This is a genomic window from Shewanella scandinavica (genome assembly GCF_031932065.1).
GTDB lineage: Bacteria > Pseudomonadota > Gammaproteobacteria > Enterobacterales > Shewanellaceae > Shewanella > Shewanella baltica.
Map to the genome: position 1 here is coordinate 1 of NZ_JAUOES010000011.1, position 57,505 is coordinate 57,505.

Below are 57,505 nucleotides of genomic sequence, written 5' to 3' on the forward strand. Positions count from 1 at the left end.
TCACTCGAGATGTATTGCTGGATGTCGGCCCCAGTGAGTCTGCCGCCCTCATCTGATTGTGCTTTGAACTCAATGTATCTGGCGAGTCTCCTTTTTTGCTCATTTGACAATGACGGCTTCTTCCCTAGGCGTGGTTTATCTTCAAGTCCTGCCAGTCCTTGCCCAAGATAGCTGGAGACCCATAAGTTGACGCTAGATCTGGCCACCTTCAACTGGCTTGCCACCTGAGTGCGGTTATGGCATTGCAAAAATAGCGATACAGCGAGCAATCGCATGCGCTTATGCGGATTTTTTTCTCTTTTGGAGAGGCTAAGCAGACTTTCAGCAGTTTCAGGTTTCATAATCCAATTTTAAGCTGTTGGGTTGCTTGCTATTAGAGCAGACTTCAATGCGGAATGGTATAACAGCATCCCTGCTTAACAGTCCAGCTCGGCATCGCTACCTCACATTCGTCGGCGTAAAATTTAAATCTCAGCCTACTTTTTGTCTAAGTTTGTCCCACTTATTTCATATTATGCCTTTCTCGCACAGAATGGCGCTTGTGCGCGACTTGGCAGTATTGACCTGTGACACTGATCTCGGACAAATTAAACGGTATAATGCCTTATGTCTTTCATGAGTAACGAAAATGAATTGTCGTCTTGGGTGTGGTGCTTGCTGTATTGCGCCTTCAATTAGCAGCGGTATTCCTGGTATGCCAAATGGTAAGGCTGCGGGTGAGCGTTGTGTGCAGCTGAGTGATGCCAATTTATGTTTGATCTTCGGCTCGCCCGATCGTCCCGCGGTTTGTAGTGATTTTGATGCATCCGAAGATGTATGTGGTCATTCGAACGAAGAGGCGCTTTGGTTGATTACCCAACTCGAAGCTCAAACCTCTCATTAAGTTTATCGCTGACAGGTGAAATATGCAGTTAACTCGTTATACCGATTTTGGCGTTCGTACCTTGATGTATTTGGCGGTTCAGCCAGACAGAACCACTTTATTTAGAATTGCTGAAATTACTCAGGTATTTGATCTGTCTCCAAATCATGTCTCTAAGATAGTGCATCATTTAGGCAAGATGGGTTACCTCGAAACCATTCGCGGTAAGATGGGCGGTTTCCGTTTGGGTAAGCCTGCGAGTGAGATTAACTTAGGTCAGTTAGTTCGGGTACTAGAAAACTCGTTGGCGCCGATTGATTGCAGCAAACCTTACTGCCGATTCACGCCTGCCTGTAAGCTGAAAGGCGTGTTAGCACAAGCAGTTGAAGCGTATTTGAATGTGCTCGATCAATATACTCTGCTGGACATTGTGAGTAATCGTGATGAGTTACTTGCTTTGTTGCCTGACATGTCTATCTCAGTGTTACAGTTGGATTAGTTCCATTTTTGTGTGCAATGCCGATGGGGAGCAAGCTTGATGCAGGTACTAGATCAATCCCCTCGGTTTTTAGTCTTTGTAGATTGGCCTTTAAGAAGCGCATGGTTTCTGGATAAGGATGGGCAATCGCCACTAGGTTACCTTGAGTCTGTGCCTGACTTATCATTAAGCTAAATTGTCTTTCGAGTGCTTTAGCACTGATATCATTGTCTAGAAACAGTTGGCGTTTTAATAACGGCACTCCTAACTGATCCGCTGTCTCTCCCGCCTTAGTGAACCTTGTTGTCATACTATCGATAAAATACAGATGCTTTTGTTTGAGGGTTTCCATCACCCACAGCATAGGATCATCGAGTTGAGTCAGTAAGCTCCCCATGTGGTTATTGGCACCTTTAGCAAAAGGAACGCTGTTAATTGCATCGACAACACTGGCGCGAATTTGTGCCTCAGTCATAGTATTGGTCAATCCACCCAAGCCTAACGCCTTACCATTAAGCGCTTGCATAGGCAGATGCAGCATGATTTCGTGGCCCTTTTTATGGCCAGCATTGGCGAGTTCTTTGCCAAGAGGTGTATGAGGCAACACTGATAATGTGACTGTGCTGGGCAGTGCCAGCACGGCTTGATCGGTATGACGATAACCTATGTCATCAATAATGAGGGCAATTTGAGCAGCATGACTTTGAGAAATGCTTAGGGCCAATAGGGCCAAGGAATAAAGTAAGCGCACAGTTTCTTCTTATTAGTCATGATGCTGTATCCATGCAATGGCTGAGGTCACTTGATGATCTTGGGCCAGAGATGCATGGGCGGATAGGGCGTCGATTATAGCCAAATTACCTGCGCCGGAACCAGTTTCTGCGGCAATTTTTATGTCTGGGACGATTCCTATATTGTGAATGTTTTCACCTCTGGGGGTATTGTACTGGGCAATGGTAAGTTTTATCGCGTTACCGTCTTCTAAGATGGGGATCAGGCTTTGTACTGTGCCTTTACCGAAACTGGTCTCACCTAACAGCTTAGCCCGACCATTTTCCTGCAGTGCGGCGGCGAGCACTTCGGATGCAGAAGCCGAGCCTTTGTTGATCAACACTAGCATGGGCACATTAGTTAGCATGGTTTGTGGTGAGGCGTAGTAGTCGGAGTTGGCATCGAAGAAGCGGCCAGAGGTTGAGACTATGCGCCCCTTGGCGAGAAATAGGTCGGCAATTTTAACCGCTTGGTCGAGCAGACCGCCGGGATTATTACGTAAATCTAAGATGAGTCCGGCGAGCGGTTTATTTTGCCATTGGCTAAGTGAACGCACCATATCTTCGGTCGAGTTTTCTTGGAAGCTACTTAATCTGACATACCCAATATTGCCATCAAGCAGTTGAGTGGTGACAGATTCGATAGTGATAGTGCTCGGCTTGAGTGACACCTCAAAGGTCGCATCGTCATTGCTGTGCTTGAGCACTAGCTTAATGCTTTGATTGCTTAGGCTATGTTTTTTTATCTCGGCAAGGATATTGGCGAGGTTAGTCTCGGTCGCCAGTGTGTCGTTGAGCTTAACGATAATGTCGCCTGCGCGTATTCCGGCTTGTTCTGCAGGGGAATGGGCGAAGGGGGCGATGATGTTGATGTGGTCATTTTGGGTTGCGACTTCGAAGCCGAAACCAAAATATTCGCCGCGATTGGAGTCTTTGAGATCGAGTAATTCTTGGTGATTCAAAAAGCTGGAATAGGGATCTAAGTGCTCAAAAATACCTTTGATTGCCGCTTGCACTAACTCTTCTTTCGAAACGGTTTTTACGTAATAAGTTTCAACGGTTTCAAGTACATCTTGCAGTAAAGGATAGTCAAAATCACTGCGATAGGACTTAGCGTTCTCTTGACTAGAGAGGCTAATGGATAGGCCCAAAGTCAGGCCTAATCCAACGCAACTGATATAGCGGATCATGTGTTTCATAGCCGTCCCCTGTGATGAGGGGACCGTTATGATTAGCGACAGTATTTCGCTGGATCGACGGCTTGCCCCTTGTGCCTTATTTCAAAGTATAGGCCAGCCTCGCTCTGTCCACCCGAACGTCCGACTAAAGCTATCGCTTCGCCGCTTTTTACCATGTCACCAGGGCTTTTTAATAGGGTTTGAGCATGGCCGTAAAGGCTCATATAACCTTTGCCATGATCGATAACCATCACTAAACCAAAACCACGTAACCAGTCGGCATAAATAACCTTACCACCTGAAACGGCTCGAATATTTTGCCCTTCTGGTGCGGATAACATAGTGCCTTTCCATACCACTTGGCCGGAACGTTGGCTGCCAAAGCTGGCACTGACGCGACCTTTAGTCGGCCATTTGAGTTTGCCACTTTGTTTACCAAAACCTTCCATCGAAGGATTGTCTTTCATGGCTCGCAGCGCTTGTTCGACCACGCGCTTTAAGCTGGCCTCTTCAATTTGTAACTGCTCCAGCTCAGCGCCCTTAGAATTTAAGGTGCGTTGCAGCTCTGTGATGGTCCGTTGACGCTGATCTTGTTCTTGGCCCAAACGTTTGGCTTGGACTTGTTGTTCGGCCACGAGTTTAGTTAATTGCTTTTGCTTACTCGTTTGCGACACCTTGATCTCATCTAGCTCGGTCAAGGTTTGCTTTAATTCGTTGATCGACTTCATCCGCGCTTTATTGAGGTATTGGTAATAGGCCAACATACGCTCGATAGTGGCAGGACTTTGCTGATTGAGCATCATCTTAGTGTAATCGTGAGTACCGGCAAGATAGGCGCTCGACAGCTGTTTCGACAGTGTCTGTTGCTGACTCACTTTTAGCGTTTCTAACTCATCTTGACGTTGTTTCAGCTCGGTCAGTTTAGTGTCGATTTGCGCTAAGCTATTTTTGGTGCTGTTGACTTTTTTGGCCGCTGACGCAATCGCTTCTTCATCGCTACGCAGCAATGACAGCAATTTTTCTCTTTGTTTACTGGTGGTTTTTAATGCGCTTTGTTGTTGGTTTATTTGCGATTGGATTGATTTCAACTCGGACTGACGCTTCTCCAAATCAGAAGCGTTGGCCGAGAAACATAACATCATAAAGCCAGCAAGAATGCTGGCTTTAACAAGGAGTCGAGTGCTCACTAGGTAACGGTTACTCTTTAATGTGGATTAAGGGCTTGCCCGTCATCTCTGCTGGAATGGCTTCGCCAATCAAGGTCAAGATGGTCGGTGCGACATCGCTGAGTTTACCACCTTCATCTATGGTCGCATCGCGGCCAACAAAGACGAAAGGTACCAGTTCACTGGTGTGGGCTGTGTGCGCCTGACCTGTGGTTTCGTCGGTCATTTGCTCGGCGTTGCCGTGGTCGGCGGTAATAATGCATTCACCACCCACTTTCGCCAGCGCATCAACTACACGGCCGATACAAGCGTCAACCGCTTCACAGGCTTTAACGGCGGCATCGAAATTACCCGTGTGGCCAACCATGTCGCCATTCGGATAGTTACAGATGATCACGTCGTACTTGGTCGACTCAATTGCCGCCACTAACTTGTCGGTCAGCTCGGCTGAACTCATCTCAGGCTGTAGATCGTAAGTCGCCACTTTAGGCGAGTTGATTAGGATGCGATCTTCACCTTCGAATGGCTCTTCTTTGCCGCCGTTGAAGAAGAAAGTCACATGGGCGTATTTCTCAGTTTCAGAGATACGCAGTTGAGTACGACCTTGTTTTTGCAGCACTTCACCTAAGGTATTTACCAAGTTTTCAGATGGATACGCGATAGGGGCTTTGATGTCGCCGGCATACTCAGTCAGAGTAACAAAGTGCATTTTCGGCACGACAGCGCGCTCGAAACCATCGAAATCTGGATTGATAAAGCTACGGGTGATTTGACGGGCACGGTCGGCACGGAAGTTCATAAATATCAGTGCATCGCCATCTTGCAAGGTGGCGACTTGGCCGTCTGCATCTGTAATTGCCGATGAAGAGACGAACTCGTCGTTCTCGTTACGCTCGTAAGCCGCTTCTAATGCAGTAACCGCATTGTCGTATTGGAATTTGGATTTGCCTTGGGTGATCAAATCGTAGGCTTGTGACACACGATCCCAACGATTATCCCTGTCCATTGCAAAGTAACGACCAATAATCGAGGCGATACGGCCATGGCCTAATGTAGTAAACAGATCATCAAAATGGCTCAAGCTGCTCTTAGCGCTGCGCGGTGGTGTATCGCGGCCGTCGAGGAAAGCGTGTAAGTAAACCTTAGTTGCGCCACGGGCAACGGCCATACGGCACATCGCTTCGATATGCTCTTCATGGCTGTGAACACCACCGGCAGAAAGCAGACCCATAATGTGCACTGCACCGCCAGCTTTAATGGCGGAGTCAACCGCATCGCACAGGGCTGGATTTTGTTCAAACTCATGATCTGCAATGGCTTTACTGATGCGAGTGAGTTCTTGATAAACCACACGGCCAGAGCCTAAGTTGATGTGGCCAACTTCAGAATTTCCCATCTGGCCATCAGGTAAGCCTACATCTAAGCCAGAACCTGAAATCAAACTATGGGGATATTGAGCGTTGAGACGGTCGAGTACCGGAGTGTTGGCGTGGAAAATCGCATTATTATGCGTGTTTTCACGGTAGCCCCAGCCATCGAGGATCAACAACGCGAGCGGACGTTTAGCTGTCGTCATAGTGATACCTTTAAGTTTTATAGAAGCGATAGAAATCTGAAATTGGTCAAATATTACTACGTTAGCTGGGTATGAAAAAGCGCTTTACCCCGATTAAGGTCATCGAATCACTAATTCGCCCGATTCTGTGAGTGGCTTGTGACAAGTGCTGGACCAATTGCGCTAAAAGTGCGATCTCGAACTGTGACTAAACTGCTGCAATCTGCCAAGGCAATCGGTATACTCTGTGCCCTTATCGAATTTTCGCCATTTATGCGGGCAATCATCATGCAAGAATATATCGAATTTTTTAAAGCTCACTCAATGCTCAGTCTGGCTTGGGTGGGATTATTTGTTGTGCTTGTTGCGAGTCTCATCAAATCGAGCATGTCAAAGATCAAAAGTATTTCTCACCAAGAACTGACGATTATGGTGAACAGACAGGACGCTAAAGTGGTTGATGTGCGCTCAAGTGATGAGTTCCGCAAGGGGCATATTGTTGATGCAATTAACGTTACGCTAGCAGATATTAAAAATAATCAGATATCTGCCCTTGAAAAGTATAAAGCGAGTCCCATTATATTGGTATGCAATGCTGGCATGACCTCGTCTCAAGCCGCTCAGCTTTTGAGTAAGCAAGGTTTTGAAAACCTGTACAACTTGAAAGGTGGTATGGGTGAATGGCAGGCAGCAAATATGCCTGTTTCAAAAAGCAAAAGATAAGTTGTCGGCGGCAGTTATGATTTAAGCTGCACTCAATCCACCGGATAGTGCAGTAATAAAGTCATCATTGTTTGGCATACTGATCCTGCGGTCGCTAAGGGCTTAATGTAAGTTTTTAGACTGGTTCGATCGATACCCGAATATGGGTGCAAGTTGGGATGATACCGAGATCTGATGCAGGCCTTGAGTAACATAAGCCCCGAGCCAATTTACGTTCAAAGATGAATTGGCTTTCAAATAATAATTGGCTTTCAACGAAAAGCCGATACAACATTGATAGGATAGGTAGGAAATTATGGCTGAAGTAGCAAACAACGAACAACAAGCCCCACAATTCAACATCCAACGTGTTTACACTAAAGATGTGTCTTTCGAAACGCCTAACAGCCCAGCTGTATTCCAAAAAGAATGGAACCCAGAAGTTAAGTTAGATTTAGACACGCGCAGCGCTAAATTAGCTGACGATGTGTATGAAGTTGTCCTGTCTTTAACGGTAACTGCACAAAACGGTGGCGATACCGCTTTCCTATGTGAAGTACAACAAGCTGGTATCTTCTCTATCACTGGTCTGACTGAGCCACAATTGGCCCATTCATTAGGTGCATACTGCCCTAACATCCTATTCCCGTATGCTCGCGAAACCGTGGGCAGCTTAGTTGGTCGTGGTACTTTCCCACAACTGAACTTAGCACCAGTTAACTTCGACGCGCTGTTTGCCCAATACGTGCAACAACGTCAAGCTGCTGCGACTGCACCAGCTGCCGAAGAAGCTAACGCTTAATTACATGAAAAACTCTGCCGATATCACGGTATTAGGGGCGGGCTCTTATGGCTCCGCCCTTGCCATTTCTTTAGCCAGCAACGGTCATAAGACCTTGTTATGGGGACACGATCCCGTCCACATGCAAACGCTCGCTCAAGACAAGTGCAACCAAGCGTTTTTGCCTGGTATTGCGTTTCCTGATTGTTTACAGATCGAAGCCGATTTAGCCAAAGCCTTAGCTGCCAGTAACAATGTGTTAGTGGTAGTACCAAGCCATGTGTTTGGTACTGTGCTTGAGCAAGCTAAACCGTTACTCCGTAGCGATGCGCGCATCGTATGGGCAACGAAAGGGCTCGAACCTGAAACCGGACGTTTGCTGCAAGATGTGGCCCGTGATGTGTTAGGTGAGCAATATCCGCTGGCGGTGTTATCTGGGCCGACCTTCGCGAAAGAATTAGCCATGGGTTTACCTACGGCCATTTCGGTCGCGGGTACTTGTCCTACATTCACCAACGATCTCGTCGAGCTGTTACACAGCCCTAAACGTTTGCGGGTTTACGCCAACGACGACTTTACCGGACTGCAACTTGGCGGCGCGGTAAAGAACGTGATCGCTATTGGTGCGGGCATGTCTGACGGTATCGGCTTTGGTGCCAATGCCAGAACAGCCCTGATCACCCGTGGTTTAGTTGAATTGACGCGTTTAGGCGAAGCCTTAGGGGCCAATGCGGCCACTTTTATGGGAATGGCGGGGTTAGGCGACTTAGTGTTGACCTGTACCGACAACCAATCCCGTAACCGTCGTTTCGGTTTAGCGTTAGGTAAAGGCTGTGATGTGATGACAGCACAGGCTGAAATCGGCCAAGTGGTTGAAGGTTATCGCAATACCAAAGAAGTGTTTACGCTTGCGAAACGCCTTGGGGTTGAAATGCCAATCACTGAGCAGATTTACCAAGTCTTGTACCAAGGTAAATCGCCCGTCGATGCTGCGAAAGAATTGCTCAGCAGAGAAAAGAAATCAGAAACGCCCGCGCAATAAACCGCGAGCCGTGATGATGCTGAATAAAGGAAAGGGTGCTAAAATAGCGCCCTTTTTTGTGCCTAACGTTTGAGCTTATCTTTGCTCCGTTTAGGAACTGCATAACAGGCTTCTAAAGGTTCGCGAGTCAGCAAACTGCCTGTTGGCAGCCCAATATTAATCAATTTATCTGTGTGGAGTAAGAGCGTGAAACATCATGATGTCATTATTATCGGAGCCGGCGCCGCGGGATTGATGTGTGCAGCGACCGCGGGTTACCGAGGCCGTGATGTACTCGTACTCGACAATGCCAAGCAAGCCGGGCGTAAAATCCTCATCAGCGGCGGCGGGCGTTGTAACTTCACTAACCTTAAAGTCGAGCCCGCTAACTTCCTCTGTGGTAATCCCCACTTTGTTAAGTCGGCACTCGCGCGTTATCCCTCGCAGCAGTTTATTGAACTGGTCGAGCGCCACGGTATTGAATATCACGTACGCGATCACGGCCAATTGTTCTGCAATGACTCGGCTAAAGAGATAGTCACTATGCTATTGACCGAGTGTGAATGGGCAGGCGTGACCATTAAGCTGCGCACCGATATTCTTGCCGTTAAAAAAACCGAGGCAGGGCGCTTTGAGCTCAACACCTCTAACGGCGAACTGAGCTGCGACTCACTGGTTATCGCCACGGGTGGCTTATCCATGCCTAAACTCGGCGCCACGCCTTACGGTTATCAACTGGCCGAGCAGTTTGGCCTCAAAGTATTGCCAACTCACGCGGGTTTAGTGCCTTTTACATGGCACAGTGAAGATAAAATTCGCTTCGAACCTTTGTCGGGCATAGCCGTGCCGAGCCGCATTACCGCCAAAGATGGCACTGCGTTTAGCGAAGCGCTGTTATTCACTCACCGCGGCTTATCTGGCCCTGCAGTGTTGCAGATTTCCAACTATTGGAAAGCGGGCGAAACCATAGAAATCGATCTCTTGCCTAATATGGATTTGGCGCAATTGCTAGAGCAGCAGCTCACTGCCCATCCTAAGCAAAGCCTGCGCAACACTCTCAGCCAATGGTTGCCTAAACGTTTGGTCGAAGTGCTATTCGATGAAGCCTTGTTAAACAAAGCCTTAAATCAGCTAGTGCACGCCGAGCGCGCTAAGCTGGTGGATGATCTCCACCGCTGGACAGTATTGATGAACGGCACCGAAGGCTACCGCACCGCCGAAGTGACCTTAGGTGGTATTGATAGTAATGAGCTGTCATCTAAAACCATGGAAGCCAGCAAAGTCGCAGGACTCTACTTTATCGGCGAAGTCATGGACGTAAGTGGTTGGTTAGGCGGGTTTAATTTTCAATGGGCCTGGGCATCCGGCGTCGCCGCAGGACAAGCGGTTTAGTTTGTTGTAGCTATGTGCAGTAGTATTTTTATTTACCATTTAGCTACTTTTTTAAGTTCTTCTGGTTGATAGCGCTCTTTCCACTGTCTTGCATGTGGAACCATTACAATGTGGAGTATAAGCCACCAAAAGAACTTTGGAGCTACACCCCAGTAGGTTGATGCTGGTACATAACCATGAGATAACTGATTTCTCAGGTCGCCATAAATTTTATCAAGTAATATGACTTGTAAATTCGTCGTTAGATCGGTACCTAATGTATCGATAATTGCTTCATGTCCCAATAAAACTTTAATACCGTTTCGCTCTTGTGAACCATCTCCATGTAACGTCGATGGCTCTTCTCCTTTCTGACGAGCAAGATAGCGTAGAGAGTTCTCTATTTGTGGTACTAGCAAATGACAAGCGGTCATAAAATCCCTATTAAAACCAGCCAATAAGCCTTTCACAAAGAATTCTTCATGACCATATGGAATGAATGGATGGTTAGAGCATATTTGTTCTATTGCATCCTTTGTAACTACATACTTGGTTGTAACCTCATTAAGAGCAGGAATAATTCTTCCTTGTACAGATAACTGATGCTCAATACCAATATTGCGCATCATAACACTCCAACAACGTAGGCCATTTTCATCATCATCAATTCCAAGACCTGCAGGAATTAGTGCTGTAGTTATGCCTTCATGATCAAGATGAGTTGTACCGAAGATCCACGCAAAACTAGATTTCATTTGTTCGGTCGCATGTTCTCGCAACTGCTCAATATTTGATGGTCTAGTGATAGTTCCCAGTCTGAAAAGGGCATCAAACAAATCGATACTTTGCATACTTGCAATGGCATTATTCACAATTTCACTAATATCTTCCCCTTCTGTAACAATAAGACCAAGTTCGTGCAAAGACTCAATTTGCTGTTCCCTCATTTCTTCATACAGTGCTAGTCGTCGTTCTTTTGTCCCTGGTACTTTAGACAAAGCATCAATGGCTTTTAGCAAGCGACCAGCAGCAATCATTCCTTGTTGATGATGCTTTGCAGCTTTTACATGACAATCTGATATAGACTGCCAAATACCAATTTGTTTGATTTTATCTCGCATTGACACCGCTGCATCGAGTGCTATTTCATTAGAGTTTATGGAGAGATCATAATTACCTTTTTCGAACTGTATTCTAGCTAGTTCAAGGGCTTGTTGATAAATCCACTCATTCTCTTTGATGCTAAACTCAAGACACAGAGTTAGTAAGCGCTGTGAGTAAAAGCATTGTTCGACGTCTTTGCTCGTTTCAAATTGCTCTAGGAGAAATTGCGACACACTTTCAAATAATTCAGGACGTTGATTAGCTCTTTGGAACATGCTGCTCAAGCGAAGTGCTCGCTCAATTCGTTCGTATGGTAAAAACCATGATTCAGATTCTTCGGTCAGTTTCTTAGCAGATTCTAAGTAAGCCTCTATCGCTATATAAGCATGCTCAACAGTTCCTGACTTTGTAATCCAAACTATATCGGCTAGCCGTGCACGTAGCTCATGGCTTTCAACCACTGGACAGAAATCTTTCAGTGCCATCAGCGATTCTTGATTAAAGTCACTTGCTACCACACCTCTGCGGTCTTCAAAGATAAATTTGGGTTGAAACGGTACCCTAGGATCTTTGGGATTAAAGTGCATTGAACATACCGCGGCTAAAAAACGAGCTGGAACGTTTTCTTTTTGAGCTGCTAGTGCAGACTCAATATTTTGGTATGAATTTTCTTTAACTTCCGACAGTATTTCAGCAAGATCTAATTGTTGTAACTCTTCGAAAGTAATAATTGTTTCATGTAGTGACATCAGCGCCCCAATATGAGTTTTAATGAGATTAAATAAAGCCAGCGATAACATAAACTACAACACCTACGGAATTATCACCAAACGTATTTCTGCTAAGGTCTAAAAGTTGTGCTTTAGTTTTATTTTCTTTACAAGTAGTTATGTTTACGTGGTTATTTGATGTTGTGCTATCGCGAATTTGGTTTTTTCACCCTTGGATTGACGAGGGAGTAGGCGATCATCAGTGGCTGAGGCTACCCATGAACATCCTAAATTAAGACGCTGCAGCGATTACATAACCATAACATTGCACAAATCGGCTGATTTTTAAGTATTCGTCAGTGGTTAACAAACTTATCAATGAGTTGAACTACATAGATGTAATATATAGAAAACTTGAAAAACTATACATGTTTTCTCTGTCATGTATAATTTTTTAGGAAAACTATACATATTGAATCTCTTCAGTATAAAAAAGAGTGAAATTTATCTATGTTAGACTCGCTTTCCTTGCTTCCTCTTCCCAACATTGAGCTGTGGGAAACTCGTTCGGTGCTAAAAAAAACCGCCGAAGCGCATCGCTATTTGGCAGAACTTAAAGGTGTCGCTGCCAGCATTCCAAACGAAGCTATTTTAATCAATACGTTGGCACTACAAGAGGCAAAAGACAGTTCAGAGGTTGAGAATATCGTCACTACGCACGATGAGCTTTATAAGGCCAATTTATTTGAAGAGGCCATTACTAACCCTTCCACCAAAGAAGTCCAAGATTATGCCTTTGCTTTAAAGCAAGGGTTTCATATTGCACGGCAAAACAAAGTAATTCGTCTCAGCGATATTCTTGCGATACAACAAAATCTAGAGCACAACAACGCAGGGCTGCGCAAGTTACCGGGCACTGATCTTAAGAATGCTCGAACGGGTGAGGTCATTTATATCCCACCACAGCATGCTGATGACATTGCTGAACTCATGGACAATCTTATTCAGTTTATCAACAATGACGACCTGTGTGATGCCGATCCGTTAGTAAAAATGGCCATTATTCATCATCAATTTGAAAGTATTCACCCCTTCTATGACGGTAATGGTCGAACGGGGCGGATATTGAATATTCTGTATTTGGTCATTAAAGATTTACTTAACTTGCCAGTCTTGTATTTAAGCCGTTTTATTATTCAGCATAAGGCTGACTATTACGCAAACTTGCAAGCGGTAAGAGATACAGGTAACTGGGAGCCGTGGCTGCTGTTTATGCTTGATGGCATTATCGACACTGCGCAAAATACCATTTCACTGATCACTGAAATGAAAACGCTAATGACTAACGTCAAACAAGGTATCCGTGAACAGCTGCCCAAAATCTATAGCCAAGATTTACTCAACAATTTATTTAATCATCCCTATACCAAAATTGACTTTTTAGTCGAAGAATTAGGGGTGACGCGTATTACTGCCACAAAATATTTAGAGCAACTGGTCGAGTGCGGTTTTTTAACGAAACAAAAAGTGGGGCGCGCTAATTATTACATTAACGCCCCGCTGTGCCAGTTGTTGATCGCCCACAGCTAAGCTGAGTTAAACCAATAGCAGCACTGACTATTTTTCAGTGCCTGCCTTCCAACTAATTTCTTTATCCAATCGCCAGTTTGGTTTCTGCGTAGCGCAGTTTTTTCACCCTTGGATTCGCGAGGAAATAGGCGAGCATCAGGGGGCCGAGGCGACCCATGAACATCATAAAGATGATGATGGCTTGGCCTAGGCTAGTTAAGTTACCTGTCAAACCTCGGGACAAACCGACTGTGCCCAGTGCGGATATGGCCTCGAAGACGATATCGATTAACGGCGCTTTCTCGCTTAATACCAATATGAAGATGGCCAGCCAAGATACGACCAGAGAGATGATGGTCAGCGCTAAGGCTTTGCTGACGGTATCTTTGGGGATCTCCCGTTTAAACACATAGATGGCTTCGTCGCGGCGTAAATAACCATAAGTGGCCAAAATCAGTACCATAAAGGTGACGACTTTAATGCCGCTAGCGGTACTTAATGAGCCGCCGCCGATAAACATCAGCACGAGTATGAGCAAGGTGCTGGCGTCTTCGAGTTGGTCAATCGCTAGGGTATTAAAGCCTGCGGTGCGCGGTGTAACGGCTTGAAACCATGATGCTAACCATTTACCAAGTTCGCTTAAGGGAGCCAAGGTGTTGGGGTTGTTGTACTCAATAAAGTAAATCGCAATCACGGCGACCGCGTTGATGACAATAGTGCCGGTGATCATCATGCGGCTGTAAACGCTGAGTTTTGACCAACGTTTGTTCCTACGAAGATCTATCCACACCGAAAATCCTAAACCGCCAATGATAAATAATCCTGTGATGGTTAGGTTGATCACGGGATCGGCCACATACGGCATTAGGCTGTCGGCACTGAGGGCAAAACCTGCATTATTAAAGGCGCTAATCGTATAGAAAAAACCGTGGAATAAGCTGGTTTGCCAGCCGAGCTCATGGCTCCAATGCACTGATAGAATCAGCATGCCTACGGTTTCAACCAACAGCGAAAACACAAATACGGCTTTGGCGGTTGAGACTAATGTCGATGTATCGGTTTGATTAAACGCCTCTTTTGCGACGGTTTGCTGCAAGAAGCCAATCTTACCGCCAAGGGCGATAAGGGTGACAATCGCAAAGGTCATCAAGCCTAAACCACCGCATTGAATTAACAGCGCGATTATCACTTGGCCAAAGGGCGTGAACACACTGCCAGTATCGACGACCACAAGCCCTGTTACTGTCACCGCCGAGGTGACGGTAAATAGGCTTTGCAGCCAAGTAATGGGTGACACAGTGGCGATGGGCAGTTTAAGTAAACATGTGCCGACGAGGATCAACAGAGCAAAGCTTGCACTTAAGATAAAGGGCGGAGCGCCAAAGAGTTTTTTGCCAGTTTTAGGAGTGTGCTCTAGGGTGAGCGAAGGATGCCATTGAACCACCTTACACCAACCTTGGCGCGAGCTGTTTTAACTCGGCACGGCTACCGCAAAGGAATAAGGCATCTTCTGTGTGCAAGGTAAAATCGCTATCAATCTTGCTAAATACACTTTGCTCTCGTTTGACCATTAACGGCGCGACTTTGCCCTTAGGGCTGCGTTGCACGTTGATTTGCTCATCAGTGTTTTTCTCTTGCAAGCTCCCCAGCAGTTGGCCAACTGTGACTTGATGCAAATGGGCTTTAATATGGATTTCAACAATATAGAGCCCGTCGCCGATAGCGAGAAAGTTATTAACCATAGGGTAGTTTAGTGACTGGGCGACGCGGACCCCCATATCTTCTTCAGGGTGGATAATCCGAGTAACATCGAGTTTAGACAATATGGTGTGGTGCGCCTTATTGCTGGCTTTAACCCAAATATTTTGCACGCCGAGATTTTTCAGTGCCAGTGTGCACAGCAGGCTCGATTGCATATCAAAACCGATAGCGACAATCACAACTTCGCTACTGGCAAGATCGAGTTCCCTTAGCGACGCCTCATCTGCGCAATCGCAAATTACGGCTTCGGTAAGAACTTCTACATATTTTTCAACAGCTTTATGGTCATTATCGACACCAGTGACCGTATGACCTAAGTGGATCAGTTCTCGGCTAACAGCGACGCCGAAGCGGCCTAATCCGATGACAGTAAAATGTGCCATTTCATATCCTTGTGTGGTTGAACTAAAGAGTGAGGCGAGCTGGCCTAGGGCGGGCCGAGGTCGGTGAGTCGATACCCTAAGCCAGGCTCGGTTTTGATCAGTTGCTGTTCGTCACTATCGTTAAGCTTTTTACGCAATTGGCTGACTAAAATCCGCAGATAATGGCCATCTTCTTGGTGAGTTTCGCCCCAGATATTGCGCAGCAGGTCGCTCTGTTTCAGCAATTGCCCAGGGTGGGACATTAACTGAACGAGTAGGGCAAACTCCTTTTTGGTGAGGGCGATTTCCTGCTGGTTAAGCCAGCATTGATGGCTGCTCTTTTGTAGAGTGAGTGGGCCAAATTGCAGCATATCGGCGCCGCTTGAGGTATCCACAAGGTCGCGAACCAACACCTTGATGCGAACGATTAATTCCCTGATCCCAAAGGGCTTACTCAGGTAATCGTTAGCACCTGCCTCGAGTAGGCGGATTTTTTCTTCCTCCTGATCGCGGGCGGTGAGTACTAGCACAGGGGTCTTATCCTGTTGGCGCAGCGCATGGAGTAACTCGATGCCATCACCATCGGGCAGGCCGAGGTCGAGCACGATAAGGTGCGGTTGATGGCTGCGGTACTGTTTGAGCGCCGTGGCTATGCTGGTGGCGCTTATGTATTCAAAGCCTTCCGCCTCGAGTGAGATCCGCATAAAGGTATGAATTTGCGGCTCATCATCCACGACTAACACCTTGTAAGCCATTTATACATTTTCCTTCGTTATCGGTAACGCGATGCGGATCAGACTGCCTTGAGCAACATTTTCGGCACTGAGACTCCCGTTATGGGCAATAATAATGCCTTTGGCGACAGGAAGGCCCAATCCTGCGCCGCCATCGGTAGAAGGATGTTGGCGGTAAAACAGTTCGAAAATCGCCTCCTTTTGAGATGGGGCTATGCCTTGTCCTAAGTCTTGAATATCGATGCGCAGCATATCTTGGTGGCGATAGAGATTGACTGTTACAGGTTGGCTGGTGGGTGAATAGTGCAGGGCATTGTCGAGCACATTAAAAATCGCCTGTTCAATCAAAGAGCTGCAAATCATTAATGGTGGTAGCTCTGGCTCACTGTGAATTTTGATCCTAGGTTGCGCGGTTTGAAAGCGGGCGATAGTGCGCTGTAACACTTCGCGCAGATTGGCTTCGTCTAGGTTAAATTTGAGTGCACCGTGTTGTAACTTAGTGGCCTGTAACAGGTTTTCGATATATTGATGCAGGCGATGGCTCTCGGCAGCCGCGCTATCAATCAGCTCAGTCTTTTGCGACGCACTGAGCTTAGGCATGTATTCCTTCAGGGTCGTCAGGGTGCCTATGATGGTTGAGAGCGGGGTGCGTAAGTCATGGGAAACCGACAATAAGATGCTGTTACGTAACTGAGCCTGTTCGAGTGCTGCTTGTTGGCGGCGATAAAGTTCGGCCAATTTGCTGGTGGTCAGGGCGACAAGTAAAAACACAGTTAGATTGAGAATGTCCTCAAGATTGAACATCTGTAGCGAATAGCGCGGCGTGGTAAACAGAAAATTAAAGCTGGTCGCCTCAAACACAGCCGCAAAATAGGCAAAGTTAGCGTTGCATTGTAGGGCCACAGCAACCACGGCCAATTGTAAGATCAGCAGCACGGCTATGGTGGAGCCTGCAAAATAATCGATAAAAGCACTGCTAAAAATCGCTATCACCAGCACTATGCCGGTAAAAAATGTTGGGTGCGAACGCCAGTATTGAGTCATGGGAGCCGCTATGGATGAAGTCATGGATAGAAAGACGCATATAAAGAAAGTGTCTGTACTCTAGCAAAGCCATTTTAAGATAGCGCGTAAAAAATCCGTAAAATTTATAGCCCTGTGAGTGGCTTAGCGTGCAGTTTGCTCGGGCTGTTCTCGCGCACTCATATCAAACTGCGAGCTAATAATCAGGCTTACCCCATAAACTTATGGGGTAAGCCATTCTAGGCGTGGGCCGTTATCGGATTGATGCTAATGGGCTCGCTATCAAGTATTTGCCTGCCATTCTTTAGCTGAAGATCACCAAGGTATCGGCGGTGGCACTAAGCGCTTGCCCTCATAGCCGGGCACAGTATCAAAGCGTGGAGATTTGGCTTCCCAATCGGCTTGAGCCTTAGCAATTTCGTCTTTGCTGTGGCCGACAAAGTTCCACCAAATACTGACAGGGTCGGCCAGTGGTGCGCCGCCGATTAGCAATATGCGGCAACCCGCGTCGAGTTCGACAGTGACGCTTTCGCGTAACATCCCCAGATAGGCGAGGTCGTTATTGTTGAAGCTTTGGTCATCGATGCGGAAAAAGCCTTCGAGTGGCATGAGGGCATATTCAAAACTCGGGTCGAGAGTCAGGGTGAGCTCAGTGTTTTCGGCGGCAAATAAATCCATCGCCACTATCGGCGAGAAGTGCAATGTGGGCGCCTGTTGATGCTGCCAACTGCCAATTAGTAGGGTGAAATCAACGCCCGCATCGTGCCAAGTGGGGAGTTCGGGATAGTGATTGAATCTCGGAGTTGTATCTTTATGCTCAAGCGGCAGGGCAATCCACAGCTGCGCCGCGTGCATAGTGCTATGGCCTGCGACGGATTCTTCGGTGTGGGCGATGCCGTGTCCGGCGGTCATCAAGTTAACTTGTTTAGGGCGGATCACTTGGGCGCTGCCGAGACTGTCCTTGTGCATGATTTCGCCTTCGAGCATCCAAGTAAAAGTTTGCAGCCCAATGTGCGGATGCTGGCCAACGTTTAACTCAGGGCCGTCGGTGACTGGGCCAATATGGTCGAGGAAACACCAAGGACCGATAAGACGACGCTCTTTTTGTGGGATCGCCCGTGCGACGGGAATGCCGCCAACATCACTGATTTTGGGGGAAATTCGTTGAACTTGAATGCGGCCATTTTCAATAGGGCATTCCTTAGGGCCACCATAAAACTGTGCTTGAACTTCACTCATGTTCGCTCCTTATTCCTTTGCGAGGACACACTTAGTTAGTGTTAGTCTGGCATGCTGAACTGGTTTCAGATCCCATCTTGCATTCGAGCCGAAGGTTTTAGCTTCGGGTATTCCCGTGGATTTTGCAAATCGGCGCTGTCATATGGCTGGGTAATTGAGCTGTTAAAATCGCCCTTGGATAACTCTGTTAACCCAATTCAAACGTGAATATGTGACTGAGCCCGCGTGTATGGGAGTTTTTGCTGTCCTTTACTTTAGCAAGCCTGTATTTATGTGGGGCATTAGCGTTTGATGTTTTACTCGAGCCGTAATAGCGGACGAGTTCAGGGTTAGTCTCGGTGATTTTTATCCTTCACGCGTTAAGTCAGATCTGCAAAATCGAGTCTATCTTTTATCGGTACAGGCGTTGGCGGCGACATTGCCAGCCTAAGCCGTAATCCATTCAGCGTAATGCTTAACACTAACACAGATAGAATTCACATATAGAATTAGGCTGTCACTCTGCGTGATTGATTAAGGGGAAAGCGTGCTCGAAAATCAAATGATGTTACTGGCGGTATTTGAACGGGCGGCCTTGATGCTGATGACCTTGTTCTTTTTAACCCGCACTCGACCGTTCCAGCGTTTATTCCAAAAGCGTAATCACACTCCCGCAGAGCTGGTCTCAGTGGCGGCGATATTTTGCTTATTTGCGGTGTTCAGTACCTATACCGGCATTGAGGTTGAAGGCGCGTTGGTCAACGTACGGATTATCGCGATTATTTCCGGCGGGATATTATTTGGCCCTTGGGTTGGTATTCCCGCGGGCGTGCTGTCGGGGCTGCATAGATATCTGATTGATATGGATGGTGATACCTCGATTCCGTGTTTAATCGCCAGCATTATTGCCGGTCTAATGGCTACCTGGATTTACTACAAATGCCCCAAATCTAAGTTATGGATTTATGGCATTGTGGCTGGCATGTTGTGCGAAACACTGACCATGTTGTTGATTTGGCTGCTGACAGAGCCGCACCAAGTGGGCGTTGAGATAGTGAGTCACATTGCCTATCCCATGATTGCGGGCACTGTGTGCATCGGACTGATTATTAAGCTAGTGCAAGATCTCGACGATGAGAAAGAGCTCATTGCCGCCAAACAGGCCAAGCTCGCGCTGGATATTGCCAACAAAACCTTGCCTTTCTTCCGCAAAATTGATCGCCATGCCTTAGAGCAAGTGTGTGGTGTGATCCGTAATGAAATCCACGCCGATGCCGTGGCCATTACCGATACTCGCGATGTATTAGCCTATATGGGCGTTGGCAAAGATTACTACGAGGTCGATGGTCATCAAGCGATTAGCGAGATGACTCAAAGGGCGATAGAGCTAGATCAAAACATTATTAACAATGACTTACGCCAATATCATTTATCGGATTTTCATTCGGTCATCATAATCCCGCTGCGTGAAAATGGCACTGTGAGCGGCACGCTGAAGATTTATTATCGCAATAACTATCGGATTACCAGCTCGCTGCGGGAAATGGCGGTGGGCTTGTCGCAGTTGATTTCGACCCAGATGGAAGTGTCGCGTATCGAGCAACTGCAGGAGATGACCCGCAAGGCGGAGTTTACTGCGCTGCAGAGCAAGATTAACCCGCACTTTTTGTTTAATGCCCTCAATGCGATTTCTTCTTTGATCCGTATTCGGCCACAGCAGGCGCGGGAGTTGATTGCCAATCTGGCCGATTATCTGCGCTATAACCTAGCCAAGGGCGATGAGCTGATTGATATCCAAGAGGAAGTCAAACAAGTACGCGATTATGTGGCGATCGAGCAGGCGCGCTTTGGCGACAAGCTTGAAGTGGTGTTTGATGTCGACGATGTGCATTTTTGTGTACCTTGCCTCTTGTTACAGCCGCTGGTGGAAAACGCTATTTTGCACGGCATTCAGCCGCGCAGTGCACCGGGCAGAGTGACCATAGAAGTGAAAAAACTCGATTCTGGCATTCGCGTGGCCGTGCGCGATACTGGTTATGGCATCAGCCAAGAGGTGATAGATGGCGTCGCCGCGGGTCGCATAGAAAGCAGCAGTATTGGGCTAATGAATGTGCACCAGAGGGTGAAGTTATTGTACGGCGAAGGTTTACAGCTTAAACGGCTAGAACCGGGGACTGAAGTCAGCTTTTATTTACCGGAAAATGAGGCGCAAGTATGTTAAAAGCCATCATAGTTGAAGATGAATATCTGGCCCGTGAGGAGCTGGAGTATTTAGTAAAGAGCCACAGTGAGATAGACATAGTGGCAAGCTTTGAGGATGGCTTGGAGGCCTTTAAATATCTGCAGGATCATGAGGTTGATGTGGTGTTTTTGGATATCCAAATTCCGTCCATCGATGGCCTATTGCTGGCGAAGAATCTGCATAAATCGACCCATCCACCCCATGTGGTGTTTGTGACTGCCTATAAAGAATTTGCGGTAGAAGCGTTCGAGCTCGAAGCCTTCGATTATATTCTCAAGCCTTACAATGAGCCGCGGATCATCAGCTTATTGCAGAAGATTGAACAGGTGGGACGACAAGCGCCAAAGCCGCAACATGAAGCCGCGAGTAATGCGAGTCGTACCGTGAACTTAGTCAAAGGTGAGCGGATTATCGTTACGCCCTGCGAGCAAATTTATTACGCCGAGGCCGATGAAAAACTGACTTATGTGTATACCCGCACCGACCGTTATGTGATGCAGATGACCATCAGCGAGTTTGTCAGCCGCTTGCCCGCCGAGGGCTTTTTCCGTTGCCACCGTTCCTATTGCGTCAATATCAACAAGATCCGCGAAATCGTGCCTTGGTTCAACAGTACTTACCTGATTAGGTTGCATGATTTGTCGTTCGAGGTGCCCGTTAGCCGTAGTAATATTAAGGCTTTTCGACAGCTGATGAGGCTGTAATTGTCATTCATTCCTGCAGATCTGTATTTCATGCCTTAATTGATCGGCGCGAATAGCATCTCTCTTATAGTGGACTCAATTCCTGATCCCTAAAGCGAGATGCATCATGACTAAAGAGATGAACCGTACTCGGTACCTGACCTTAGTTGGTACTATTATCACCCAGTTTGCACTCGGCTCAGTTTACACTTGGAGCCTGTTCAATGCGCAGTTGGCCGCTAAGCTCGACGAGCCTGTCAGCCAAGTGGCGTTTGTATTTGGTTTGCTGAGTTTGTCTTTGGCCGTGGCATCTTCCATGGCGGGCAAATTACAGGAACGCTTCGGTGTGCGTAATGTCACCTTAGGCGCAGGCCTATTACTCGGGCTGGGATTCTTACTCACTGCCCAAGCCAGTAACTTAATGATGCTTTACCTGTGCGCCGGGATTTTAGTGGGCTTTGCCGATGGCACTGGCTACTTGATGACTTTATCTAACTGCGTGAAGTGCTTTCCCGAACGCAAAGGGCTGATTTCGGCGTTAGCGATTGGCGCTTATGGTTTAGGTAGCCTTGGATTTAAGTACATCAACGTGCTGTTACTCGAAAATACTGGCCTTGAAACTACCTTCCAACTTTGGGGCTTAATCGCCATGGCGCTGGTGTTGTGTGGCGGCATGTTGATGAAAGATGCGCCAGCACAATCAGCCGCAAGTCAGCTGGCCGAAAGCCGCGACTTCACCCTCGCAGAAGCCATGCGTAAACCACAATACTGGATGTTGGCGCTGATGTTCCTGTCGGCCTGTATGAGTGGTTTGTATGTGATTGGTGTGGCTAAAGATATCGGCGAGAAGATGGTCGACTTGCCTGTACTGGTCGCCGCCAATGCTGTTGCTGTGATTGCTATGGCGAACCTCAGTGGTCGTTTAGTGCTGGGTATACTGTCGGACAAAATCCCTCGTATTCGCGTTATTTCACTGGCGCAGATCATCACCTTAGTCGGTATGGTGTTACTACTGTTTGTACCTTTGAATGCTAACCTGTTCTTCGTTGCCGTTGCCTGCGTTGCCTTTAGTTTTGGTGGCACAATTACTGTTTATCCCTCACTGGTGAGCGACTTCTTCGGCCTGAATAACCTGACTAAAAACTATGGAGTTATCTACTTAGGTTTTGGTGTCGGCAGCATTATCGGTTCGATTGTCGCCTCGTTATTCGGTGGCTTTATTGCGACCTTCAACGTGATTTTAGTGCTGCTGGTGGTGGCGTTGGTCATATCATTAACGATTCGTTTGCCTGACCCTAAAACTCCCGCATCGGCTAAAGCGGCATCTAAGGGCTCTCCTCGTTTAGTCAATATGACTGCAGAGTCTGCCTAGGCATTAATCTCTTTACTGCAATCAGTTAACGCAAAAGTCCGAAGCCATCTGGCTTCGGATTTTTACATCTCGATTCAGTACTGCGCTCAACGGATAGCATTTCACGTGTTTTAGCTATGTTGTTACATTTTCAATCCTAACCTTTCTTGATAAGCCTCTTTTTTATCACCTCAACAACAGGTAACTTGATAGCCTTAAAGCGTTATTCAGGATGTGTTGATGTTAACGGACCCTCTTTTTTGGTTGGTGGCGATACCCGCAGTCTTGATTACGGGGATTTCTAAATCCGGTTTTGCGGGTGGTGTGGGCGGCTTAACTGTCCCGCTATTGGCGCTTGCCATTAGCCCTACCACAGCGGCGGCGCTCATGTTGCCGCTGCTGATTTATATGGATTTTTTAAGCGTACGTTCTTGGTGGGGGCAACATAATCCGTGTCATTTATGGATATTATTGCCCGCGGCGATAGTGGGTATTTTTATCGCTTATTTGTTGTTTGATAGGTTGAATGAAGAATATTTACGGGCGATTTTAGGTTGTGTGTCCCTCGGTTTTGGTTTGTATGGTTTGATTCTTGGGGATAAAACCCAAGCATCACCTTCACCTCTGGTTGGACGCTTGTGTGGCTTAACTGCGGGATTTACTAGCTTTGTTGCCCATGCGGGCGGGCCGCCACTCAACGCTTATTTGTTGCCGCTGCGTTTGGCTAAGGCAGAATTTTTAGCCACGGCTGTGGTATTTTTTGCTGTGGTAAATCTGGTCAAGCTGATCCCCTACAGTTTGCTTGGGCAGATTAACCAAGAGAATATTTTAGTTTCTCTGTTACTGGTGCCGCTGGCATGGCTAGGGGTAAAGCTAGGTTTGTTTATTCAAAATAAAATTAACGACAGGCTATTTAAGCGCATCATATTGATTTTAATGGTGCTGGTGGGCGTGCGTTTATTATGGACGGCGTTATAGTTTTAAGCTTTGGGTTACATTAGTCTGCTAGAGTGCGCGGGTGTTTGGGCGTTTTGATCCCCAGCCGCCCTGAATTTACCTGATAAAAACTCAAAATTACGTTACTGTGAAATCTGCCTGCAATGAGTTTGAAGCTATGAAACGATTACTGATAGTTATCTTAGCCTTAGGCCTTGGCGCTTGTGCTAGCGCGCCAGAACCTAAGCCTGTGGTAAAGCAAGTTGAACCCGCCACGGTTTGGAACGATAGCAATATCTCCGAACTGCATTCTGAGTGGCGCGGTGTGCCCTATCGTTTAGGGGGTGGCACTAAGCGGGGCATAGATTGCTCGGCCTTTGTGTCGGTCGCCTATCAGAAGATGTTGGGTATGACCTTGCCGCGCACGGTTGAAGAACAGCAAGCCCTAGGGAAACCCGTGCCGAGAAATCAACTGCGCAAGGGCGACTTAGTATTTTTCAAGACAGGTTGGAGCACGCACCATGTCGGCATTTATGTGGGAGACGATAATTTTCTCCATGTTTCCACTAGCCAAGGGGTGAAGATCTCGAGCCTGCATAACAGCTATTGGGCGTCTAAGTATTGGAATGCACGGCGAATTTAGCACATCTTCTTTATGCACTTTCTTTTATGCACTTGGGCTGATGAGTTAGCGGAGACAATATGTCCTTAGAGCCTGCGTTATCCCAGAGTGACCCTTTACCGACTTCTGTTTTTCTCGCCATTTTCTCGGCCGTATTCTTGCCCATGTTTTTGGCGGCGGTCGATCAAACCTTACTCGCAACGGCGACGCCAGCCATAGTTGAAGATCTTGGCGGCCTGCGCCAAGCCTCGTGGATCACTATCGGTTATATGCTGGCGATGGCCGCTTCTGTGCCGATTTATGGCTGGTTAGGGGATAACTTCGGTCGCGCGAAAATCCTGATGATCGCCATAGTGATTTTTGCACTGGGATCCATCGTTTCGGCGAGTGCTGGCACTATGAACCACATGATAGCCGGACGTATCTTGCAGGGCATGGGCGGTGGCGGCTTGATGAGTTTGTCTCAATCCTTGATTGGTGAGTTAGTCCCCATTCGGCAGCGGGCGCGTTTCCAAGGCTATTTTGCCGCTATGTTTACCCTCGCGAGTGTTGGCGGCCCTGTCATTGGCGGTATTGTGGTGCACGCCTATTCGTGGCATTGGCTATTTTGGGCGAATATTCCTCTGGCCATGCTGGCGGTATGGCGACTTAACGGTTTGCATAAGCGCAGCGTTAAACCCGTACGCCAAGGCAAGTTTGATTTAGTGGGCGTGGTCTTGTTTCCGACCATTATCACCGCGTTGTTGTATTGGTTATCTGTGGCGGGGCAAGAGTTTGCTTGGCTTTCTGCGACCAGCTTAGGCTTTGCCGTCTTTGTGGTGTTCGGCATTCTAGGTCTGCTGTTATGGGAACGGCGATTGGCGAGCCCGTTTCTGCCGTTAGATTTACTGGCGAAGAAGGCCGTGTATATGCCACTACTAACGGCAGCGCTGTTTGCGGCCTGTTTGTTTGCGATGATTTTCTTCCTACCGATTTATCTGCAAGTGGGCTTACACACCAATCCCGCCAAAACCGGTTTGCTGCTCTTGCCTATGACCTTTGGTATTGTCACTGGCTCGACGATTGCGGGCCGACTGTTAAGTAAAGATGTCGCGCCTAAGTGGTTGCCGACCTTTGGTATGGGTTTAGCTTTCATCGGCTTGTTATTGATTAGTTTTGTGCCGCCTAATGCCAATGTGATCGGCGGCTTAGGTGTGTTGGTCGGGATAGGGTTAGGGACTGTGATGCCAAGCGTGCAGCTTGTGGTGCAGAGCGTGTCTGGCAAAGCGCGACTCAGCCAGATCACGGCCATGGTGTCACTGTGTCGTTCTATGGGCGCGGCTATTGGTACTGCGCTGTTTAGCGTGCTGCTTTATAGTTTGTTGCCACTCACGGGTTCTGAACTTGGCATCGCCGCCATTAAAACATTGCCGACAGAGGTGGTGCATCACGCCTTCCAGTACGGATTTATGGCCGCTGCGGGTGTGGCATTGTGTGCCGCGATAGTCGGTTTTCTATCCCCAGCCACGGCATTAAAAGATCACGATAGCGAAACTGCGCATTAAGCCTAGATTTGCAGGTGCACGACCCATTTAAGCCGTGTACTATTTGCGCTGAGCCGTATTTTTGTGGCCTTATTCGATTCCAGGACATAAGCATGACAACAACAAAACACTGGACCCTAAAGAGCATAGCCAACGAGTTGGGTGTCTCTAATGCCACTGTTTCTAACGCGTTTAATCGCCCCGACCAATTATCGGAAAAACGTCGTAACGACATTTTAGCTGCCTGCACTAAGTTGGGATATTTCGGGTCGAATAAAGCGGATGAATACAATCGCTAATTTTGTGGGTTTACCAGAGAACCCCTTTTTTGTCACAAAAATGAATTGCAGCTAAGCCTTTCAGTGTAAGATTTTTGTAATTATGATAATATTTAACAAATGATGACCATAAGTAGAGGTTAAAATGTTAGGGACTGTTGTAGGTAGATATCAGCATGTCGCATGCCGGAAAAGTGAAGGTGCTCATTATACACCAACGCACCTTAGCAAGTTTGTTAGTGAAAGAATCATTGAAAAGTTAATAAATAAAGAGAAGTTGATAGTTGCAGATCCTGCTATTGGTGATGGTGAACTCATACTTAGTTTATTGGGATCTCTAGATATTATAGATGACGTTCATGTAATTGGATTTGATGTAAACAACGATTCTATTGAGTTATGTCGAAAAAGAATTGAGCAATATTTTCCAAGTGTAAAAATGACCCTCATACATGGAGATTTTCTTGACTACTGCATTAATAGTTGTTCGGAATATAATAAATATGATTTACCTAAGTTTGACGTTATTATCGCCAATCCTCCTTATGTAAGAACTCAAGTATTGGGTTCTGAGCAAGCACAGTTTCTAGCTAAAAACTTTGGATTAAAAGGTCGAGTTGATATTTATCAAGCCTTCTTAATTGGAATGAGTAAATGTTTATCACGCGATGGTATTGCTGGTGTTATTGTATCAAACCGGTTCTTGACAACTAAAGGCACTGGTGTTTTACGTAACAACTTATACAACTTGTACAACTTATATAACATATGGGATTTTGGTGATACAAAATTATTCGAAGCTGCTGTATTACCTGCTGTTTTACTCTTTTCTTTAAAAACTAATAGTTTTAAAGGTAACACGGAATTTCGTTCAATCTATGAATCAAGTGAGAAGCATTTTACTACCGCTGAGACACCTGTAGATGCTATTTTTTGTTCTGGTATAGTTAAATGCTTAAATGGGAAATCATATTCTGTCAAAGGTGGCATGTTAGATTTTGATACTTCACCAAAAGATATTTGGAGAGTCAAAGATCTTGAATCAGAAAAATGGGTATCTGATGTGGAGAAAAAAACATGGGCTACTTTTGGCGAAGTCGGAAAAATACGAGTTGGTGTAAAAACAACCGCGGACGACGTTTTTATTAAAAGTTCATGGCTAGATGAAACCGGAATTAAACCTGAATTGATTCAGCCTTTGATTACTCATCATGTGGCGGGTAGATTTAAGCAATCGAATAAAGAAACAAAATACATTCTTTATACACATGAAGATGTTAATGGTAAAAGGAAAGCTATTGATATTAATAGGTTCCCTATAAGTAAAGCATACCTAGAAGAAAATAGAGCACAGCTTGAAGGTCGTAATTATGTAATAAAAGCAAAGCGACATTGGTATGAAATTTGGGTCCCTCAAAATCCTAAATTATGGCTTGAAGAAAAGATTGTATTTAGAGATATCTGTGAAGAACCTACATTTTGGCTAGATAAAAAACAGTCTATTGTAAATGGCGATTGTTATTGGATGGTTAATGATTTTTGTAAAGAAAATCAAGATATATTATGGCTAGTTTTAGCAGTTGCAAACTCTAAATTCATAGAGTTATTTTACGACATAAAGTTTAATAATAAACTTTACTCGAATAAGCGGAGATTCATTTCACAATATGTTGAACAATTTCCTCTTCCAGATCCTAAATCTGAAATATCTATAAGAATGATTAAAATCGCTAAATTAATTTTTAGTTTGTCAGATTCAGCTCTTATTAAAGATAAAGAAAAAGAGCTGAATGATTTAGTGTGGGAGGCATTTAATCTCCCACAACCTACAAGTTAATTAAAAAAACTGTGAGGCAAAGTAATTTGAATTTTCTTATTCAAGACTTTGCCTCCGAATTGTTCGAATCTTGTAAAGAAACTCTCGCCAGTTGTTAGGTATAGGTTGGTGATGTGTACTACGCCATTTGTTATATGTCCATAAAATAAAGCATATCTCACGTCGCAATGTCTTACTTGTTGAGTGCCAATTTGTTCTATATCTAATATTGCTTCACTATTGGGGCAAAATAACCCTAAATCTATGGTTTGAGACGTTTGTAATTTAACTTCAAGAAGCTGATGTTTAATATCTGGAAACTGACCATTATCTCTATAGTCGGAATAACCCAAAGCATTACAGACCATTGCATGTAAAGTCGCCCCACGATTTCTTTCTTGAATAATTCCGGCATCTGGAAAAGTGCAGCCGACAAGCTGTTGTAAGCGTATAAAGCACTCTGCAATTGGAAGCAACTGACCAATTTGAGGTTGTGAAGTCGGGTTACACTGAGATAGAACTATTGGTGAGGAAGCTAATAAATTCCTGATATTATCAGTATCGTAAGGAGAAATTAACTCTAAAACCTTATGAGAAGGAGTTAATCGAGCTTGGAATTTCTGTGTAAGTGTACCTGTTGTATCTAAAACAGCGAGATCGCTTCCTGAGATAACTCTAACCTTCGTTATTACATCATTTTCATCGATCCTAATAATAACATATCGCCTCTCAACTTCTAATTCTTCATTCCACACTTGCAAATTATTCGATTTTTGCACGTATGTGTCGAACATTTGACCTGAGAATCGAGGCTGGCACTTTATAAATGATGTTGGCAATACATACCCTAAAGCACGGCAAACCATTTCTTTAGCAGTTTTTGAACGAGTTTTAATAGGTAGCCCTGCCAAAGATGCACCTACGAGTCGTTGATTCAAAAGTAATGATAATTCATCACTTGTTAGCCATAAATGAATATCTCCAATTTTGATATCATCATAGATAGATAAACCCAATTGAGAAATATTTCTTACCTTTTGTTGGGCAGTAGTTATAGTGTTCATTGTTCCAATTACTCTTTGTTGTTTAAAAGTTGGGCAATTGATGTATGAAGCGTTTCAGATAAAACTTCTAGAGTGCTGAGTGTTGCGTTTCTTTCACCACGTTCTATAGATCCAATATAGGTACGATGAAAACCACATTGCTCTGCTAACTGTTCTTGTGACAAGCCATTTTTTAACCGGTAGCTTCGAACATTTTTAGCTAGGTTATCTAGAAGATTTTGACTAGGCTTTCGCATAACTACCCCTTAAATATTAATGAGATAATTGCATATGAACACTATAAGTCTACACTCTATAAGTAGCATTTTTTTAAGGGAGGGAGTTTTATATTTCCAAGAGTATTTATTAGATCATAAGTACTAATAAAAATAGTAAAATTTATAGATGATAATTAAATCTTCAGTTGTCATAGTTTGAAAAAAATAATGATTGTCATTAGCAATACTGAACCTTTACAAAACTGACTTTGCTATACCGTTGTGTATTGAGGACTGCTGAATCAATTTTTTCCATAAGTAAGTTAGAAATATACTGTCATTTATTGCTTGAGCTGTTTAAGTCGCCCCCTTTCCCGAGCATTTATGCTATTTTAGCTGCGACTTAAGGTCGAAGATGCAGCGGCTTCTTCCATGCTTTATGTCGACATTTTTATTTCGATAGGGTTTTATTTCAACATCATTGGGGATTTCCTATGAGCAAAGCAAAAATCGGTATTGTGACGGTAAGCGATCGCGCCAGCGCGGGGATTTATGAAGATATCTCAGGCAAGGCTATTATCGACACGCTAAACGACTACCTCACCAGCGAGTGGGAGCCGATTTATCAAGTGATCCCCGATGAGCAGGATGTGATTGAAGCGACGCTGATCAAAATGGCCGACGAGCAGGATTGCTGTTTGATTGTCACCACAGGTGGCACAGGACCTGCGAAACGCGATGTTACCCCAGAAGCCACCGAAGCCGTATGCGATCGCATGATGCCAGGCTTTGGTGAGTTGATGCGCGCCGAGTCATTGAAATTTGTCCCCACTGCCATTTTATCGCGCCAAACCGCAGGTTTGCGTGGCGATTCTTTGATTGTGAATTTACCCGGCAAGCCAAAATCGATTCGCGAATGTTTAGATGCCGTGTTCCCCGCCATTCCGTACTGTATCGACTTGATGGAAGGCCCGTATTTAGAGTGCAATGAGTCGGTAATCAAACCATTCAGGCCTAAGGCTAAGTAAGCTTCTATCTAGCTTGTAAAAACAATAAAGCCACTGAAATTCAATGGCTTTATTGTTTTGTTCGTTTAGGGCTCATAATTGATTAATCTGCTGCTTTAGCTCGTACTCTGGCTCTGTCACGATTTTTTCAAGTACTTGTACTCGCTCGATCAGTGCTTGGTTTTGTAGGCTGAGTTGAGTCACTTTATCCTTAAGATGGCTATCGTCTGCGGCGCCTACTCCAAGTTGGCGCGCTTTTAGATAGTGCTTAAGCATCTCAGTGGCACTCATACCTATGATGAAGGTGACCATAATCACCATTAAGACATATTCGTTTTCCATAACAAACTCCCGTAGTTATTGAGGTTTTCAACTTGGAGACGATTTGGTGATCGTCGCCAAGTTGAGCAATCGATTTACCTTACAAACCGAAGATTACTTTTTCACTCTTGAGCGACCTTTCCATGCCAAACGCCAGCAATACCGCAATGGCGAGTGTGCCTAAGGTCGAAACCAGTAACTGCAACATGGGCAAGTCTTTACCTTTGATAATGTCCATTAATGCCTGTTGTTGACCCGAGACTGGTAGCCATTGCAGTATGTCTGGCGCTATGTTGTAGCTGGCAGCCATCGACAAGGCTAAGGGCACAAACAGCACCATAGTCAGATAGGACTGTGCTTCCTTAAAGGTTTTCGCCATAAAAGACACAAACAATTGCAGACAAGCGGCCATTAACGCGACGGGAATACCGACCACTAACATCAGCGCCATAAATTCCGTGGTGATGTTGACGCTAAAGCCCAACTCTTGCCAAGGTACAAAGGTATAGGCGACTTTAGATACCAGCAAAATCAGCACTAAACCGAGCAAAGCGAACAGACTCACGGCGATGATTTTTGACAGCACTAATTGGCGCGTCGTCAGTGGATGACTAAGTAACAAAGCCAGCGAGTTACGTTCGCGCTCACCCGCGCTGGTGTCTATGGCGAGGTTCATGCCCGAGATAAACACTGAGTAAATCATAGTGAAAATCGCGATACCTAAGATCATCCCGCCCTTCGAATCTGTGGTCGCTTGGTCGTGGACACTGACCTTCAGTGGCTGCATCACGCGAGGATCGATACCGCGGGCAATCAGTCGTAGGCTGCCCATTTCTGTGCTGTAGGACTGCAGTTGCTTCTCGAGTCTTCGAATTGAGTTTTGCAGTTTTTCATCGGAATTATCGGCAACAATTGTGATCTCGGCGCCTTTGCCTTGATTCATCTGCGCGGCATAGTCGGGGCTGATGATAAGCTCTATGGCTTTAAGCTCACTGTCCTTCACTTCACCGCTGCTAATGCCTTTATTCGATAAAAAACGTACTAAATCCGGTGCTTTATCGGGATTGGTGATAGTGATTTTTAGATCGTCTGGACTCGTCAGCTGACCAATTAACACCATAAACAGGCCGCACATGATCAGCGGCGTGCCGATCGCGTAATAAAGCCCCGCCATCACAGAGCGCTTATCGCGGGCGGCGTCGATGAGTTCTTTACGAACCATAGCCATTATTTTATTCATGCTGTCATTCCTTTAACCATGTTCTTAAATGCCACGCCTTTACATATCAAGGTCTTAAAGGTTAAAACCTGCGGGCGTAATCTTTGCTGAGTCATCATGCCGCTATCCCTTCATCTGTGCCGATCAGTTGAATAAAGGCTTCTTCGAGCGAGTCTTTACCCGTTTGGGTGCACAGTTCGGTTGGGCTGCCAATGGCGACGACTCTGCCCTGGGCCATGACGATCACTTGGTCACACAGCGCGGCGACTTCTTGCATCACATGGCTAGAGAACAGCACGCAATGTCCTTGATTCTTAAGGTCGATAAGAATGTCACGCAGCAGGCGAGTGCTCATCACATCGAGCCCTCGGGTTGGTTCGTCGAGGATAATATTGCTCGGGCTGTGGACTATGGCCTGTGCGAGAGCGGTTTTCATCCTTTGTCCTTGGGAAAAGCCTTTGCAGCGGCGATCGCTAATGTCTTCCAGACGTAATTTAGCAATCACTTGGCTGGTGGCTTCCTTGGCATCCTTAGAGGATAAGCCGCTTAGCTCGGCAAAATAACGAATGTATTCCCGTGGTGTTAAGCGTTCGTACAGACCAAAAGGGTCGGGGAATAACCCGAGTTGCTGCTTAGCACCGATAGGGTCGATGGCGACATCTATGCCTTCGATTTCTGCTTTGCCGTTATCGGGTTTCAGCAAGCCAAAAATCGTGCGTAAACAGGTAGTTTTACCCGCGCCGTTGGGGCCGAGTAATCCTGTGATTTGGCCGTTTTGTGCGACGAAGCTTAAGTCATTGAGCGCCTGCACGTCACCGATGCGCTTGGAAAGATTGGATACTTTGATCATGGCTTACTCCTTGGCCCCAGTGCTGGCGTTATCATCTGTTGTTTTTGTGCTGGTCGCATTAAGCGGTTCTACCGAGCTGGCATTTAAATAAAAGCTGCGGCGCACATCTTTCTTTAAACATTCGCCGTCGAGATCCTTAACGGAACCCGAGCGAACGAGATCGGCAATCAGGTTATTGGCGCAGGATTGATAGGCCACGCCGTGGGTCGCATAGGGGGCGACAAAGTGCTTGGCATTGGTGAGTTTTTCCATCGCTAACTCGCCCCAACTCGGCGGTGTGGCAGGGTCGATTTCGCCGGATAACAACAAGGTCGGAATGTCGCTGCTGATGGGCTCGCTAAAGCTTTTATCGACCGCGGGGACTTTCCATACTTCACACGTGGCTTCTAAGCCTTCGAGCATAGTTTTGCCCATAAAGGAGTGCTGAGCCTGTTCGCGCATGGCGGGCGTAATACGGTGCATATCTTCGCCACAGACCACGGATGCGTGCATACCCATCGCCATGCCAGCATTGTCGATAGTGAGGGAATACAAACCGAGTATGGGCTGGAAGTTGTGTTTCGCGGCTTGATGAATCGCATGGGGCACTAAGGCGCGCACATTGGCTTGATACAGCGCCATGCGGATGGAGCCGTAGAACTTACCGCGCGTCATGGTCAACATGGTCTTTTCACCCGTGACTGGGTCGTAGACGTTTTCCATCACAGGCGCTTTGGCGAGTGAGGCCGCGACTTGGTCGAATTCGGCTTTAAGCTCAGGGAATTGCGTATGACAAGCGGCGGTTTCTTGGCAATCTTTAAAGAGTAAATCAAAGCCCCGATCAATCGACGCGCCGATTTCTAATACGCTTTGTTGCATCGGCACTATGCCGTCTAAGGTCACTGTGGCTAAGTGTGCTGGGTATAAACGCATGTAAAGCTGCGCCATACGAGTGCCGTAGGAGATGCCGTAAATATGCAGTTTTTTGTAGCCTAAATGCTGACGCACGGCTTCGAAGTCTTTGATCGCGTTGAGGCTACCGTATTGGGTGACGTCGGCATCGATTTTGGCTAAGCATTTTTGTGTTTCGGCTAAAGTGTCGGCATTGTCATCATCGAATGATAGTGGAGATTGCGCGCCTTCATCACAGGTCAGCAGATTCGAGCGGCCTGTGCCCCTTTGGTCGATTAGCAAGATATCCCGCTGTTGACGGACTTTGCTCAGCATGGCATCGAAACCCGCCGCATTGTCTATGGCCGATTGTCCTGGGCCGCCAGCAATGGCGAGTAAGGCTTCTTCATGGTTGACGTTTTTCACCGCGGGCAAAACGACGTAATGCACTTGGATCTGTTTGCCATCGGGTTTGTTAGGATTTTCTGGCACAGTCACAAAACCGCAGTTTAGGCGATCGGATACGCCTTCCACATAACAAGTGTCGGTGTTATTCGCCATGTTCCTAGCGATATCAGCCGCTTGTGTCTGTTGGCTTTTTACATCACTCGCCCACGTCGTCGTACTTGCCATCGCCAGCATAAGTGCGCTTATGCTTAACATGCGCGTGCTTAAAATACGCGTGCACCATGTGGCATTAGTAGCGCCATGCCGTGGCCGAGTTGGCGAAGGGCGTTGAGCGGTTTTGCTTAACTTCCTGTGTGTCATGCTATCTATCATGCGCGCTTTCCTTTTTGCATTTCAGGACGAGTGTGTTAATTTAACTACCGGTGTATCGGTGTATCAATGTATTAATACAGTGTGTAGAGGCTAATGTTAGAACTTTTAAATGTCAACCCCAGTAGTGGTGAACCAATTTACAAGCAATTACACGAACAAGTCGTGCGTTTAATTGTGGGCGGTCAACTGCAAGTGGATGATGTCTTGCCCTCTGTACGCCAGATTGCCGAGTATCTTGCGGTGAATCCTATGACTGTCTCCCGTGCGATTCAGCAGCTTGTCGATCAGGGGTGGCTTGAACGCCGCCGTGGCCAAGCGACAAAAGTCGCGCAGCGCACTGAGACTATGGCATCGGGGGCGAGCATGCTCGAACCCCAACTCGATGCTTTGTTGTCGCAGGCTAAACAGTTAGGCGTCAGCCTGCCCGAGTTAATGCAATTGATAAATGAACGCTGGCAAGACTAGCGTTAACCTACTGTCACTTATCGATAAATAGAATAAAAAAGGATGAAATTCGATGGACCAAGCGTGCACACCAATACTTGAATTTAGCCAAGTGAATAAAGTCTTTCGCGGCAAAGACGCGGGTGAAAAGTGGGCGCTTAAGGATTTATCGTTAACCTTGTCCGCGGGCATGGTGGTCGGGCTATTGGGGCAAAATGGGGCGGGTAAATCGACCCTAATGCGCTGCGCCTTAGGCGTGCTTACGCCGGATTCTGGCAGTATTGTTACCTTAGGCGAAATGCCCGAAAACTTAACCTCAAAGGCAAAGGAGCGCTTAGGTTATGTGCCGCAGCAACCTTTTGGTTATGAAGGGTTTACCATTGAGCGCGCCCTCGATTTACACCGCAGCTTTTATCCCAATTGGGACAGGCAATTAGAACAAGATTGGCTAGTACGGTTCGAGTTAGATGTGACCCAACAGGTGCAACGTTTATCTGTGGGACAAAGGCAATCGCTAGCCTTGATTATGGCGATGGCCTATCGCCCTGAGCTATTGATCCTCGATGAACCGGTCGCCAGTCTCGACCCGATTGTGCGGCGCAAATTTATGGTCGATTTGTTCGAGCTCGCCCTCGAATCCGGCTCCGCTGTACTGTTTTCATCCCATATCACTTCAGATATCGAGCGAGTTGCCAGCCATGTGGCGCTGATTAAACGCGGCGAATTAGTGCTGTTTAAAGAAATCGATGCTCTACGGGAACAAGTGCGTTTACTCACACTCGCGCCTGCAACAGTTTTGCCTGAGTCGGTCACTGTGCTCAGCCGTGTCGGTGATTCTGTGCTGGTGGATTTAGGCGAGCACAGCGCGCCAATCTCGGGTGTATTAAAGAACGAAGCCCTTAATCTGGAACAGCTTTTTATGGAGCTACACAGATGAGTGCGCCAGAACTAAACATCACGCCGACAGCTAAAATGAAAGGCGCGCGGTTGATGAATCCTTTTAAAGGCATGCTGCGTCTTTGGTGCTTTGATGTCGGCAGTTTGAGCTTTTTGGGTACCGGCTTATTGGGAATGGTCTTAGGTTGCATTACAGCGTTGCAGGGCAAAAGTGACAGTGTTGAATTGTTGTTTTGTATGGGAATCGTTTCAAGCTCGGCGGCGGTGGCGTGGCAACTTATACGTTTGATGGCGAGCGAGTGCGCTCAGTTAATTCCCCATTATCGTCGCCATATTTATATTCAAAGTGCTGTGGTGTTAACCAGCGTGTTTGGCATAGGCGTGTTAATTTGTTTGGCTCTGGGTTCAATGTCTAGCCTGTCCACCTTAGTGCTGGTCTTGGTGATGAGTTTTGCCTTTATTTACCTGTGTTTACTCAGCACTCAGTGGTTTTACGCTTCCTTTTTATTGTTTGTTTTAGTGCCGTTTATCTCCTTGATTACAGCTTATATTTCCCTATGGTTAAGTGCGATTGCACTGGTGGTATTAGGTGCGCTTATTGTCCGTACCTGCCGTGCTTTACCTTGGCGTGCTGAGGCGAGAACCGTGTACCTCAATGGCCTCGAAATGGGCTGGTTCTGGCTGCCAAATTTGCAATCGATGCGCATTTTGAGCCGCTTTGAGCGTTATCTGCATCCCACCAATTTTTTTATCGGCCCTATGCTGACGATTTTATTGCTGCTTATACCGGCAGTCTGCCTAGTGCTTGGGGTGTTATCGCACCAATTCCATCAGAATTTCCCTGTATTACTGCTATTGGCACAGTTCAGCGTGATTAGCTGTGCTCTGGTGCATTGGAGTCGAGTGCAGCGTTCGCGCTCGACCGAAACCTTATTGCTGATGCCTGGGTTTGATGGCCGAAAAGGGCTTATTGCGGCTTTTTGCCGTGGGCAGCAACGACTGCTGAATGTGGTCGTCGGCATTATGCTAGCGTGTAGTCTACTGCTGGGTTGGCTCAGTGGTGATCTGAATATGCCGTTAGTGGGTCATCTGGTGCTCAGCACTTACTGGGCCTGCGCTTTGACTTTAGGTTTTGGCTGTATGTGCCGCCGAGTGTTGCATGTCACGCTCACTATGATGGTTGTCGCGGGACATTCCCTTTGGGTTTCCATCAGCCTTGCGTCTTTACGGGATGGCGGCAATCTAGGTGATTGGTTTATCTGGGATATGCTCTTAATGATACTTGGGATCATAGTCCTGTTTTGGGGCAAGAAAACCCTCTGGAAGGGAGATGTCATTAGCGGCTAAACGGATATAGATTGCGATATTGGGACTTAGCTTGCACAAGATTAGAGCAAAAACTCTTAGTTTTTGGCTGGCCTTCAGGTAGAATGGCGCAAAAGCGGTACACTTGTAAGCTAAAAGGTGAGTCTCTTATGTCTCTCGATCAATATCATGTTATTCGACTATTACAGCAGCAGAGCGAGTCTTTAAAAGACGCAATAGCGCTGGAAGGTTTTGAAATGGCCGCTCCTTGGTATCAGGTGAGTTGGCAGGCCTTTGACCAAATTAGCAGTAAAATTGCACAAGTGTTGATCGAACTTGGCGTACAAGTGCAAGACCGTTGCGTTATTTTGGCGCAAAACTGCCCACAGTGGACCTGTGCCGATGTCGGTACGCTTAAAAGTCGCGCCGTTGTGGTGCCGATTTACCCCACCAGTACCGTCGAGCAGGCGAGCTTTATCGTTAACGATGCGGCGGCGAAAGTCATTTTTGTCGACGATGCTAAACAATACGCTATGGCCTGCGAGCTTCAAAGCTTATGCCCAAGTCTTGAGCATGTGATTGTTTTTGATGCCAGCGTGGCACTTGCTGCTGACAAAGCTGAGCAGCATTGGCATTTAGATGCCCTGCTAGCGGGCGATGCAAAAGCGATTAAGCAAGAAGTTGAGCTTAACCAGCGTTTACAAGCGGCCAATCTTGATGATTTACTGACCCTTATTTATACCTCTGGCACCACGGGCGATCCTAAAGGCGTGATGCTGGATTACCGCAATATGGCCTCGACCATACGTCAACACGATCATATTTTGCCTTTTAAAGCTGGCGATGTGTCTTTGGCATTTTTGCCATTAAGTCACGTATTTGAGCGCAGTTGGAGTTTCTACGTTTTGTGCCGTGGCGGTCATAACGTTTATCTGCAAAATACCCAAAGAGTGAAAGAGGCGATTAGCGCCGTACGTCCACATACCTTGTGTGTGGTGCCGCGTTTCCTCGAAAAAGTGTACAGCGCCGTACAAGATAAAGTCGCCAAGTCAGCCGATGGCCGTAAGAGGCTGTTTGCTTGGGCTATGCGCGTTGGCGGGCGTCAGTTCGAAGTCGGCCAAGGTCGTGCTAAGGGCGGATTATGGTTATCGCTGCAATGGCGTTTAGCTAATAAACTTGTGTATAGCAAGTTGCAAGCTGTGCTCGGTGGACGTTTGAAGTTTATGCCCTGCGGTGGCGCGGCATTAGATGTGAATGTTGGCAGTTTCTTTCATGCGATTAATATTCCTGTACTTTGTGGGTACGGCATGACCGAAACCAACGCCACTGTGACCTGTAACACCTTGGACAATCGTGTTGCCGGATCAAACGGTAAAGTCCTACCTGAAATCGAAATTAAGCTGGCTAAGGACGATGAGATTTTAGTTCGTGGCGACACTGTGATGCGCGGTTATTACAATCGTCCTGAAGATACCGCTGCTGCATTTGAAGATGGTTGGTTAAAAACTGGTGATGCAGGGCGTTTCGATGCGAAAGGTAACTTATTTATTACCGACCGTATCAAAGAGTTAATGAAAACCTCTAACGGCAAATATATTGCGCCGCAACGGGTTGAGGGCGCTGTGGGCTGTTGTCCTTTTATCGAACAAGTGGCGATTATTGCCGATGCGCGTAACTATGTGACCGCCTTAATTGTGCCAGCGTTTGAGTCACTGGAAGCGTGGGCGAAGGACAAAGGGCTGAAGTATGAGTCGCCTTTAGAATTGCTACGCCATAGTCATGTGGTTGAGCATTTTGAGCAGCGCTTAAAGCAGTTGCAGCATGAATTGGCGGGATTTGAACAGATTAAAAAGTTCACCCTCTTGCCTGAAGCTTTCTCGATGGAAGCGGGTTTAATTACCCCAACGCTTAAGTTGCGCCGCAAGATGATTTACCATAAATATGCCCATGAAATAAATGCTATGTATAACAACTGATTGTTAAGTCATTGTTGCTAAAGGCCGCTATTGCGGCCTTTTTTGTTTCTGCTACTTCCTGAAGCGCCTAACTTAGCTTAAAATTCGCCCCGTTTACTGGTGCGCACGAGGCGCAAGGTGTCGGTGTAAAGGATAGTTAAATGGAACTTTCGATTCGTCATTTATGCGCCGCTGTCGGTGCTGTGTTACTTTCTTCTTTTGCGGTCATTCCTGCTGCGGTGGCGGCGGATTTCGACAAAGTGGTTCACGGTCCCGTGGATCTTCCTAACGGCCAATGGCTCGATTTCTACCAAAAAGACCAGCACGTATGGAGCGAAATGCTCTACGGCGATGCGCCAGGCGTGCGCATTGACGATTACGGCCGCGCTGAAATTGTGGCAGTTTTTTACTATGATTTTGATAAAGGCGGCACTAAAGAAGTGATCGTCATGCTCAAGGATGAAGATGGTCAGCACCTGCGCGGCTATGGTTTTGATGGGGAAGAGCTGACTAAACTACCGCGCCTACAAGTTGTGCTCGATGAAGTGGCCCCAACCTTAACCACGTTTACCGTGGGCGGTGTCCGTAAAGTGCTAAGCCAGATTCCGCCACAGCAATACCGTATGACCTATGATGTTGAAGCAATTGAAGATCCTGCCATTAAAGCGATTGTCGATGGCTCAACTAAGCTCAGGCCAACCTTAGTGGGTTATCGAAATTCCGAAGGTTCACCCGTCGATGTAAAAACCGCCGTCGAGTATAAATTACGTTATCCACTGACTCGCAAAGATAAAGATGCTCAAGGCATTGAGCGCCAATACAGCTTAGTGACCACCTTTGATCGCAGTGGTTATAGCGAAGAAGACGGTAGTTTTGTATTGGTGAGTGTGGCCTTTGAGGCTGATCACTTCGACTGGCTTAAAAGCGGCGGCGCTGAAATCCCCCGCACAGGCCCATTCTACAATTTTATGAGCATGGGCATGGGTAGCACTTGGGCAGGGCTTGCGAGTGAAAGTCATTATGCCCAAGGTCTGCTCGATGGTGCCTATGTTGCTTACGATGGCCGCAATGGCAATGTGATGTATTCGGGCGATTACAAGCAGGGTAAAAAAGTCGGTAAGTGGATGGAAGCCGATAGCCGTGAAACCTATTGGGAAGGCGAGTACCTCGACGGCCAAAAGCAGGGTAAATGGGTGTTGCAGTCCATGATGGATGACGCCGATAACTACGGCTTTATTCACTACAACAAGGGCGTGCCCGATGGCCCGAGTGAAATCTATACCCCAGATTACGATTCGAGCACCGAAGGCGCGAAGAAGTTGTCCGAAAAGGGCATTTATCTCAATGGCGTAAAAGATGGTGAGTGGCTTGAGTCCGATGGCAGCAAAGGCCAATACCAAAAGGGCGTAAAACAAGGCGCTTGGGTGGAAAAGGTCACCCAAGGGGATTATCGCTTTCAAACGGGTGAAGGCAGCTACCTCGATGGTAAACGTTCAGGCTCTTGGGTGTATATCCGAACGCCAGATGCTAACGATGCTTTTACCACTAAGCAATCTGTTACCTATCTCTACAAGACTGAAGTCAGCTATGAGAATGGCCTACGTCAAGGTGAGGCAAAGTTATTCAACAAAGATAATTTTATGTTTGCCCTTAAACATTATGATCAGGGCCGACTCCACGGTGAAAGCTTATGGTATTCAGGCCCAAATGCCGTCAGCAATGTTGCTAACTATCGTTATGGCGAGTTAGATGGCCCACAAATGTGGCTCGAGCCTAACGGCGATCTCAATGAGTTGAGTCAGTATAAGTTTAATGCTGCCGTTAAGCTTAAACCCTCGCAGGATGAATGCATGATGCGAAAAGAGCCTTACACAGGCGATTGTGAGGGCGTGTTAAACTCAAAAAATGCTGAGACTAGCTCAATTAAAGACGGTGAGCAGCGAGTGTATCGCGGCGGTCTACTATCCGAATTAACTTATTACACTAATGGGTCAGTTGATAAAGAATATCAGTTCGATTCCAACGGCCGTTTAAAGTATATGAAGGCCTTTAAAGCGGGTAAGGAATACGGCCCAAGTATCAGTTATTCCACAGATGGTGGATACTCACTCTCTCAATATGGTCAGCTGGTGAATAACCGTCTCTCTGGCCCCCATTACAGCTTCTATCCGAATGGCCAGTTAAAGCATTTTTGGAACTACTGCCAGCAAGAAGGCGAAACCTGGAACGGTGAACCTTACTACTGGGATAACGCCATTGCGCGCTGTGGTATACAGCGGGAGTACTTTGATAATGGTGCCGTGAATTGTATTGAAGAGTTAGATAGCAATTATGCCGTGGATAAAGTGTGTTACGACTCTAATGGCCAAATCGCGCAAGAAATGCTGCGCATTGATGAACAGCATGTGGTCCATAAGCGTTATATCAAGGGGGTGATCTATCAGGAAGACCCAGGGTTTGCTGCTCATTCTAAAATGGTCAAAGGTCGCACTATTTATCACTTAGAAAACCCAAAAAGCCATGGCGTGTTTAAGTCCTACAATAGTGGCAAGTTAGAATATGAAAAAATTTATGATATGGGTAAGGCAGGATGCATGAAAAAGTATGATGCCAATGGCAAGCAAACGGCAGAAACTGCCAGTTGCCAATTCTAAGGTCTAGATTTGTTTAGCCTTTAGGGTCTGGTAGGCTTGGGATCAAGGATGAATTTGGTGCGGGTAGCTTAATCGCGATAAGCATTAAATTCATCAGTTTATAGAATAACAATAAAAAGGAAGCCCGAATGTCAGTTACCGAATACAGCCTCGAAATCCACCCAAGATTCACAGAAACCGATGGCCTAGGCCATATCAATAACACAGTGATCCCCGTATGGTGCGAAGCCGCGCGCACACCAATCTTCGAGATTTTTAATCCAGAGTTGGATTTACATCAGTGGAATCTTATCGTGGCCGGCTTTACCGTGGCCTTTATCGCGCCGACTTATTACGGCAAAAGCGTTACGGTGAAAACCTATGTCAGCCGTATCGGCAACAGCAGTTTCGAGCTGACGCAAACCTGCTGGCAAGCCGGCAATAAAACCGCTGAAGTGAAAACTACGCTGGTGCATTACGACTACAGCTGCGAAAAGAGTCGCCCTATTCCTGAAGATATCCGCGAAATGCTCGCCAACCTGAATGGTGAAAGTGCTTAATCTTTCCCGTCTCTCGGTCAGCGCAATTGCAATTGCGCTGCTGAAGCGTTAATTTGTCGACCCGTTAACTGTGATGCAGATCACTTATCTGTATCGCCTCATTTTTATCGGTTCGGATTAACCATGAGATTCTATTTTACCCGCATGCGCTCGAAGGACATTTGCCCACCAAGACAGCCACTTAAAAAGATTGTGTGGTCATGGGTTGGAGCTTTCTGTGGCATTTACTTGGTCGCGAGTCTCGCAAATTATATGAGCGAAAACCTCGTTGGCACTATGTTTGTGATTGGTTCATTCGGCGCTTCAGCTGTACTGGTGTACGGCGCACCGCTGGCAGAGTTTTCTCAGCCGCGTAACTTGATTGGCGGCAGTGTGTTATCGGCCTTAATTGGGGTCGCAGTGTACCAAGTGTGTGGCGATTATGTGGTGCTAGCCAGCGCCTTAGCAGTATCCCTGTCTATCGCATTCATGTACCTGACTCGCACTCTGCATCCACCGGGCGGTGCAACGGCACTGATTGCCGTGATAGGCGGTGAGAACGTACATCAACTCGGCTTTCTCTACGCGTTAATGCCAGTATTTCTCGGCTCAGTATTACTCTTACTGGTCGCGCTGGTGGTCAATAACCTCTCCACCGATCCCAAGCGCCATTACCCTGTGTATTGGATTTAGCTCTGTACAGTACAAGTGTTTTTAAATGTAAAAATAAAGGTTTAAGCTCGGATGCGGCTTAAGGACCTACTCAAGATAGATAAGCAAAAAGGTGCAGTTAAGCACTTTGAAATTAGAATCTTGGATTGGCGTGTAGATATCCGCAGGGCTGAGACCACGCCAAATAGGTCTTTGCTCGTGGGTTAACTTAAACACCTGCTGGGCTCGGTTTAATGTGACACTGAGTTGCGCACCATCGAATTGCCAAGTTCCTGTGTGTTGTTCTAATTCAAAATTATCATTAATGGGCCTCTCATATTCGAGCACGGCTTGGCCTTGAGGCGAAAGATTCAGGGTTGCATCACCCGCAGTACAATGATCTGTTCTGATAAAGTCTGGTGGTAAAGGTTGCAAAGCCTGTTCACTGTTACGTAAGTAAATACCGATATTATTCATACTGAAAAAGTGCTTACCTTCGGCAAATTTATACTCTGTCGGTTCGGCAAAACCTTGGCCTTTGAGGATATTTTCTATCTCAGTGATGGCTTGGGAATCGCGATAAGCGGGATTGGTGGCAATGGCCGTATTAGGGAATTCTGCCGGAATGGCGATGGTACTCTGATTTACTTGCCAGCCAGATTGGATCAAGGCGGTTTCAATGGCTTTTACCTTAAAGGGTTCAATACCTTGGGTAATAAGAATGGCTTGGCGTTGTTGGCAGGCGGACAAGATAAGTAAGCTTACAAGCAGTAAACTTTTACGACATAGGGCGACTGTCATTTAGCGGCACTCCTTTGCTGCGATGTGTTTGCTTATGTTTTAAGTCTAGTTTTTCAAAAACTTCTGCACATACCAGCAGCTGGCTTGGATAGTCAAATCTTGGCTTTTGGCCCATTTAAGCCCGTGGCGAACTAAGCGTTCGGCAAGGCCTTTACCGCGCAGTTCGTTGGGGACAAAGGTGCGGCTAAAATCGATATCTTTGCCTGATAATTGGTATTCCAGCACAGCTTCATAGCTATCGAAAGGGATGATAAAACGCTGTCTATCCTGTTGATGTTCAATTGCTATTTCGATATTTTCGTTATCTGACATATATGCTTCCCTCAAGGTATGGGCTAAAGTGTTCTGGCAATTTAGCTATCGATTTGGTTAGCTTAAGCGACTTCGTGCTGTTTGAGAATCGCCAGCAGTTCTGTGGGCAACTCGGCCTTTTTGCCAGTTTTAAAGTTAAACATCACCGCGACCGAAGTACCTAAGGTGGTTACTGCCTGCTGCTGTTTACTGAAAGCCTGATAATGCATGGTAAATCTATCGCTGTGAATATCGCTAATGCTGACACTCACTAATAGAGTATCGGGGAAGGTCACTGGGCGTTTATAGCGGGCCTGATTTTCGCTGATCACAGGGCCAATACCTGATTTATATAGGGTATCTAGCGGGAAAAGGCGATTGAAGAAGTCGATACGGGCTGTTTCAAAATAGCGGAAATAGACGACGTTGTTGACGTGTTGCAACGCATCCATTTCGCCCCAAGCCACAGGGATTTCGGTCACTATAGGGTGCTGTGCGAGAAACTTTTCCATTGTGTTTGGCATTGAATTGTCCATCTAAAAATGCGAGTTGAAACGCTCGTTTAAGATGGTCAGACTAGCAGCATAAAGAACAAGCGACAAGCCATAGCGTTATGGACATTTAGCGATAACATTAAGCGAAACAAGGAGTCGAGTGTGATTAAACAAGTGGGCAATACTCTTATTCAGCCAAAACACACAGCGTCTTGCCATTGTGGTGCTGTGGTATTGGAATTGTCATTGCCTAATGGCATTGAAAATCCTCGCCGCTGCGATTGTTCTATCTGCCGCCGTAAGGGCGCGATTGTCGGCTCGGTTCCGCTGGCGGGGATCAAGATCCTCAAGGGTGATGATGTACTGAAATGCTATGAATTTAATACCAAAACCGCCAAGCATTACTTTTGCTCCGTTTGTGGCATTTATACCCATCACCAGCGGCGCTCCAATCCCCATGAATATGGTTACAACATTGGTTGCCTCGAAGGGGTCAATCCATTCGATTTAGACAATGTGCCCACGAATGATGGCGTTAATCATCCTGCGGATCGTTAGATTATGAACATAGGTCAGTTTGCTGCACTCACAGGTTTGTCGGCGCATACGCTCAGGTATTACGAGAAAATCGGTTTGCTACGGTCTGTGGTGCGAAATGTGAGCGGGCACCGCGACTATGCGGAAAAAGAAGCAGAATGGATTGGATTTATCAATCGCTTAAAAGAAACGGGCATGCCACTAAAGCAGATTTTGACCTATGCCGAACTGCGTGCTCAAGGCGATACAACCGCAGGCGAGCGACAGCAATTACTTGAGCAACATGCCGCACAATTGGCTGAGCGTATTCGCCAAGAGCAGGCGCATCTGATTGCCCTCGAGCAAAAAATCCGCTATTACCAAACGCATTTCAGTGATTAAGCTTAGCGATTCGGCTGAGTCGCTAAGTTGTGTTTTTAGGTCATAAATTATTAATAGTATTAACTTATATCTGCCTCTGTTGTCTTTTTACTTCAATCAAAGGGCTGCCTATGCTATTCATCAATCAACTGTTGACTTAGAGTTAACTCTAAGGCGTAAGCTGACTTCTGTGGTCAAATCCTAAGGAGTCAAAATGAGTAATCAAAGGTATGTGCAGGGCTTAGCTAAGCTGACTGAAATCGACGGCGAAGCGGGCGAGAAAGTGATCAACAGTCTAGCAAATATTTGCCCCGACTTGGGCAAGTACATTATCGAATATCCTTTTGGGGATATTTATCAACGTGAAGGACTCGATCTTAAGACGCGTGAGTTAGTTACAGTCGCGGCGCTCACTGCATTAGGGTATTGTCAGCCGCAGCTTAACGTCCATATTAATGGCGCGTTGAATGTTGGTTGTGCACCGCAGGAAATCGTCGAAGTGATACTGCAAATGTCTGTTTATGCGGGCTTCCCCGCAGCACTGAATGGCATGTTCGTCGCGAAAGCTGTCTTTGCCGAGCGGGAGTTAAATGTCGTTTGAGTCTATTCTGGGTTAGGTTCATAACACTTCATTGAGGCGATCTTAAGGTCGCTTTAATTTTACTCATAGGTATTACTTCCAAATCCATTTAAACGGTATTTCTGCTCCGCATCATCGACATAGAATCTCGTGGGAGATTCATTTCGCCGCTAAAGGACGATTCGGCAAGTTTTGTTAGTGAATTGCCAAAGTTAGTCGCTACACTGGCATAGTTGACGCGAGTGTCGCCATAGATTTTGCAGCTTACATCGGTAACTCAAGCGTGTCTTAATCGTAACCGGAATTTAAAATTATAATGAATTTAGGTCGTTACACTGAATCTGCCCGCCAGCACTTACGGCAAGTCATCAAGCCTTTGCCTAGCGAGCTCCAGCTAGGGTTGAGCAAGTTGTGGCGCTACCTAAGCCAAGGGTTTGCTAAGTTATCCTTTGCGCAAAAGCTGTATCTTATTGCCTTGATATTGGCCTTTAGTACCGACTTGATGGGTGTGGTCGCCGTGATTGCGGTTATTGCTATGGCCATCGAGTTTTGGCCCGTGTTCGAGCGGGTCTGGCACAGTTTGGCAGGCAAGGCCGTGTTGTTGCTGTTTTACGCTATTATTGCCAACTTTGCCTTAGGTTGGTCTGGCGCCATAGTCAATGAAGTGGTTGGGGTGTCGGCAAGTCATCTGGATTACACCCATAACTTAGCGATTTTACTCTATATGCCCGCTTGGTTTTTAATGGTGAGCGCAATTGTGCTGCTGGCATTGCAGTTGATTATCCCCATCTATTTAGTATTAATTTTTTTGCTTAAACCTTTGGGTGTCAAGTCGTTACGGATCACCTCACATACATCATTTCGTAAAACGACCTTTACGATCCGTATCGTGTTGGCGGCTGTGGTCTTATATCACTTGAGCTTACTGATTGATTTAGAAACCCGTCTTCAAACCTCGTTTGCGGACTTTATTACAACAACCCAAGAAGCCTCTGAGCATAATCCCGTTGAGCCAGCATTAGGGCTTATGCCGCATACGACCGATGTGCTGACGGCACCGATTGCTGAGTTAGCTAAGATTAAGCCCGAGCTTGAAGCCGACAAACCGGCTGATAAACAAACCGCCGATGAGCGCGAAGAAGCGGAACGCAAGCAAACCTATGCGTCGGTGCGGGCGCAATATCAGTATCTCGTGCGGCAATGGTTAGCGACGTTTGCCTTTGCGCTTGAAGCCAATAGCCGTTCGCGTTGTGAGAAGCCCGCCGAATCGAATGTGATCGAGTTAAATGACTATGAGATTTTGCAGATCACGCCGGATAAGAAAGCGGATTATGGTTATCGTTTTGAAGTGAAAAAGTGTATCTCGGCCGCGTTTCCACTGACGGAAAAGGGCAAATAAGCAGACCCATAAAAAAGCGACCATAAGGTCGCTTTCATTTTTGGCTAAATCAGCTTGGCTGAATTAGTCGACTATTGCGTTCTTCAACAATCACGTTATTCAATCAGCAACTCATCGAAGCTGCTGATTTTACGGAACTCACCAGTGCGCTGTTTGCTATCGCGTACCATTTGGCAGGTCATCATGCCTGCAGCTTCGGCAGCCTTTAATTCTTCAATCACATCAGACACAAACAGCACTTGCTTAGGGCTTAAGCTGATAGTGTTGAGGATATTGCAGTAAGCCTGTTTATCTAATTTGTTGCCTGTACGGGTATCAAAATGACCGTTGAACATCTCAGTTAAATCGCCGCCGTCACTGTGGCTGAATAACAGTTTTTGCGCATCAACAGAGCCTGATGAAAAACTGTAAATACGCAACTTTTGCGCGCTAAAACGTTTCACCGCTTCAATAAAGTCAGGGAAGATATGGCCCTTAAATTCGCCATGGGCGTAGCCTTGCTTCCAGATCAAGCCTTGCAGAGTTTTGAGTGGTGTCGCTTTACGATCTTCGCTGACCCACTGCTGCAAAATTTCAGTCACGCGTGCTAAGTCCGCATCTGGCTCTAGGGCGATATCTCGGGTGTCGCAAATACAGTTTTCAACCAATACATTGTGTTGGTTCTGTTCTAAAAAGTCTGGCAAGGCTTTGACAGAATAGGGGAATAGTACATCTTGGATAAAGTTTAGGTCTGTCGTGGTGCCTGCTGTGTCTACGACTATGGCTCTGATACCCATAATGTTTTGATACTCCACAATATGTTGGCTTAAAAATGCAACTCCGATCCTAAGCGTTATTGGTGAAATTGGCTAGTCTATTTCGCGAGTCTTACCACCGCCATCACAACCAAAATGGGAATGGCTAATATTGGGTATGTGTTTGGCGAAAGGGTTAGGCCGTGATATCGGATTTACTTTCAAGAATACGGGTGTTAACTTCGGCTGATACTTATATAGTTGATTTTCAAGGAATGAAATTTATGCGTACGCTATTAATTCTGCTGATGATTTACTGCTTTGCATTCTTCAGTGTGTCAGTAAATGCCGATAATACCTTTCCCGCTCAACCACAGATGTTAAAGGTCAGTTCGAGCCTGTTAACTGAGCCTGCTGATTTTAAGGTGACATTACCAGCGAGTTACCAATCGAAAGCGGATAAACGCTATGTGGTGCTGGTGGATTTACATCCTCGTAGCCATGGCTATCTCGCTGGAATGGAAGACTGGATGAGTCATAACGGTGGCTGGCCTTGGCTGGAAACCATTATCGTGACGGCGCCAGATGGTCATGCAGGCTTAGGTGAGTTAAAAACTTTAGCCATTAAGCAGCAAGAAAATCAGCAGTTTTTGGATTTTATGGAACAAGATCTACTGCCCGCCATCGACAAACAATATCGCACAAATGGTTTTCGGATCCTTAATGGCTTCACTGGCAATGCCACTTTTAGCCTCTACACGCTTTTGAATCGCCCAAGCTTATTTAATGCTTACATCGCCGCAAGTCCGGTACTGGATGATAACTACGCTTTTGTAATGGCAGATGCTGCAAAGAAGCTCGCAGGGATGAAAGGGAAGCCAAGATTCCTTTTTATGAGCACTAGCGACAGTGATTTCGAACAAAATCAGTTAGCTGACTTTGCCAAGCTTGAAGCCATCATCAAAGCGAACGCCACGGATTCTCTCGACTACCGCATCAAGCGCTTCGATGGCACTTACTATATGACCCAACCTATTTTGGCGACAGCTTATGGTATTGAAGCTATTTTTAACGATGTACACCAAGTGCTTAAGCCTGACTCGACCATATCACGTCAAGGCGTAGCCGCTATTTTGGCGCATTATAAAACCCTGTCGAACGACAAATATGGTTTTGACGTGCCCGCTATCGATTCGCTTATCGCGTTGGCAAGTTCCTGCGAGACGACTGATCCTGCCAAAGCTATCGACATTTATCTGCAAACCTTAAAGGCGATCCCAACAGCATTCGAGGCCAGCCATGCATTGGCAAGTGTCTATGCGAGCCAAGGTCAGCGAACTGAAGCGATTAAGTATGAAAAGCAAGCGCTTGAGTTAACGGACCATCCATTCTTCCAAGACAAATACCGTAAACAGTTAGCTGAATATCAGGCGGATAAATAAGTGAATTAACATTTGGCGCTTGCGTTTTACCTGTTTGCTCACCGTATATCGCGCACGGGTTTGTGCTAGCCATAAGACTATGGTCTTAATAGCTAAGGGAAATTTAGCCTGCTATTGTAGCTAAAGTCCCTTTTCTATTCTGTGGCTTGCATGCTGTGGTTTTTCGGGAAATGAGACGGTATATTTTCAGCTGCAAATAGAGAGACCTTCAATGAAATATTTACCCGCTCTTGGCTTTGGTATCTTATTAGCGTTATTGAGTTTTATCAGTTTCTCCTTAGTCGCTAGCGCGGGTTATATGCTGGATATGTTAAGTGCAGTGCCCAAGATTACCCCAAATAGTGTGGAGTACCTGTTGTTAGGGGCTCACGATGCGAGTTTGCTGATATTACTAGCAGGTTTAATGCTTTACGCTTACCACAGGATTTTTCCTCAACTTCCCTTCGATTGGTTCACTGCTGTGTTTATCCAAATGCCACTGGGCTTGGCTGTGTTAGCGTTAGATGGTTTTAGCTTAAACCTATTATCATTCAAAGGTTTTGCGCTGACGCTGACCACCTTAGCCGCTTCCTTTGGGGTGTTAGTCATCTTTTGGTTGTTGCAGCGTAGAGCTAAGCGTTTCGAGGTGAGGTTGAACTAAAAAGTTGAGAAGCCTAAAAAATTATATTTATCATATTCTTACTTGTAAGTTTAGGCCATTAAAGTTGTTTCAATGGCCTTGATTTTGTGAATTTACAATTTAGTCAGAAGATAGTGTTCGTTGATGCATTTTCTAGAATTCATAACTGAGTGCCAGTTTGTAGTTACGTCCAGGTAAGGTTTTTTCCTCATCATCAGGCCAAACTGAGTAATTCTCATCCATAAGATTCTCAATACCTGCCCTGAGTTCTAGGCTCGCTAACCAAGGCGCTTGATAAGTTAGGTATACACTGTGAAGTTGATAGCCTTCTGCATCCATCCCTCTTTTGAGTTGTGCTTCGGGAAGACGGGTCATATCCATAGCAAAACTCGATGTCCATGACAGTCTCAGTTGTGATATCAGCTGCCAGCTAATCCCTAGATTGATTTTATCTTGGGGGGCGCGGTTGTAGGGCTGGCGAATATCTTCAATGGTGCCTAGGTAGAAGTTGGGCATGCCCTCGACATCCATTTTCACTTTGCTGTAATTAGCAAACATATCAATATTATTATATTGATAGGTCAATTCTGCTTCGATACCGCTTGAATAGAGCATGCCAATATTTTTACTGGAATAATCTCTGTGTGTGGCTTCTGTTGGGGAGGCAGGTTCTTTTTGGCCATCAACAATTTTGTACATATAAGGTGCCGTGTCGATATAATTTTCGACTTGGGTATCAAACCAGTTTAGTTTGAATAAGAGCCGATCAGCATAAGCAAGTTCGTTGAATACTAAGCCAAATCCAACTTCATAGTTACGGCTATTTTCGGCCTCTAAGTCTGGTTGTGGTTCGCTGTAGCATTGTTTGCTTGGTCTATGACAAATCCATTCATCTTTCTTGTATAGCTCCCTTAAATTTGGCCCACGAAAGCTTTCACTATAGCGACTATAGAGGCGTAACCAGTCTGTCGGTCGAATGGTTAAGCCTGCATTAGCTGACCATGCATTATCCCTATTCTCACCAAATTGTGGGTAGTTATCGGATTCATTCTGATAGGAGTCAAAGCGAAATCCTGCTTCTGTGCTCAGCCAAGTGCTGTAATCAGATTCATGTCTTAGGCCAAAAGCGAAGGTTTCTCCTTGGCTTTTACCATAGTAAGTGCCATTGGTATTCGTGAGTCGATTAAATTCTTCGTCTTGAAATTGGCTGTAATCGAGATTGGTAAAAAGAGTAACTTCACCACGCCAATGGTTAACTTCATGACTTATGCCATTACTCAAGTTAAGGCCGAAGCTCTTATCCTCGAAAGTATCTTTTTTATCGAATGGATATTCAGTTGGGTTGAGTATGATCTTGCCTTGCTGTTCGCGAACTCTTTGGTAGTCTTGATAATAGACTTGTGCTTGCAGATTGATCCAAGGGGAGTGGCTATCGAGGTGATAGGCCAATGACTGGCTTAAACGCTTACCCGTTTCACTTTCGTTTAAGGGTTGATCAATCCAATTAGTGTTATTACCAAAGGGGAGTTCTGCTATTTTGGAATTAGTGTAAAAGGTATCCGAGTCGAAACGGCCTATTGGAGTTTCCAAATTGAGTTTTAAGCGCAGGTCATCATTTTTGCCATCATTTTTTAATATTTCAGTTTGACCTCTAAGTGAGTCTTCATCATCCCTTGGATTAACTTCGACATCGCCAAAGGTACGTCTATTGGCATGCAATGCGATACCTAAATCTTCAGTCGCATAGTAAGCGGTCATTCCACCGCGCCGCATGGAGTCGACATCACCCATACCAGCTCTTACTAACACGCCTGCCCCCGCGTTTCCAGCGGTATAATCCCACGCATTTTTAGTGACAACTTTAATTTGTCCCCCTATAGCACCGCTTCCCGCTGATATGCCGTCGGCTCCACGAGTGACTTCTACTGCTTTAACGACACTGGGGTCTAAATCGAGCGGGCTAATATAACCATTAGTATTGCTTCCATCGCTATACTGTTTGTAATTTACCCCGTCAACTTGGAGGTTAATCCTTTCATTTCCAAAACCGCGAATACTGATATCCCCCATAAGAGGCCTATCGTTATTATTTACACTGATGCTTGGGGTTTGCATTAATACATCGGTCAGCTCGGACGCTTGGGTATCTTCGATATATTTATCAGTAATAACAGTAATAGACCTAGGAATTTCAAGTGCTTTTTGTTTTAAATCGAGTTTAGTTCCAATAACTTGTATGACCTCTAGTTTAGTGGCTTCTTCTGTCTTCTTATGGATATCTTCTGCAACTGCGTGGAAGGATAAAAAGGGAAGTAAAGCATAATAGAGAGGAGAATATGGATGAGCTTTCATACAACTAAGTCCTTTTATAGAGAGGCTTTAAAAATCGCAGAGATTCTAAGCTTGTAACGCATAAATGCAAACGATTCTCATTTAATTTACATTGTTCAAACAAAGTAAATGTGTTTTGTATGGATGGTTTTATATTTTATAAGATGAGGGATTGCCGAGTTGAAAATGGACGCTGGATTTTAGGATTGAAATGCCTGTGAGGCTCTGAACTAAATTAGAGATTTAATGTGATTGGTATTACTTATTGTTTATTACTAGTAACTGTTTCCAACAGGCTGCTTAACTGTTTTTCGGTCACTAAATTATGTAAAATCATTGGCCTAAATGGATTTGAATCGTAAGAGTAGGAGCCAATGAGTTCGATTGAATTTGATATTCCCGAAGATCACCGTATTGCTTTTCAGAAGTATTACAAACAAAAAGTCGCCCCTAAATGCGCACCGTTTGAAGCTAAACGTGAAGGCGTGAACCAAAGGCGGCGTGAAAATGCCAAGTTCACTACCCCAATCTACTACATAGGTATCACTATTATTTTGGGCGCCTTCGCCGGGCTGCTTGGGGTCCAGTTTATGCTGGTGCCTATGGATTATTTTGTGCCTTTGATGATTGTCGCGTTCTTGCCCGCTCCCGTGATAGCGTTAGCGGTCATTGCCTCGGGTAAGGAAAGCAATGAGCTCTATAATGCCGCCTTTGAAAAACTCTATCCCATTAGCCTTAAGTATTTTGGCGATGACTTTGCGCTAACTAGGGAGCCTAAGGTCGATTTCTCTCCCTTCCTTGAGTTGGGGCTGCTGCCTAAAACCGATAAGCAGTATGCGCAAAATTGCCTTAAGGGAACCTATAACAAGGTGCCGTTTCAGTTTTATGAGGTCGATGCTTACAACACTAAAGCGAACGATAATGGCTCGGTTCAGCGGGAGATCATCTTCAATGGTGTGCTGCTGGCTTGCAATATTCCTAAGCGATTCAATAGTACTACGCTGTTAGTCACAGATAAGGGCAGTTTAAAAAATCGCCTTGAGGGTTTTAAGACTAAGTTGTCGCGCGTCAAGCTTGAGGACGTAAGGTTCGAGCGGCGCTTTGAGGTTTATAGCAGCGACCAAGTCGAGGCGCGCTACTTACTCAATCCCTTGATGATGGAAAATCTGTTGGCTTTGAGCCGCGAGTTAAATGCCGAAGTTGAAGCCTGTTTCTATCAAAAACAGTTGCTGATTAAGATACCGACAAAACACCACTTCTTTATTAATCAACTCGATTTAGATCGCCCCATCGATTTTAAGCGTAATATCGAGCAAATGTTTACCGAGTTAGGTTACACCTTCTCAATAATCAATACTTTAAAGCTTGATAAGCATACTGGGCTCTAGTGCGTTAGGTTATTAACGAATAAGTGCATGGTATCTATTGGCCCTAGTGTTCTAGGGCTATTTAGCGTCAGTACAACTTTGCTGCGGTAGATATGTTCAGCGCCTACTGTGAGCGGTGAGTCAAACTGCATAGGCATGGAAGCAGGTACTCAAGCTACTGAACACGCTGTTGATCGCTAATGGGTTGGGTCTATGCTAGCCGAGCTTTTCCTTCGCTTGAATCATATCAATCACAATCTTCAATATAGCCTGTCGAAGCTTTCTACAGGCTTGAGACACCATAACAATGAATCCCGAAACTCCCCTTCGATTGGTTCACCGCTGTGTCCATCCAAATGCCACTGGGTTTAGCTGTGCTGGCGTTAGATGGTGTTAGCTTAAACCTATTGTCATTCAAAGGTTTTGCGCTGACGCTGACTACCTTCGCCGCTTCCTTTGGAGTATTAGTCATCTTCTGGTTACTGCAGCGAAGAGCTAAGCGCCTTGAGGCTATGCCCAGCTAATCGTTGCGGCATTTACAGTACATAACGTAGGCGCAGTGCCGTCTGCTCAACGGGTGACAGTGATAGCCATTGTTCTCGTATTTCCACCGCTTCCTGTGGATAGTCGGTGATCAGTACATCGGCTCCCAGTGCTAACATGCGTAGCATTTGCCGTGGATTGTTCACTGTCCATACATGCACTTGCTTGCCGCCCTTATGCGCTCTGGCGATAAACTTCTCATTGGTAATCGACTGATTTATCGCTAGGAATTGCGCATTCGACTTAATCGGGTCGCCGATAGATTGGGTGACAATCAACCCTGTTTGGATTGAAGGGTCTAGTCGTTGCACTTCTTCAATGGCTCTTGCTTCGAGCGAGGTAATCACTACTTGTTGTGTCATTTTCTGTTGTTGCAGTAGGGCAACAACAGCCTGCGCTAAGGTGGGATCGGCTTGATTATATTTAAGCTCAATATTCAAACCTATCTTATTGCGCGCCTCATTGAGCATTTGTAGTAGTGTCGGCACGGATTCACCTGCAAAGGCGGCACTGTGCCAGCGACCCGCATCGAGTTGTTGTATTTCACTGGCGCTGAGATTGGCTACTCGCCGTGGATCGCCCGCGATACGCATTAAATCCGCATCGTGCAGCACCATTAAGGTGCCGTCAGCGGCGGTTTGCACATCTATTTCAGCATAATCGGCCTTTTCTGCAATCGCTAAACGCAAAGCCGCAAGGGTATTTTCTGGTGCCCTAGCGGCCCCCGCTCGGTGGGCTGAAATGAGGATTTCATCCCTTTGTGGCTCACTGCTTAGGGCGTACACTCCAAATCCCAGCATGATTAAAAAAGTCGTAACCAAGACGCCACTTAGAGTGTAAATCGACAGCTCTGAAGTCTTTTTTACTGTCTCTCGTCCAAGGCGTTCTAACCCTGCAGGTTTCTCTCCCAGTTGGCGGTATAACAACAAGATGATAAAGGCTTCGCCAAACATGCCGAGTAAGGACCAGGTTGCACTCAGCATAAAAATCAGTGCAGAGACGAGGGCCAACATGGCTAATTCTGCCGAAAGTGTCAGTGAAACCCGGTCGAGTAAGCTATCGGCCCCCCATGAGATCAACAGCATTAAGGGGTACAGCAAAGCCCCTATCCTTAACCACCATCCCGCCGCGTGCCACATAATCGCGCGTTCATTGCCCGCGCTTAACTGCCAACTGCGTTTGAGTGCCGTTAATGCATCGGTTGTTTCACTGACAATTATCGTCAGGGAAAAGGCCGCTTTGGCCCACAGATATAAGCTAATAAGTAAATAGAGTAATGCTAAGAAGGCCATGCTCGATAAGGCTAAATACCATTCTACTGGCTTGAAATACAGGTAGTAATTGATGTCGTGTCCCTGTAGAAACACGCTGAAAATGAGATACCCTAATCCCATAAAAGGTACGCTGAGCAGCAGTAAGCAAGCCGCATATATGCAACCAAGGCGAATGAATACGGGTAAGCGCGCCGTGGCGAAAATCAGTGCCCGCACTGGGCCAATGGGAATATCGTATAACCCTGATGCGGCGAGAATCGTGACCCCAGCGCGCTGGGTAAAAAACACGGTAAAGCTGCTGAATAGGGTAATGATCATAAATAGCAAGCCATAGGGAGACATGGCGAAGGCGATTAAGTCGTAATTGGTTATGGTGACATTGCCCGTTTTGGCAATCAGATGGCGCAGTAGCCAGCCAAAAGACGGGACGATAATGCCCGCCGACACTAAGGTAAATAGCAGTTCAAATTCAATGAGTTTTCTACCGCAACGACGAATGGCTTTAAGCGTGTCATGCCAGTAACTGTGTTCAGGATTGAGCATGCAGCTTCCTTATTCGTGCGAGTTAGGACTGTAATTTAGCAGCGTTTCAGGTTGACGGTTAGTCATTGGTGCAATGTTTTAGATATGGGCAGGCCGTTAAAGTCTTCTTTTCAATGATTTTACAGAATACGTATAAGTGACTAATCAAAGTATTGGTTTAGCTGCATGGGCTCAGCCATTGCCTTTGCCGATATCTCGTTGATTCATATAGTGGGCTAATTGTGTCGCATCGGCATGGGGGCTGGCACTTAAGCCGCTGAACACACCCTGTTGATCGCTAATGGATCTATGCTGGCCGAGCTTTTCCTTTGCTTGAATCTCATCAATCACAATTTTAAAGCCGACGATAGCTTGGCGCAGTTTCTGCTGATACTCATCTGGCATAATTTGTTTATCTTGCAATAGCTTGGGTTCGTACTTCGCCACTAACTTGTCCAACATGTCTTGGGTTTCGGTATCACTCAACAGACTTGCGACACCATAACAATGCACCGCCGCATAATTCCATGTAGGCACCGCAGGTTTAGCATCATACCAAGTTGGGGAAATGTAAGCGTGTGCGCCGCTGAAAACCACTAATACCCGCTGCTTTTCAAGCTCTTGCCAATGTGAGTTCGCTCGCGAAACATGGCCATACAAGACGCCTTTCTCTCCCGATGTTGCATCGAGTACAAAGGGAATATGGGTCGCATTCAGTGAGCTCGAAACCAGTAAACCAAAGCTGTTTTGCGTGATAAAAGCTGTGATGGCCTGCTGATCTGTCATCGCCATATTCTTAGGGGTATACATTATCATCCTTGGGTTTCAACATGAGTGAAAGCGTTATATTACAAGGAAAAAGTCGGGAGTCGATAGGGGATTTAGAGTGTTAGTTTGTGGCTTATTAAAATCAAAATCGTATGGACTTAAACTCGGACTCGGAGATTAAACACTCGCATTACTGTGACTCGCAGCAAGTACATCCGTGTATGCTCGAACGTGGCATCCATGCCGCGGACGTTCACATCCATGCGAGTGCTTAATCTAGTTAAGACCTGCGTATACATCTAGCCTCGTTAAAATCCGTGAATCAGACTTGCCTAGTCTGGTTCACGCCCTGCACACGATCATTTTTAATGAACTTCTGGCTAACCAATTTTTGCCCCAAAATTAGTTAGATTAAATACTCTAAATAATCTAGGGGCCTACGTTTGCCTTACCAAATCTAATCCGATTTCAAGAAGTGTGGACAAGTGTTACTAATGCTGACTCGGTTTGGACCTCATTTACATTGTGGCGAAGAGTGTTATCTGTTAACAAAATCTATTAATAATTCGGGACTTCTTTTTCACAAATGGTATACTTGCGACTACTTAACCTACTATATTTAGTTAGCTAATATTATCCCATCTAAGGGAGTTCACATTCAAAATGCCTTTTGAACAAAAGCCTAGAGTGCGATTCCGCAACGATCCACTGGTTGAAGTCGTATGTCAATTTGTGTTCGTATCCGAAATTGAAGACATCAGAAGTGGTAGCGCAGAAAAACTAGTAAAACTACATGATTCAATAAAGGGCAAGTTACCTTTATTCAAAAAATCAAAAAATGTTAGTTTAGAGGTCAACACGGATACGCAATCGGTTTCTCAAGTTGAGGCTCCTG

The 57,505-nt window shown here is 46.0% G+C and carries 54 protein-coding genes and 2 pseudogenes (1 of these 56 cut by a window edge); 32 read left to right on the top strand and 24 right to left on the bottom strand.

Annotated elements, in window-relative coordinates; all coding sequences use genetic code 11:
- Positions 1-341 (bottom strand): helix-turn-helix domain-containing protein (locus Q4Q50_RS22375; protein ID WP_371830299.1); only part of this gene is annotated, 341 nt, incomplete at its 3' end.
- Between the two features lie 287 nt (positions 342-628).
- On the opposite strand from Q4Q50_RS22375, the gene Q4Q50_RS11305 reads away from it, so the two are divergent.
- Together Q4Q50_RS11305 and Q4Q50_RS11310 are read left to right on the top strand one after the other, a co-directional pair.
- Complete coding sequence (locus Q4Q50_RS11305) at positions 629-883, top strand: YkgJ family cysteine cluster protein (protein ID WP_006083785.1); 255 nt, start codon at positions 629-631, stop codon at positions 881-883.
- 22 nt (positions 884-905) lie between these two features.
- Complete coding sequence (locus Q4Q50_RS11310; RefSeq protein ID WP_006083784.1) at positions 906-1,361, top strand: Rrf2 family transcriptional regulator; 456 nt, start codon at positions 906-908, stop codon at positions 1,359-1,361.
- On the opposite strand, the gene Q4Q50_RS11315 is transcribed toward Q4Q50_RS11310, so the two are convergent.
- From Q4Q50_RS11315 to gpmM, 4 genes are read right to left on the bottom strand one after another with little or no spacing between them, the layout of a single operon-like run.
- On the bottom strand, positions 1,336-2,091 hold the full coding sequence (locus Q4Q50_RS11315) for a divergent polysaccharide deacetylase family protein (RefSeq protein WP_011982004.1): 756 nt from the start codon (positions 2,089-2,091) through the stop codon (positions 1,336-1,338). The two genes, Q4Q50_RS11310 and Q4Q50_RS11315, sit on opposite strands and share 26 nt — an antisense overlap.
- Positions 2,092-2,103: 12 nt before the next feature.
- The gene (locus Q4Q50_RS11320) at positions 2,104-3,309 is read right to left on the bottom strand and encodes a S41 family peptidase (RefSeq protein WP_011848272.1); all 1,206 of its coding nucleotides are present in this window, start codon (positions 3,307-3,309) and stop codon (positions 2,104-2,106) included.
- 32 nt (positions 3,310-3,341) lie between these two features.
- The gene (locus Q4Q50_RS11325) at positions 3,342-4,475 is read right to left on the bottom strand and encodes a murein hydrolase activator EnvC family protein (protein WP_311899367.1); all 1,134 of its coding nucleotides are present in this window, start codon (positions 4,473-4,475) and stop codon (positions 3,342-3,344) included.
- A gap of 10 nt (positions 4,476-4,485) precedes the next feature.
- On the bottom strand, positions 4,486-6,030 hold the full coding sequence (gene gpmM / locus Q4Q50_RS11330; RefSeq protein ID WP_311899368.1) for a 2,3-bisphosphoglycerate-independent phosphoglycerate mutase: 1,545 nt from the start codon (positions 6,028-6,030) through the stop codon (positions 4,486-4,488).
- A gap of 267 nt (positions 6,031-6,297) precedes the next feature.
- Between gpmM and Q4Q50_RS11335 the strand changes: the two genes are divergently transcribed.
- The 4 genes from Q4Q50_RS11335 to Q4Q50_RS11350 all read left to right on the top strand — a co-directional run bounded on the left by Q4Q50_RS11335 (position 6,298) and on the right by Q4Q50_RS11350 (position 9,905).
- The gene (locus Q4Q50_RS11335; protein ID WP_106651729.1) at positions 6,298-6,732 is read left to right on the top strand and encodes a rhodanese-like domain-containing protein; all 435 of its coding nucleotides are present in this window, start codon (positions 6,298-6,300) and stop codon (positions 6,730-6,732) included.
- Positions 6,733-7,027: 295 nt separating this feature from the next.
- Positions 7,028-7,513: a protein-export chaperone SecB gene (gene secB / locus Q4Q50_RS11340; protein WP_006083777.1), complete on the top strand. Its 486-nt coding sequence runs from the start codon at positions 7,028-7,030 to the stop codon at positions 7,511-7,513.
- Between the two features lie 4 nt (positions 7,514-7,517).
- Positions 7,518-8,534 carry an NAD(P)H-dependent glycerol-3-phosphate dehydrogenase gene (gene gpsA, locus Q4Q50_RS11345; RefSeq protein WP_012196477.1) on the top strand — a complete coding sequence of 339 codons (1,017 nt, stop codon included), beginning with the start codon at positions 7,518-7,520 and terminating at the stop codon, positions 8,532-8,534.
- Between the two features lie 186 nt (positions 8,535-8,720).
- Positions 8,721-9,905: a BaiN/RdsA family NAD(P)/FAD-dependent oxidoreductase gene (locus Q4Q50_RS11350; RefSeq protein WP_311899369.1), complete on the top strand. Its 1,185-nt coding sequence runs from the start codon at positions 8,721-8,723 to the stop codon at positions 9,903-9,905.
- 32 nt (positions 9,906-9,937) lie between these two features.
- Here Q4Q50_RS11350 and Q4Q50_RS11355 read toward each other — a convergent pair whose 3' ends face one another.
- The gene (locus Q4Q50_RS11355; RefSeq protein ID WP_259528820.1) at positions 9,938-11,788 is read right to left on the bottom strand and encodes a DUF7380 domain-containing protein; all 1,851 of its coding nucleotides are present in this window, start codon (positions 11,786-11,788) and stop codon (positions 9,938-9,940) included.
- Positions 11,789-12,268: 480 nt separating this feature from the next.
- On the opposite strand from Q4Q50_RS11355, the gene Q4Q50_RS11360 reads away from it, so the two are divergent.
- On the top strand, positions 12,269-13,288 hold the full coding sequence (locus Q4Q50_RS11360; RefSeq protein WP_311899371.1) for a Fic family protein: 1,020 nt from the start codon (positions 12,269-12,271) through the stop codon (positions 13,286-13,288).
- Between the two features lie 61 nt (positions 13,289-13,349).
- On the opposite strand, the gene Q4Q50_RS11365 is transcribed toward Q4Q50_RS11360, so the two are convergent.
- From Q4Q50_RS11365 to Q4Q50_RS11385, 5 genes are all read right to left on the bottom strand, one after another.
- The gene (locus Q4Q50_RS11365) at positions 13,350-14,711 is read right to left on the bottom strand and encodes a TrkH family potassium uptake protein (protein ID WP_311899372.1); all 1,362 of its coding nucleotides are present in this window, start codon (positions 14,709-14,711) and stop codon (positions 13,350-13,352) included.
- 1 nt (position 14,712) lies between these two features.
- Positions 14,713-15,411 (bottom strand): potassium channel family protein, encoded by a 699-nt coding sequence (locus Q4Q50_RS11370; protein WP_311899374.1) that lies wholly within the window; start codon positions 15,409-15,411, stop codon positions 14,713-14,715.
- A gap of 44 nt (positions 15,412-15,455) precedes the next feature.
- The gene (locus tag Q4Q50_RS11375; RefSeq protein WP_011982013.1) at positions 15,456-16,145 is read right to left on the bottom strand and encodes a response regulator transcription factor; all 690 of its coding nucleotides are present in this window, start codon (positions 16,143-16,145) and stop codon (positions 15,456-15,458) included.
- Positions 16,146-17,192 (bottom strand): sensor histidine kinase, encoded by a 1,047-nt coding sequence (locus Q4Q50_RS11380; protein ID WP_311899375.1) that lies wholly within the window; start codon positions 17,190-17,192, stop codon positions 16,146-16,148.
- 270 nt (positions 17,193-17,462) lie between these two features.
- Entirely contained in the window at positions 17,463-18,386 is a 924-nt protein-coding gene (locus tag Q4Q50_RS11385; RefSeq protein ID WP_311899376.1) for a pirin family protein, read from the bottom strand.
- Positions 18,387-18,912: 526 nt separating this feature from the next.
- Between Q4Q50_RS11385 and Q4Q50_RS11390 the strand changes: the two genes are divergently transcribed.
- The 8 genes and pseudogenes from Q4Q50_RS11390 to Q4Q50_RS11425 all read left to right on the top strand — a co-directional run bounded on the left by Q4Q50_RS11390 (position 18,913) and on the right by Q4Q50_RS11425 (position 27,837).
- Entirely contained in the window at positions 18,913-20,586 is a 1,674-nt protein-coding gene (locus tag Q4Q50_RS11390; protein WP_006083765.1) for a sensor histidine kinase, read from the top strand.
- A complete protein-coding gene (locus tag Q4Q50_RS11395; protein WP_012586364.1) occupies positions 20,580-21,311 on the top strand; it encodes a LytR/AlgR family response regulator transcription factor in 732 nt (243 codons plus the stop codon). The genes Q4Q50_RS11390 and Q4Q50_RS11395 overlap by 7 nt, the downstream gene beginning before the upstream one ends.
- A 106-nt stretch (positions 21,312-21,417) precedes the next feature.
- Complete coding sequence (locus Q4Q50_RS11400; protein WP_311899378.1) at positions 21,418-22,662, top strand: L-lactate MFS transporter; 1,245 nt, start codon at positions 21,418-21,420, stop codon at positions 22,660-22,662.
- Positions 22,663-22,881: 219 nt separating this feature from the next.
- Positions 22,882-23,619, top strand: a complete 738-nt coding sequence (locus tag Q4Q50_RS11405) for a sulfite exporter TauE/SafE family protein (protein ID WP_311899379.1) — start codon at positions 22,882-22,884, stop codon at positions 23,617-23,619.
- A gap of 136 nt (positions 23,620-23,755) precedes the next feature.
- Positions 23,756-24,220 carry an NlpC/P60 family protein gene (locus Q4Q50_RS11410; RefSeq protein ID WP_006083761.1) on the top strand — a complete coding sequence of 155 codons (465 nt, stop codon included), beginning with the start codon at positions 23,756-23,758 and terminating at the stop codon, positions 24,218-24,220.
- Positions 24,221-24,279: 59 nt separating this feature from the next.
- Positions 24,280-25,743 (top strand): MFS transporter, encoded by a 1,464-nt coding sequence (locus tag Q4Q50_RS11415; RefSeq protein ID WP_311899380.1) that lies wholly within the window; start codon positions 24,280-24,282, stop codon positions 25,741-25,743.
- Positions 25,744-25,835: 92 nt separating this feature from the next.
- Positions 25,836-26,003: pseudogene (locus tag Q4Q50_RS11420) on the top strand (LacI family DNA-binding transcriptional regulator); the annotation flags it as partial.
- A 142-nt stretch (positions 26,004-26,145) separates the two neighbouring features.
- Entirely contained in the window at positions 26,146-27,837 is a 1,692-nt protein-coding gene (locus tag Q4Q50_RS11425; RefSeq protein ID WP_311899382.1) for an Eco57I restriction-modification methylase domain-containing protein, read from the top strand.
- On the opposite strand, the gene Q4Q50_RS11430 is transcribed toward Q4Q50_RS11425, so the two are convergent.
- Entirely contained in the window at positions 27,834-28,880 is a 1,047-nt protein-coding gene (locus Q4Q50_RS11430) for a restriction endonuclease (RefSeq protein ID WP_311899383.1), read from the bottom strand. The genes Q4Q50_RS11425 and Q4Q50_RS11430 overlap by 4 nt on opposite strands.
- Positions 28,881-28,888: 8 nt before the next feature.
- Positions 28,889-29,116 (bottom strand): helix-turn-helix domain-containing protein, encoded by a 228-nt coding sequence (locus tag Q4Q50_RS11435; protein ID WP_311899385.1) that lies wholly within the window; start codon positions 29,114-29,116, stop codon positions 28,889-28,891.
- A 455-nt stretch (positions 29,117-29,571) separates the two neighbouring features.
- Between Q4Q50_RS11435 and mog the strand changes: the two genes are divergently transcribed.
- Complete coding sequence (gene mog, locus Q4Q50_RS11440; RefSeq protein ID WP_106648670.1) at positions 29,572-30,105, top strand: molybdopterin adenylyltransferase; 534 nt, start codon at positions 29,572-29,574, stop codon at positions 30,103-30,105.
- A gap of 72 nt (positions 30,106-30,177) precedes the next feature.
- Here mog and Q4Q50_RS11445 read toward each other — a convergent pair whose 3' ends face one another.
- The 4 genes from Q4Q50_RS11445 to Q4Q50_RS11460 form a co-directional block, all read right to left on the bottom strand.
- Positions 30,178-30,426 (bottom strand): hypothetical protein, encoded by a 249-nt coding sequence (locus Q4Q50_RS11445; protein ID WP_259544583.1) that lies wholly within the window; start codon positions 30,424-30,426, stop codon positions 30,178-30,180.
- A gap of 79 nt (positions 30,427-30,505) precedes the next feature.
- A complete protein-coding gene (locus tag Q4Q50_RS11450) occupies positions 30,506-31,645 on the bottom strand; it encodes an ABC transporter permease (protein WP_311899386.1) in 1,140 nt (379 codons plus the stop codon).
- A 94-nt stretch (positions 31,646-31,739) separates the two neighbouring features.
- Complete coding sequence (locus Q4Q50_RS11455) at positions 31,740-32,474, bottom strand: ABC transporter ATP-binding protein (protein WP_011982027.1); 735 nt, start codon at positions 32,472-32,474, stop codon at positions 31,740-31,742.
- A 3-nt stretch (positions 32,475-32,477) separates the two neighbouring features.
- On the bottom strand, positions 32,478-34,124 hold the full coding sequence (locus Q4Q50_RS11460; protein WP_311899387.1) for an alpha/beta hydrolase: 1,647 nt from the start codon (positions 34,122-34,124) through the stop codon (positions 32,478-32,480).
- A 93-nt stretch (positions 34,125-34,217) separates the two neighbouring features.
- On the opposite strand from Q4Q50_RS11460, the gene Q4Q50_RS11465 reads away from it, so the two are divergent.
- From Q4Q50_RS11465 to Q4Q50_RS11495, 7 genes are all read left to right on the top strand, one after another.
- Positions 34,218-34,589, top strand: coding sequence for a GntR family transcriptional regulator (locus tag Q4Q50_RS11465; RefSeq protein WP_107403140.1), 372 nt, complete (start codon positions 34,218-34,220; stop codon positions 34,587-34,589).
- Between the two features lie 52 nt (positions 34,590-34,641).
- Positions 34,642-35,505 (top strand): ABC transporter ATP-binding protein, encoded by an 864-nt coding sequence (locus Q4Q50_RS11470; protein WP_311899389.1) that lies wholly within the window; start codon positions 34,642-34,644, stop codon positions 35,503-35,505.
- On the top strand, positions 35,502-36,812 hold the full coding sequence (locus tag Q4Q50_RS11475) for an ABC transporter permease (RefSeq protein WP_311899390.1): 1,311 nt from the start codon (positions 35,502-35,504) through the stop codon (positions 36,810-36,812). The genes Q4Q50_RS11470 and Q4Q50_RS11475 overlap by 4 nt, the downstream gene beginning before the upstream one ends.
- Before the next feature lie 128 nt (positions 36,813-36,940).
- Positions 36,941-38,746: an AMP-dependent synthetase/ligase gene (locus Q4Q50_RS11480; RefSeq protein WP_311899391.1), complete on the top strand. Its 1,806-nt coding sequence runs from the start codon at positions 36,941-36,943 to the stop codon at positions 38,744-38,746.
- A gap of 140 nt (positions 38,747-38,886) precedes the next feature.
- A complete protein-coding gene (locus Q4Q50_RS11485) occupies positions 38,887-41,379 on the top strand; it encodes a toxin-antitoxin system YwqK family antitoxin (RefSeq protein WP_311899392.1) in 2,493 nt (830 codons plus the stop codon).
- 128 nt (positions 41,380-41,507) lie between these two features.
- On the top strand, positions 41,508-41,918 hold the full coding sequence (locus Q4Q50_RS11490) for an acyl-CoA thioesterase (protein WP_220591617.1): 411 nt from the start codon (positions 41,508-41,510) through the stop codon (positions 41,916-41,918).
- Between the two features lie 123 nt (positions 41,919-42,041).
- Positions 42,042-42,590 (top strand): HPP family protein, encoded by a 549-nt coding sequence (locus tag Q4Q50_RS11495; RefSeq protein WP_006083741.1) that lies wholly within the window; start codon positions 42,042-42,044, stop codon positions 42,588-42,590.
- A 66-nt stretch (positions 42,591-42,656) separates the two neighbouring features.
- Here the strand turns inward: Q4Q50_RS11495 and Q4Q50_RS11500 are convergent, their stop codons facing one another.
- From Q4Q50_RS11500 to Q4Q50_RS11510, 3 genes are all read right to left on the bottom strand, one after another.
- Positions 42,657-43,349, bottom strand: coding sequence for a hypothetical protein (locus tag Q4Q50_RS11500; RefSeq protein ID WP_311899396.1), 693 nt, complete (start codon positions 43,347-43,349; stop codon positions 42,657-42,659).
- 45 nt (positions 43,350-43,394) lie between these two features.
- Positions 43,395-43,661 carry a GNAT family N-acetyltransferase gene (locus Q4Q50_RS11505; RefSeq protein WP_259544571.1) on the bottom strand — a complete coding sequence of 89 codons (267 nt, stop codon included), beginning with the start codon at positions 43,659-43,661 and terminating at the stop codon, positions 43,395-43,397.
- Between the two features lie 62 nt (positions 43,662-43,723).
- Positions 43,724-44,152, bottom strand: coding sequence for an acyl-CoA thioesterase (locus Q4Q50_RS11510; RefSeq protein ID WP_259528795.1), 429 nt, complete (start codon positions 44,150-44,152; stop codon positions 43,724-43,726).
- Positions 44,153-44,296: 144 nt separating this feature from the next.
- Here Q4Q50_RS11510 and Q4Q50_RS11515 point away from each other — a divergent pair, with 144 nt between their 5' ends.
- The 4 genes from Q4Q50_RS11515 to Q4Q50_RS11530 all read left to right on the top strand — a co-directional run bounded on the left by Q4Q50_RS11515 (position 44,297) and on the right by Q4Q50_RS11530 (position 47,010).
- Positions 44,297-44,692 carry a GFA family protein gene (locus tag Q4Q50_RS11515; RefSeq protein WP_311899398.1) on the top strand — a complete coding sequence of 132 codons (396 nt, stop codon included), beginning with the start codon at positions 44,297-44,299 and terminating at the stop codon, positions 44,690-44,692.
- A gap of 3 nt (positions 44,693-44,695) precedes the next feature.
- Positions 44,696-45,052: a MerR family transcriptional regulator gene (locus Q4Q50_RS11520; RefSeq protein ID WP_311899399.1), complete on the top strand. Its 357-nt coding sequence runs from the start codon at positions 44,696-44,698 to the stop codon at positions 45,050-45,052.
- 193 nt (positions 45,053-45,245) lie between these two features.
- On the top strand, positions 45,246-45,632 hold the full coding sequence (locus Q4Q50_RS11525; protein ID WP_311899400.1) for a carboxymuconolactone decarboxylase family protein: 387 nt from the start codon (positions 45,246-45,248) through the stop codon (positions 45,630-45,632).
- 295 nt (positions 45,633-45,927) lie between these two features.
- Complete coding sequence (locus Q4Q50_RS11530) at positions 45,928-47,010, top strand: hypothetical protein (RefSeq protein ID WP_012586387.1); 1,083 nt, start codon at positions 45,928-45,930, stop codon at positions 47,008-47,010.
- A 95-nt stretch (positions 47,011-47,105) separates the two neighbouring features.
- Here the strand turns inward: Q4Q50_RS11530 and mtnC are convergent, their stop codons facing one another.
- A complete protein-coding gene (mtnC, locus tag Q4Q50_RS11535) occupies positions 47,106-47,786 on the bottom strand; it encodes an acireductone synthase (protein ID WP_107403157.1) in 681 nt (226 codons plus the stop codon).
- A 242-nt stretch (positions 47,787-48,028) separates the two neighbouring features.
- On the opposite strand from mtnC, the gene Q4Q50_RS11540 reads away from it, so the two are divergent.
- Positions 48,029-49,186: an alpha/beta hydrolase-fold protein gene (locus Q4Q50_RS11540; RefSeq protein WP_311899402.1), complete on the top strand. Its 1,158-nt coding sequence runs from the start codon at positions 48,029-48,031 to the stop codon at positions 49,184-49,186.
- Between the two features lie 211 nt (positions 49,187-49,397).
- Positions 49,398-49,826, top strand: a complete 429-nt coding sequence (locus tag Q4Q50_RS11545; protein WP_311899403.1) for a hypothetical protein — start codon at positions 49,398-49,400, stop codon at positions 49,824-49,826.
- A 132-nt stretch (positions 49,827-49,958) separates the two neighbouring features.
- On the opposite strand, the gene Q4Q50_RS11550 is transcribed toward Q4Q50_RS11545, so the two are convergent.
- The gene (locus tag Q4Q50_RS11550; RefSeq protein WP_311899404.1) at positions 49,959-52,157 is read right to left on the bottom strand and encodes a TonB-dependent receptor domain-containing protein; all 2,199 of its coding nucleotides are present in this window, start codon (positions 52,155-52,157) and stop codon (positions 49,959-49,961) included.
- A 353-nt stretch (positions 52,158-52,510) separates the two neighbouring features.
- Here Q4Q50_RS11550 and Q4Q50_RS11555 point away from each other — a divergent pair, with 353 nt between their 5' ends.
- The gene (locus tag Q4Q50_RS11555; RefSeq protein WP_311899405.1) at positions 52,511-53,524 is read left to right on the top strand and encodes a DUF3137 domain-containing protein; all 1,014 of its coding nucleotides are present in this window, start codon (positions 52,511-52,513) and stop codon (positions 53,522-53,524) included.
- 293 nt (positions 53,525-53,817) lie between these two features.
- Positions 53,818-54,027: pseudogene (locus Q4Q50_RS11560) on the top strand (hypothetical protein); the annotation flags it as partial.
- Between the two features lie 12 nt (positions 54,028-54,039).
- Here Q4Q50_RS11560 and Q4Q50_RS11565 read toward each other — a convergent pair.
- Positions 54,040-55,863, bottom strand: a complete 1,824-nt coding sequence (locus Q4Q50_RS11565) for a glycerophosphodiester phosphodiesterase (RefSeq protein WP_259529361.1) — start codon at positions 55,861-55,863, stop codon at positions 54,040-54,042.
- Positions 55,864-56,034: 171 nt separating this feature from the next.
- Positions 56,035-56,652, bottom strand: coding sequence for an FMN-binding negative transcriptional regulator (locus Q4Q50_RS11570; protein WP_311899406.1), 618 nt, complete (start codon positions 56,650-56,652; stop codon positions 56,035-56,037).
- A gap of 621 nt (positions 56,653-57,273) precedes the next feature.
- On the opposite strand from Q4Q50_RS11570, the gene Q4Q50_RS11575 reads away from it, so the two are divergent.
- Positions 57,274-57,505, top strand: partial view of a TIGR04255 family protein gene (locus tag Q4Q50_RS11575; RefSeq protein ID WP_311899407.1) — the beginning only. Its footprint extends 566 nt past the window's final position; 232 of the gene's 798 nt are visible here — the first part of the coding sequence; the start codon lies at positions 57,274-57,276; its stop codon lies beyond the right edge, outside the window.

Excerpts from the sequence above, each read along its gene's own strand:
- Q4Q50_RS11425 (WP_311899382.1), top strand. The coding sequence starts at position 26,146 with ATGTTAGGGACTGTTGTAGGTAGATATCAGCATGTCGCATGCCGGAAA.
- gpsA (WP_012196477.1), top strand. The coding sequence starts at position 7,518 with ATGAAAAACTCTGCCGATATCACGGTATTAGGGGCGGGCTCTTATGGC.
- Q4Q50_RS11310 (WP_006083784.1), top strand. The coding sequence starts at position 906 with ATGCAGTTAACTCGTTATACCGATTTTGGCGTTCGTACCTTGATGTAT.
- Q4Q50_RS11520 (WP_311899399.1), top strand. The coding sequence starts at position 44,696 with ATGAACATAGGTCAGTTTGCTGCACTCACAGGTTTGTCGGCGCATACG.
- Q4Q50_RS11565 (WP_259529361.1), bottom strand. The coding sequence starts at position 55,863 with ATGCTCAATCCTGAACACAGTTACTGGCATGACACGCTTAAAGCCATT.
- Q4Q50_RS11465 (WP_107403140.1), top strand. The coding sequence starts at position 34,218 with ATGTTAGAACTTTTAAATGTCAACCCCAGTAGTGGTGAACCAATTTAC.
- Q4Q50_RS11470 (WP_311899389.1), top strand. The coding sequence starts at position 34,642 with ATGGACCAAGCGTGCACACCAATACTTGAATTTAGCCAAGTGAATAAA.
- Q4Q50_RS11445 (WP_259544583.1), bottom strand. The coding sequence starts at position 30,426 with ATGGAAAACGAATATGTCTTAATGGTGATTATGGTCACCTTCATCATA.
- Q4Q50_RS11435 (WP_311899385.1), bottom strand. The coding sequence starts at position 29,116 with ATGCGAAAGCCTAGTCAAAATCTTCTAGATAACCTAGCTAAAAATGTT.
- gpmM (WP_311899368.1), bottom strand. The coding sequence starts at position 6,030 with ATGACGACAGCTAAACGTCCGCTCGCGTTGTTGATCCTCGATGGCTGG.
- Q4Q50_RS11355 (WP_259528820.1), bottom strand. The coding sequence starts at position 11,788 with ATGTTATCGCTGGCTTTATTTAATCTCATTAAAACTCATATTGGGGCG.
- Q4Q50_RS11460 (WP_311899387.1), bottom strand. The coding sequence starts at position 34,124 with ATGATAGATAGCATGACACACAGGAAGTTAAGCAAAACCGCTCAACGC.
- Q4Q50_RS11475 (WP_311899390.1), top strand. The coding sequence starts at position 35,502 with ATGAGTGCGCCAGAACTAAACATCACGCCGACAGCTAAAATGAAAGGC.
- Q4Q50_RS11450 (WP_311899386.1), bottom strand. The coding sequence starts at position 31,645 with ATGAATAAAATAATGGCTATGGTTCGTAAAGAACTCATCGACGCCGCC.
- Q4Q50_RS11405 (WP_311899379.1), top strand. The coding sequence starts at position 22,882 with ATGTTAACGGACCCTCTTTTTTGGTTGGTGGCGATACCCGCAGTCTTG.
- Q4Q50_RS11510 (WP_259528795.1), bottom strand. The coding sequence starts at position 44,152 with ATGGAAAAGTTTCTCGCACAGCACCCTATAGTGACCGAAATCCCTGTG.
- Q4Q50_RS11375 (WP_011982013.1), bottom strand. The coding sequence starts at position 16,145 with ATGGCTTACAAGGTGTTAGTCGTGGATGATGAGCCGCAAATTCATACC.
- Q4Q50_RS11570 (WP_311899406.1), bottom strand. The coding sequence starts at position 56,652 with ATGTATACCCCTAAGAATATGGCGATGACAGATCAGCAGGCCATCACA.
- Q4Q50_RS11430 (WP_311899383.1), bottom strand. The coding sequence starts at position 28,880 with ATGAACACTATAACTACTGCCCAACAAAAGGTAAGAAATATTTCTCAA.
- Q4Q50_RS11415 (WP_311899380.1), top strand. The coding sequence starts at position 24,280 with ATGTCCTTAGAGCCTGCGTTATCCCAGAGTGACCCTTTACCGACTTCT.
- Q4Q50_RS11385 (WP_311899376.1), bottom strand. The coding sequence starts at position 18,386 with ATGAGTGAAGTTCAAGCACAGTTTTATGGTGGCCCTAAGGAATGCCCT.
- Q4Q50_RS11530 (WP_012586387.1), top strand. The coding sequence starts at position 45,928 with ATGAATTTAGGTCGTTACACTGAATCTGCCCGCCAGCACTTACGGCAA.
- Q4Q50_RS11335 (WP_106651729.1), top strand. The coding sequence starts at position 6,298 with ATGCAAGAATATATCGAATTTTTTAAAGCTCACTCAATGCTCAGTCTG.
- Q4Q50_RS11320 (WP_011848272.1), bottom strand. The coding sequence starts at position 3,309 with ATGAAACACATGATCCGCTATATCAGTTGCGTTGGATTAGGCCTGACT.
- mog (WP_106648670.1), top strand. The coding sequence starts at position 29,572 with ATGAGCAAAGCAAAAATCGGTATTGTGACGGTAAGCGATCGCGCCAGC.
- Q4Q50_RS11495 (WP_006083741.1), top strand. The coding sequence starts at position 42,042 with ATGAGATTCTATTTTACCCGCATGCGCTCGAAGGACATTTGCCCACCA.
- Q4Q50_RS11455 (WP_011982027.1), bottom strand. The coding sequence starts at position 32,474 with ATGATCAAAGTATCCAATCTTTCCAAGCGCATCGGTGACGTGCAGGCG.
- Q4Q50_RS11550 (WP_311899404.1), bottom strand. The coding sequence starts at position 52,157 with ATGAAAGCTCATCCATATTCTCCTCTCTATTATGCTTTACTTCCCTTT.
- Q4Q50_RS11370 (WP_311899374.1), bottom strand. The coding sequence starts at position 15,411 with ATGGCACATTTTACTGTCATCGGATTAGGCCGCTTCGGCGTCGCTGTT.
- Q4Q50_RS11525 (WP_311899400.1), top strand. The coding sequence starts at position 45,246 with ATGAGTAATCAAAGGTATGTGCAGGGCTTAGCTAAGCTGACTGAAATC.
- Q4Q50_RS11305 (WP_006083785.1), top strand. The coding sequence starts at position 629 with ATGAATTGTCGTCTTGGGTGTGGTGCTTGCTGTATTGCGCCTTCAATT.
- Q4Q50_RS11485 (WP_311899392.1), top strand. The coding sequence starts at position 38,887 with ATGGAACTTTCGATTCGTCATTTATGCGCCGCTGTCGGTGCTGTGTTA.
- Q4Q50_RS11490 (WP_220591617.1), top strand. The coding sequence starts at position 41,508 with ATGTCAGTTACCGAATACAGCCTCGAAATCCACCCAAGATTCACAGAA.
- mtnC (WP_107403157.1), bottom strand. The coding sequence starts at position 47,786 with ATGGGTATCAGAGCCATAGTCGTAGACACAGCAGGCACCACGACAGAC.
- Q4Q50_RS11540 (WP_311899402.1), top strand. The coding sequence starts at position 48,029 with ATGCGTACGCTATTAATTCTGCTGATGATTTACTGCTTTGCATTCTTC.
- Q4Q50_RS11410 (WP_006083761.1), top strand. The coding sequence starts at position 23,756 with ATGAAACGATTACTGATAGTTATCTTAGCCTTAGGCCTTGGCGCTTGT.
- Q4Q50_RS11505 (WP_259544571.1), bottom strand. The coding sequence starts at position 43,661 with ATGTCAGATAACGAAAATATCGAAATAGCAATTGAACATCAACAGGAT.
- Q4Q50_RS11555 (WP_311899405.1), top strand. The coding sequence starts at position 52,511 with ATGAGTTCGATTGAATTTGATATTCCCGAAGATCACCGTATTGCTTTT.
- secB (WP_006083777.1), top strand. The coding sequence starts at position 7,028 with ATGGCTGAAGTAGCAAACAACGAACAACAAGCCCCACAATTCAACATC.
- Q4Q50_RS11500 (WP_311899396.1), bottom strand. The coding sequence starts at position 43,349 with ATGACAGTCGCCCTATGTCGTAAAAGTTTACTGCTTGTAAGCTTACTT.
- Q4Q50_RS11545 (WP_311899403.1), top strand. The coding sequence starts at position 49,398 with ATGAAATATTTACCCGCTCTTGGCTTTGGTATCTTATTAGCGTTATTG.
- Q4Q50_RS11400 (WP_311899378.1), top strand. The coding sequence starts at position 21,418 with ATGACTAAAGAGATGAACCGTACTCGGTACCTGACCTTAGTTGGTACT.
- Q4Q50_RS11395 (WP_012586364.1), top strand. The coding sequence starts at position 20,580 with ATGTTAAAAGCCATCATAGTTGAAGATGAATATCTGGCCCGTGAGGAG.
- Q4Q50_RS11380 (WP_311899375.1), bottom strand. The coding sequence starts at position 17,192 with ATGACTTCATCCATAGCGGCTCCCATGACTCAATACTGGCGTTCGCAC.
- Q4Q50_RS11480 (WP_311899391.1), top strand. The coding sequence starts at position 36,941 with ATGTCTCTCGATCAATATCATGTTATTCGACTATTACAGCAGCAGAGC.